50 protein-coding genes and 1 pseudogene (1 of these 51 only partly in view) are annotated in these 55,764 nt (G+C 73.3%); 32 read left to right on the top strand and 19 right to left on the bottom strand.

Translation table 11 applies throughout. The annotated features are described in order from the left end of the window. The 5 genes from ACZ7G1_RS25310 to ACZ7G1_RS25290 form a co-directional block, all read left to right on the top strand. A protein-coding gene (locus ACZ7G1_RS25310) for a class I tRNA ligase family protein (RefSeq protein ID WP_470876027.1) crosses the window boundary here: on the top strand, positions 1–1,103 show its 3' portion. 499 nt of this gene lie to the left of the window's left edge; the window shows 1,103 of its 1,602 coding nt (coding positions 500–1,602); its start codon lies beyond the left edge, outside the window; the stop codon is at positions 1,101–1,103. After that, the gene (locus tag ACZ7G1_RS25305; protein WP_470876025.1) at positions 1,096–3,333 is read left to right on the top strand and encodes an FAD-dependent oxidoreductase; all 2,238 of its coding nucleotides are present in this window, start codon (positions 1,096–1,098) and stop codon (positions 3,331–3,333) included. The genes ACZ7G1_RS25310 and ACZ7G1_RS25305 overlap by 8 nt, the downstream gene beginning before the upstream one ends. A 65-nt stretch (positions 3,334–3,398) precedes the next feature. Next, on the top strand, positions 3,399–4,649 hold the full coding sequence (locus ACZ7G1_RS25300; protein ID WP_470876023.1) for an APC family permease: 1,251 nt from the start codon (positions 3,399–3,401) through the stop codon (positions 4,647–4,649). Between the two features lie 41 nt (positions 4,650–4,690). Further along, positions 4,691–6,058 carry a lysine N(6)-hydroxylase/L-ornithine N(5)-oxygenase family protein gene (locus ACZ7G1_RS25295; RefSeq protein WP_470876021.1) on the top strand — a complete coding sequence of 456 codons (1,368 nt, stop codon included), beginning with the start codon at positions 4,691–4,693 and terminating at the stop codon, positions 6,056–6,058. Between the two features lie 47 nt (positions 6,059–6,105). Beyond that, complete coding sequence (locus ACZ7G1_RS25290; protein WP_470876019.1) at positions 6,106–6,798, top strand: pyridoxamine 5'-phosphate oxidase family protein; 693 nt, start codon at positions 6,106–6,108, stop codon at positions 6,796–6,798. Positions 6,799–6,819: 21 nt separating this feature from the next. Here ACZ7G1_RS25290 and ACZ7G1_RS25285 read toward each other — a convergent pair whose 3' ends face one another. Together ACZ7G1_RS25285 and ACZ7G1_RS25280 are read right to left on the bottom strand one after the other, a co-directional pair. Continuing rightward, a complete protein-coding gene (locus tag ACZ7G1_RS25285; RefSeq protein WP_470876017.1) occupies positions 6,820–7,782 on the bottom strand; it encodes a sigma factor-like helix-turn-helix DNA-binding protein in 963 nt (320 codons plus the stop codon). A gap of 137 nt (positions 7,783–7,919) precedes the next feature. Further along, positions 7,920–8,303: a DUF6479 family protein gene (locus ACZ7G1_RS25280; RefSeq protein WP_470876015.1), complete on the bottom strand. Its 384-nt coding sequence runs from the start codon at positions 8,301–8,303 to the stop codon at positions 7,920–7,922. A 163-nt stretch (positions 8,304–8,466) separates the two neighbouring features. Here ACZ7G1_RS25280 and ACZ7G1_RS25275 point away from each other — a divergent pair, with 163 nt between their 5' ends. Then, a complete protein-coding gene (locus ACZ7G1_RS25275) occupies positions 8,467–8,976 on the top strand; it encodes a SigE family RNA polymerase sigma factor (RefSeq protein ID WP_470876013.1) in 510 nt (169 codons plus the stop codon). Positions 8,977–9,058: 82 nt separating this feature from the next. Beyond that, entirely contained in the window at positions 9,059–10,348 is a 1,290-nt protein-coding gene (locus tag ACZ7G1_RS25270; RefSeq protein WP_470876011.1) for a hypothetical protein, read from the top strand. Between the two features lie 3 nt (positions 10,349–10,351). On the opposite strand, the gene ACZ7G1_RS25265 is transcribed toward ACZ7G1_RS25270, so the two are convergent. Both ACZ7G1_RS25265 and ACZ7G1_RS25260 read right to left on the bottom strand, forming a co-directional pair. Next, the gene (locus ACZ7G1_RS25265; protein WP_470876009.1) at positions 10,352–12,043 is read right to left on the bottom strand and encodes a bifunctional 3'-5' exonuclease/DNA polymerase; all 1,692 of its coding nucleotides are present in this window, start codon (positions 12,041–12,043) and stop codon (positions 10,352–10,354) included. A 67-nt stretch (positions 12,044–12,110) separates the two neighbouring features. Continuing rightward, on the bottom strand, positions 12,111–13,355 hold the full coding sequence (locus ACZ7G1_RS25260; RefSeq protein ID WP_470876007.1) for a LuxR C-terminal-related transcriptional regulator: 1,245 nt from the start codon (positions 13,353–13,355) through the stop codon (positions 12,111–12,113). A gap of 150 nt (positions 13,356–13,505) precedes the next feature. Here ACZ7G1_RS25260 and ACZ7G1_RS25255 point away from each other — a divergent pair, with 150 nt between their 5' ends. Then, on the top strand, positions 13,506–14,435 hold the full coding sequence (locus tag ACZ7G1_RS25255; RefSeq protein ID WP_470876005.1) for an NADP-dependent oxidoreductase: 930 nt from the start codon (positions 13,506–13,508) through the stop codon (positions 14,433–14,435). Positions 14,436–14,546: 111 nt separating this feature from the next. Then, positions 14,547–15,104, top strand: a complete 558-nt coding sequence (locus ACZ7G1_RS25250) for a GNAT family N-acetyltransferase (RefSeq protein WP_470876003.1) — start codon at positions 14,547–14,549, stop codon at positions 15,102–15,104. Between the two features lie 67 nt (positions 15,105–15,171). Here ACZ7G1_RS25250 and ACZ7G1_RS25245 read toward each other — a convergent pair whose 3' ends face one another. Together ACZ7G1_RS25245 and ACZ7G1_RS25240 are read right to left on the bottom strand one after the other, a co-directional pair. Next, a complete protein-coding gene (locus ACZ7G1_RS25245) occupies positions 15,172–17,355 on the bottom strand; it encodes an ABC transporter permease (RefSeq protein WP_470876001.1) in 2,184 nt (727 codons plus the stop codon). Next, complete coding sequence (locus tag ACZ7G1_RS25240) at positions 17,349–18,110, bottom strand: ABC transporter ATP-binding protein (RefSeq protein WP_470875999.1); 762 nt, start codon at positions 18,108–18,110, stop codon at positions 17,349–17,351. Before ACZ7G1_RS25240 ends, ACZ7G1_RS25245 begins: the two co-directional genes overlap by 7 nt. A gap of 154 nt (positions 18,111–18,264) precedes the next feature. Between ACZ7G1_RS25240 and ACZ7G1_RS25235 the strand changes: the two genes are divergently transcribed. From ACZ7G1_RS25235 to ACZ7G1_RS25225, 3 genes are all read left to right on the top strand, one after another. Continuing rightward, positions 18,265–19,389, top strand: coding sequence for a DUF2786 domain-containing protein (locus ACZ7G1_RS25235; RefSeq protein ID WP_470875997.1), 1,125 nt, complete (start codon positions 18,265–18,267; stop codon positions 19,387–19,389). A gap of 58 nt (positions 19,390–19,447) precedes the next feature. Next, the gene (locus ACZ7G1_RS25230; protein ID WP_470875995.1) at positions 19,448–21,607 is read left to right on the top strand and encodes an FUSC family protein; all 2,160 of its coding nucleotides are present in this window, start codon (positions 19,448–19,450) and stop codon (positions 21,605–21,607) included. A gap of 242 nt (positions 21,608–21,849) precedes the next feature. Further along, positions 21,850–22,062, top strand: a complete 213-nt coding sequence (locus tag ACZ7G1_RS25225; RefSeq protein ID WP_470876313.1) for a DUF397 domain-containing protein — start codon at positions 21,850–21,852, stop codon at positions 22,060–22,062. 107 nt (positions 22,063–22,169) lie between these two features. On the opposite strand, the gene ACZ7G1_RS25220 is transcribed toward ACZ7G1_RS25225, so the two are convergent. Beyond that, on the bottom strand, positions 22,170–22,667 hold the full coding sequence (locus tag ACZ7G1_RS25220) for an ATP-binding protein (RefSeq protein ID WP_470875993.1): 498 nt from the start codon (positions 22,665–22,667) through the stop codon (positions 22,170–22,172). Positions 22,668–22,988: 321 nt separating this feature from the next. Here ACZ7G1_RS25220 and ACZ7G1_RS25215 point away from each other — a divergent pair, with 321 nt between their 5' ends. The 7 genes from ACZ7G1_RS25215 to ACZ7G1_RS25185 all read left to right on the top strand — a co-directional run bounded on the left by ACZ7G1_RS25215 (position 22,989) and on the right by ACZ7G1_RS25185 (position 30,054). Further along, positions 22,989–23,861: a helix-turn-helix domain-containing protein gene (locus ACZ7G1_RS25215; protein ID WP_470875991.1), complete on the top strand. Its 873-nt coding sequence runs from the start codon at positions 22,989–22,991 to the stop codon at positions 23,859–23,861. A gap of 62 nt (positions 23,862–23,923) precedes the next feature. Beyond that, positions 23,924–25,381, top strand: a complete 1,458-nt coding sequence (locus tag ACZ7G1_RS25210) for an aldehyde dehydrogenase family protein (protein WP_470875989.1) — start codon at positions 23,924–23,926, stop codon at positions 25,379–25,381. Between the two features lie 156 nt (positions 25,382–25,537). Beyond that, positions 25,538–26,080, top strand: a complete 543-nt coding sequence (locus ACZ7G1_RS25205; protein WP_470875987.1) for a DinB family protein — start codon at positions 25,538–25,540, stop codon at positions 26,078–26,080. A 57-nt stretch (positions 26,081–26,137) separates the two neighbouring features. Next, complete coding sequence (locus tag ACZ7G1_RS25200) at positions 26,138–26,752, top strand: PadR family transcriptional regulator (RefSeq protein ID WP_470875985.1); 615 nt, start codon at positions 26,138–26,140, stop codon at positions 26,750–26,752. A gap of 157 nt (positions 26,753–26,909) precedes the next feature. Beyond that, complete coding sequence (locus ACZ7G1_RS25195; protein ID WP_470875983.1) at positions 26,910–27,881, top strand: ATP-binding cassette domain-containing protein; 972 nt, start codon at positions 26,910–26,912, stop codon at positions 27,879–27,881. Then, positions 27,878–28,642 (top strand): ABC transporter permease, encoded by a 765-nt coding sequence (locus ACZ7G1_RS25190; protein ID WP_470875981.1) that lies wholly within the window; start codon positions 27,878–27,880, stop codon positions 28,640–28,642. The genes ACZ7G1_RS25195 and ACZ7G1_RS25190 overlap by 4 nt, the downstream gene beginning before the upstream one ends. A gap of 440 nt (positions 28,643–29,082) precedes the next feature. Further along, on the top strand, positions 29,083–30,054 hold the full coding sequence (locus tag ACZ7G1_RS25185) for a WD40/YVTN/BNR-like repeat-containing protein (RefSeq protein WP_470875979.1): 972 nt from the start codon (positions 29,083–29,085) through the stop codon (positions 30,052–30,054). A 14-nt stretch (positions 30,055–30,068) separates the two neighbouring features. Here the strand turns inward: ACZ7G1_RS25185 and ACZ7G1_RS25180 are convergent, their stop codons facing one another. Both ACZ7G1_RS25180 and ACZ7G1_RS25175 read right to left on the bottom strand, forming a co-directional pair. Then, positions 30,069–31,487, bottom strand: a complete 1,419-nt coding sequence (locus tag ACZ7G1_RS25180; protein WP_470875977.1) for a glutamate decarboxylase — start codon at positions 31,485–31,487, stop codon at positions 30,069–30,071. A 129-nt stretch (positions 31,488–31,616) separates the two neighbouring features. After that, the gene (locus tag ACZ7G1_RS25175; RefSeq protein WP_470875975.1) at positions 31,617–32,906 is read right to left on the bottom strand and encodes an ion channel protein; all 1,290 of its coding nucleotides are present in this window, start codon (positions 32,904–32,906) and stop codon (positions 31,617–31,619) included. 135 nt (positions 32,907–33,041) lie between these two features. Here ACZ7G1_RS25175 and ACZ7G1_RS25170 point away from each other — a divergent pair. Beyond that, a pseudogene (locus ACZ7G1_RS25170) lies at positions 33,042–33,834 on the top strand (MerR family transcriptional regulator). Positions 33,835–33,868: 34 nt separating this feature from the next. Here ACZ7G1_RS25170 and ACZ7G1_RS25165 read toward each other — a convergent pair. Beyond that, positions 33,869–34,237: a YbjQ family protein gene (locus tag ACZ7G1_RS25165; RefSeq protein ID WP_470876311.1), complete on the bottom strand. Its 369-nt coding sequence runs from the start codon at positions 34,235–34,237 to the stop codon at positions 33,869–33,871. A gap of 151 nt (positions 34,238–34,388) precedes the next feature. Between ACZ7G1_RS25165 and ACZ7G1_RS25160 the strand changes: the two genes are divergently transcribed. After that, complete coding sequence (locus tag ACZ7G1_RS25160; protein ID WP_470875973.1) at positions 34,389–35,090, top strand: DedA family protein; 702 nt, start codon at positions 34,389–34,391, stop codon at positions 35,088–35,090. Between the two features lie 7 nt (positions 35,091–35,097). Here ACZ7G1_RS25160 and ACZ7G1_RS25155 read toward each other — a convergent pair whose 3' ends face one another. After that, positions 35,098–36,756 carry a threonine/serine exporter family protein gene (locus tag ACZ7G1_RS25155; RefSeq protein ID WP_470875971.1) on the bottom strand — a complete coding sequence of 553 codons (1,659 nt, stop codon included), beginning with the start codon at positions 36,754–36,756 and terminating at the stop codon, positions 35,098–35,100. Between the two features lie 117 nt (positions 36,757–36,873). Continuing rightward, positions 36,874–37,365 (bottom strand): inorganic diphosphatase, encoded by a 492-nt coding sequence (locus tag ACZ7G1_RS25150; protein ID WP_470875969.1) that lies wholly within the window; start codon positions 37,363–37,365, stop codon positions 36,874–36,876. Positions 37,366–37,468: 103 nt separating this feature from the next. On the opposite strand from ACZ7G1_RS25150, the gene dacB reads away from it, so the two are divergent. From dacB to folE, 6 genes are all read left to right on the top strand, one after another. Next, positions 37,469–38,875 (top strand): D-alanyl-D-alanine carboxypeptidase/D-alanyl-D-alanine endopeptidase, encoded by a 1,407-nt coding sequence (gene dacB / locus ACZ7G1_RS25145; protein WP_470875967.1) that lies wholly within the window; start codon positions 37,469–37,471, stop codon positions 38,873–38,875. A 59-nt stretch (positions 38,876–38,934) separates the two neighbouring features. Beyond that, positions 38,935–40,074: a zinc-dependent metalloprotease gene (locus ACZ7G1_RS25140; RefSeq protein WP_470875965.1), complete on the top strand. Its 1,140-nt coding sequence runs from the start codon at positions 38,935–38,937 to the stop codon at positions 40,072–40,074. 207 nt (positions 40,075–40,281) lie between these two features. Beyond that, the gene (gene tilS / locus ACZ7G1_RS25135) at positions 40,282–41,301 is read left to right on the top strand and encodes a tRNA lysidine(34) synthetase TilS (protein ID WP_470875963.1); all 1,020 of its coding nucleotides are present in this window, start codon (positions 40,282–40,284) and stop codon (positions 41,299–41,301) included. 41 nt (positions 41,302–41,342) lie between these two features. Next, the gene (gene hpt / locus ACZ7G1_RS25130) at positions 41,343–41,882 is read left to right on the top strand and encodes a hypoxanthine phosphoribosyltransferase (protein WP_030219931.1); all 540 of its coding nucleotides are present in this window, start codon (positions 41,343–41,345) and stop codon (positions 41,880–41,882) included. Between the two features lie 183 nt (positions 41,883–42,065). Then, positions 42,066–44,084, top strand: coding sequence for an ATP-dependent zinc metalloprotease FtsH (gene ftsH / locus ACZ7G1_RS25125; RefSeq protein WP_470875961.1), 2,019 nt, complete (start codon positions 42,066–42,068; stop codon positions 44,082–44,084). Positions 44,085–44,181: 97 nt separating this feature from the next. Then, positions 44,182–44,787: a GTP cyclohydrolase I FolE gene (gene folE / locus ACZ7G1_RS25120; RefSeq protein WP_470875959.1), complete on the top strand. Its 606-nt coding sequence runs from the start codon at positions 44,182–44,184 to the stop codon at positions 44,785–44,787. Positions 44,788–44,809: 22 nt separating this feature from the next. Here folE and ACZ7G1_RS25115 read toward each other — a convergent pair whose 3' ends face one another. From ACZ7G1_RS25115 to ACZ7G1_RS25090, 6 genes are all read right to left on the bottom strand, one after another. Then, the gene (locus ACZ7G1_RS25115) at positions 44,810–45,298 is read right to left on the bottom strand and encodes a DUF3180 domain-containing protein (RefSeq protein ID WP_470875957.1); all 489 of its coding nucleotides are present in this window, start codon (positions 45,296–45,298) and stop codon (positions 44,810–44,812) included. A gap of 49 nt (positions 45,299–45,347) precedes the next feature. Next, a complete protein-coding gene (gene folK, locus ACZ7G1_RS25110; RefSeq protein ID WP_470875955.1) occupies positions 45,348–45,947 on the bottom strand; it encodes a 2-amino-4-hydroxy-6-hydroxymethyldihydropteridine diphosphokinase in 600 nt (199 codons plus the stop codon). Further along, positions 45,944–46,303 (bottom strand): dihydroneopterin aldolase, encoded by a 360-nt coding sequence (gene folB / locus ACZ7G1_RS25105; RefSeq protein WP_017240053.1) that lies wholly within the window; start codon positions 46,301–46,303, stop codon positions 45,944–45,946. Before folB ends, folK begins: the two co-directional genes overlap by 4 nt. Before the next feature lie 121 nt (positions 46,304–46,424). Next, positions 46,425–46,844, bottom strand: coding sequence for a nuclear transport factor 2 family protein (locus ACZ7G1_RS25100; protein WP_470876308.1), 420 nt, complete (start codon positions 46,842–46,844; stop codon positions 46,425–46,427). A gap of 56 nt (positions 46,845–46,900) precedes the next feature. Further along, positions 46,901–47,761 (bottom strand): dihydropteroate synthase, encoded by an 861-nt coding sequence (gene folP / locus ACZ7G1_RS25095; RefSeq protein ID WP_470875952.1) that lies wholly within the window; start codon positions 47,759–47,761, stop codon positions 46,901–46,903. Positions 47,762–47,833: 72 nt separating this feature from the next. Continuing rightward, a complete protein-coding gene (locus tag ACZ7G1_RS25090; RefSeq protein WP_470875950.1) occupies positions 47,834–49,648 on the bottom strand; it encodes a phosphatidylglycerol lysyltransferase domain-containing protein in 1,815 nt (604 codons plus the stop codon). A gap of 200 nt (positions 49,649–49,848) precedes the next feature. Here ACZ7G1_RS25090 and ACZ7G1_RS25085 point away from each other — a divergent pair, with 200 nt between their 5' ends. Further along, a complete protein-coding gene (locus ACZ7G1_RS25085; RefSeq protein WP_470875948.1) occupies positions 49,849–50,961 on the top strand; it encodes an alpha/beta hydrolase in 1,113 nt (370 codons plus the stop codon). A 14-nt stretch (positions 50,962–50,975) separates the two neighbouring features. Here ACZ7G1_RS25085 and ACZ7G1_RS25080 read toward each other — a convergent pair whose 3' ends face one another. Continuing rightward, a complete protein-coding gene (locus tag ACZ7G1_RS25080) occupies positions 50,976–51,935 on the bottom strand; it encodes an ABC transporter ATP-binding protein (RefSeq protein WP_470875946.1) in 960 nt (319 codons plus the stop codon). A 139-nt stretch (positions 51,936–52,074) separates the two neighbouring features. Here ACZ7G1_RS25080 and ACZ7G1_RS25075 point away from each other — a divergent pair, with 139 nt between their 5' ends. The 4 genes from ACZ7G1_RS25075 (at position 52,075) to ACZ7G1_RS25060 (ending at position 55,654) form a co-directional block, all read left to right on the top strand. Then, positions 52,075–52,761 carry an ABC transporter permease gene (locus tag ACZ7G1_RS25075; protein ID WP_470875944.1) on the top strand — a complete coding sequence of 229 codons (687 nt, stop codon included), beginning with the start codon at positions 52,075–52,077 and terminating at the stop codon, positions 52,759–52,761. A 1-nt stretch (position 52,762) separates the two neighbouring features. Continuing rightward, positions 52,763–53,443 carry an ABC transporter permease gene (locus ACZ7G1_RS25070; protein ID WP_470875942.1) on the top strand — a complete coding sequence of 227 codons (681 nt, stop codon included), beginning with the start codon at positions 52,763–52,765 and terminating at the stop codon, positions 53,441–53,443. Positions 53,444–53,457: 14 nt separating this feature from the next. Further along, entirely contained in the window at positions 53,458–54,465 is a 1,008-nt protein-coding gene (locus ACZ7G1_RS25065; RefSeq protein ID WP_470875940.1) for an ABC transporter substrate-binding protein, read from the top strand. A 130-nt stretch (positions 54,466–54,595) separates the two neighbouring features. After that, positions 54,596–55,654 carry a hypothetical protein gene (locus tag ACZ7G1_RS25060; protein ID WP_470875938.1) on the top strand — a complete coding sequence of 353 codons (1,059 nt, stop codon included), beginning with the start codon at positions 54,596–54,598 and terminating at the stop codon, positions 55,652–55,654. The last annotated feature ends 110 nt before the right edge of the window (positions 55,655–55,764 follow it).

The raw sequence follows: 55,764 nt of genomic DNA, 5'->3' as shown, positions 1-55,764 counted from the left end.
ACGACTGCGCCGACCTGGCGAACCCCGTGTGCACCGGCTGCGGCGAGACCCCCGAACTCCGCGACTGCGAGCGGCTCTACTTCCCCCTCGCGCCGTGGGAGCGGCAGCTCGCCGACTTCTGGGAGCGGGTCGACATGCCGCCGCACCTGCGGTCGCTGTGCGAGCGGATGCGGGCCGAGGGGCTGCCCGAGATCGCCGTCAGCCACCCGTCCGAGTGGGGTGTGCCGGTGCCGGTGGCGGGCTTCACCGAGCAGCGGATCTACGTCTGGTTCGAGATGGCGCCCGGCTACCTCGCGGAGTGGACCGGCGCCGGGGGCACCGGGCCGGCGCCCGCGCCCGTGCAGTTCTTCGGCTTCGACAACGGGTACTTCCACGCCCTGCTCTTCCCGGCCGCGTTCCAGGCGTACGACCCGGAGATCGCGCTGCCGAGGGCCTTCGTGGTCAACGAGTTCTACCGGCTCGAAGGGCTGAAGTTCTCCACCAGCCGGCGCCACGCCATCTGGGCGCACGAGGAGCTCGCCCGCACCAGCGCCGACGTGCTCCGCTACCACGTGCTCGCCGACCGGCCCAACGGACGCCAGACCAGCTTCAGTTCGGCCGCGCTCGAAGTCAGCCGCGCCCGCCTCGCCGACCGCTGGGACGGCTGGCTCGGCCGCCTGCTCGCCGCCGTCGCCGAGGACACGGCCGGCCTCGCGCCCGCCGAGGCGCCGCAGGGCCCGGAGTGGGAGCGGCTCCGCGAGCGGCTCGCCGGGACCGTCGCCCAGCTGAGGGAGGCGTACGGCGTCGAGGGCTACGACGCCCGGCGCGCCATCGCGCTGCTCGACGAGATCGTCTCCCTCGCCGAGGACTTCGGGTACGTGACGGGTTTCGAGCGTGAGCGCCCCGCCGCCGGCCCGTCCTACCGCGCCTCCCTCGCCGCCCAACTCGCCGTCGCCGCCGCTCTCTCGGCCTGGGCCGGGCCGGCGCTCCCGTTCGGCTCCGCCCGACTCGCGGGGCTGCTCGGCCTGGCGCCGGAGCCGCGCCGGGTGGACGTGGACGCCCTGGCCCCCCTCGCCCCGGGGACGCCGGTGGCGGCCTGGCCCGGGGCGGTCTTCAGTGCCTGACGTCCGATGGGACGCCGAGGCCGGGATCGGGCCGGAGGACGGGCGTCCGGGTCCGATCGAGACCGAGGCGGGAATCGGGTCCGGGGGCACGCTCCCGGGTCCGATCGAGACCGAGGGGGTGTCCGGGGACGCGTCCGCGGTGGTCACCCCGGGCGGTGTCGTCTCGGCGCTCGGCACCTGGGCCGGAGCGGTGACGGGCCTGCGGTCCGCCGAGGCCGAGGCCGCGGCGGACGCGTTGCCGCGCGGGGCGGTCGTGGGGCCGTTCTCGGGCGAACGGGCGCCCTGGGGAGAGCACCTGGAAAGGGCGGCCGCCCACTACGGGTCGGCCGTCACCTGGGAGCTGTACGACGACCGGGGCGAGACGGAGACCGCCCGGCAGATCGCGGAGGCCGTCGTCGCCGAGGGCCGGCACACGCTGGTCATCGGCCACTTCAACAGCGCGGGCGCGCGGGTGGCGCTGCCGGTCTACCGGGCCGCCGGGCTTCCCGTCCTGCTGCCGCTCGCCACGACGCCCGACCTGCTCGAGGGGAGCTCCGGCACCATCCTGCGCTGGTGCCCGGACGACCGGACGCAGGCCGTCGACGTCCTGGCGGCCGTGCGGGCCGCCGGGCACACCCGGATCGCCGTCGCCCACGACGGCACCGTGTACGGGGAGCGGCTCGCCGGGCTCGTCGTCGCCGACGCCCGCGATGTCCTCGACGCCGGTGGCGGGCCCGATGCCGGGGTCGCGGCGCGGATCACCGCGCTCGTCGTGTGCGGGACGCATGTCGGGGCGGCGCGGGTCGGGCGGGAGTGGCGGGCCGCGGGGTTCGGCGGGGCGTTCTACTTCACGGACGACTGCGGGGTGGAGGAGTTCGCCGCGCTGCTCGGTGAGCCCGCCGGGCGCGGGGCCGCCCAGGTGGCCCGGATGCGCGGGGGGCCGGAGACCCATGTGGACGCCGCGTTCGCCGCCGCGACCGCCGCGCTCACCGAGGACCCGGGGCGGACCGGGCGCACGCTGCTCGCCGCCGTGCGGGCCCATGCCGACCGGGGGTTCACCGCGCTCGGGGAGCCGGAGCCGGGCAGTGTCGGCTGGGACCTGGTGCCCGTGCCGGAGGCGCCGCGCGCCGTCGCTCCCGGGCACGGGCGCGGCCGGGCGTACGACGTGATCATCGTGGGCGCCGGAGTGGTCGGCGCCGCCACCGCGTCCGTGCTGGCCCGGCACGGCGCCCGGGTCGCGCTCGTCGCGCCGATGGACGGCGGCCGGGAGCACGCCACGGCGATGTCCGGCGGGCTCGTGCGGTCCTATGAGCCCGATCCGTATCTGCGGGGGCTCGCGCTGCGCAGCCACCAGCTGGCCTGGGGGCCGGCCGCGCTCGCGCCCGGTCCGTACGGCTTCCTGACCACCGGGTCGCTCGTCCTGTGCGGCGATCCCGACCTGGAGCAGGCCCGGAAGGGCGTCGCGGAGCTCAACGGCGCGGGTGTGCCGGCCGAGCTCCTGGCGCCGGGGGAGATCCGGGCGCGCTTCCCGGGGCTCTCCGTCGACGGTGTCAGCGCGGCCGTCTGGGAGCCCGAGGCCGGGTACGCCGACCCGCCCCGCACCGCCCGCGCCTACCGCGACCGGGCCCTCGCGCACGGGGCCAGGCTGCTGCCGGCGCTCGTCCGCGAGTTCGTCGCGCCGCCGGGGGCCGACCGGGTGCGGGTCCTCCTGGAACCGGGCGGGCCCGTCGAGGCGCGCGCGATCGTCCTGGCCGCGGGCGGTGGGACCGGGGACATCGCCGGGCACCGGCTCAGTGGCGCGGACGCGGGGCGCACCAAGACCATTCGCTACGGCTTCTTCCACCATCCGGCGACGGCCGGGCTGCCGACCGTGGTCGACCTGGTGACCGGGGTGTGGGGCAGGCCCCAGTTGAGCGGGGAGGCGGCCGGCGGGTACATGGCGGGGAGACCCGTCGACGAATGGGACGTACCCCTCGGGGGCGACGACACGCTCACCGACGAGCACGTGGCGTACATACGCCAGGGGGCCGCCGTGCGCTGGCCCTGGCTCGCCGATCCCGCGACCCGCTTCCTCGCGGGCCGTCAGGGCGTCGACCTGTACACCCCGCACTCCCGCCCCCATCTCGGCCGCTCGCACGCGGGGAGCCGCATCGTCCTCGCCACGGGCTGGTCGGGTGCCGGTTTCAAGACCGCTCCGGCGGCGGCGGAGCTGGCGGCGGCGGAGGCACTGGAGGTCCTCACGGGCGCGTGAGCCCGAGGGCCCCACGAGGAGGGCGAGGCGTTGAGTCGATCGGTGGCGTTACGGGAGGTGTCGGGATGACGGACGTGGTGGATCGGCCCGTGGTGGCCGAGGGGAGCGGGGCGGGGCTCGGGGTGCGGGCCCTGGTGGTGTTCTACGTCAGCAGTCTGGTGGGGACCGGGATCCTGCTGGTGCCGGGGCTGACGGAGCGGCAGGCGGGTCCGGCGGCGCTGTTGGCGTGGCTGGCGCTCGCGGTGAGCTCGTATCCGTTCGCGCGGTTCTTCGCGGAGATGTCGGCCTGGCGGCCGGACGCCTCGGGGCTCGCCGCGATGGTGGAGGCCGGGTTCGGCCGGCGGCCGGGGCGGGCGGCGGGGCTGCTGCTCGTGACGACGTACGTCATCGGGAACCCGGTGATGGGCATCGTCTCGGCCAGGTGCCTGCTCGGGCTGCTCGGCGAACCGGACGGCCCGGTGTACCCGATCGCGATCGGCTTCATGGCGGTGTCGGCCGCGTTCACCCTGCTCGGCCTGGCGGCCGGCGCCCGGGTGCAGGCGGCGGCGCTCGTGGTGCTGCTCATCGGGCTCGGCGGGGCCGTGCTGCTCGCGGCGCCGCGGTTCGACCCGGGGGAGTACACCCCGTTCGTCACGCACGGCTGGGGCGGTGTCGGCATCGCCGTCGTCACGGCCTTCTTCTCCTTCCTGGGCTGGGAGAACGTGTCGACGCTCGCCGAGCAGGTCGACGACCCGGCCCGCAGCTACCGCCGGGCCATCCGCTGGGCGGTCCCGATCGTGGGCCTGCTGTACGTGGCGGTGTCGGCCGCGTACCTCGCGGTCCCCGGCAACGAACCGGTCGTCATCACCGCCCTGCTGGGCGCCTCGCTCGGCGAGGGCGGGGCGATCGCGGGCGATCTGCTGGCCCTCGGGCTCGCGGTCGTCGCCACGAACGCCTGGGTCCTGGGCGCCACGAGGGTCGTACGGGCCGCCGCCCGCGAGCGGATCCTGCCCGGGCGCCTGGCGGAGCGCCCGGTGTGGGCCACGGTGGCGCTGGCCCTCGCCTACGCGGCCGTGCTGGGCGCGCTGACCGTAGCCGGGACCGGCGAGGAGCCGGTGCTCGTCGTCACCAGCAGCGGCTTCCTGCTCCTGTACGTGGCGGCCGCCGCCGCCGCCCTGCGGGCCCGCGGCACCGGGCGCGCCCTGCGCGCGACGGCCGCCGTGACCCTGCTGATCGCGGCCGTGTTCCTGTCCTTCGCCGGTACGGGGCTGTTGCTCGCCCTGGCGCTCGCCGCCGTCTGCTTCGCGCTGACGGGCACCCGCGCGCGTACCTCCTGAATTCGTCCGACCGGTCACTTCGACTTGAAAGGTTTTCCCTGATGAACGCCCCGCATGACGTGAACGCGAACGAGACCACGCCCGTCTACGACGTCGTCGGTGTCGGCTTCGGGCCCGCCAACCTCGCCCTCGCGATCGCCATCGAGGAGCACAACGAGCGGGCCGCGCCCGGCGAGGAACTCACGGCGGTCTTCCTGGAGAAGCAGCCGAACTTCGGCTGGCACCGGGGGATGCTCATCCCGGACGCCACCATGCAGGTCTCCTTCCTCAAGGACCTCGCCACGATGCGGAACCCGGTGAGCCGCTTCGGCTTCGTGCCGTATCTGCACGACCGGGGCAGGCTGGTGGACTTCATCAACCACAAGGCGCTGTTCCCGACCCGGGAGGAGTTCCACGACTATCTCCAGTGGGCGGCCAACGGCGTGGACCACATGGTCCGTTACGGCCTTGAGGTGACCGCGATCCGTCCGGCGGACCGGCCGGGCGCGGACGGGCACGTCGTGGAGGTCGACGTCGCGGCGCTCGGCGGCGCCGGCAGCGGGGCCGAGGCGGAGGCCGTCACGTACCGGGCGCGGAACCTGGTCATCGGCACCGGCCTCGTGCCGCGCCTGCCCGAGGGCATCGAGTCCTCCGAACGCCTCTGGCACAGCAGCGAGTTCCTGCACCGGCTCGCGGCCCTGCCGAGCGAGAACCCGCGCCGGTTCGTGGTGGCCGGGGCCGGGCAGAGCGCCGCCGAGATCGCCGACCACCTGCACCGCACGTACGAGGGCGCCGAGGTCGTCGCCGTGCACACGCGGTACGGGTACAGCCCGGCCGACGACAGCCCGTACGCGAACCGGATCTTCGACCCGGAGGCGGTCGACCTCTACCACGGCGCCGATCCGTCCGTCCGCCGCACGCTCATGGACTACCACCGCAACACCAACTACGGCGTGGTCGACATGGACCTCATCGAGGAGCTGTACCGCCGCTCGTACCAGGAGAAGGTGCGCGGCGAGGAGCGGCTGCGGATCCTCGGCGTCACCCGGATCACCGGGGTCGAGGAGGGCCCCGACGGCGTCCGCGTCCAGGTGCTCAACCTCGCGACCGGTGAGACGGAGACGATGACGGCCGACGCCGTCGTGTACGCCACGGGATACGGCGAGCCCGACCCGACGCGGCTGCTCGGCGAGCTGGACTCCGCCTGCCTGCGCGACGAGGACGGCCGGCTGCGGGTGCGCCGCGACTACCGGGTGGAGACCACGCCGGACGTGGAGGCCGGGATCTTCCTGATGGGCGGCACCGAGCACTCGCACGGCATCACGGCGAACCTGCTGTCGATGGCCGCGGTCCGGGCCGGCGAGATCTGCGACTCCCTTGCGGAGCACCGCCGTTCCGACAGGCGGTCGCCGGTGGCGGTGACGGGCTGAGACCCCGTACAACACCAGCAGACCGGTATGCGGAGCGAGAGGCAACCATGAGCACCACCACCGCCACCCCCGACGACGCGTTGGTCGTCACCGAGCGGACCCGGCTGCGCCGGATGCGGGAGAAGGGCAGCCACAGCCGGGCCGACCTGGACGCCGTGCTGGCCGCGGGTTTCCTCTGCCACCTCGGTGTCACCGTCGACGGGACGACGATGGTGGTGCCCACCGCGTACGGCGTCGACGGCGACCGGCTCTACCTGCACGGATCGGTCGCGAGCCGCAGCCTCGTGCAGGCCCCGGACGCCACCGTCTGCGTCACCGTCACCCATGTCGACGGGCTGGTCCTGGCCCGTTCGGTCTTCGAGCACGGCGTCAACTACCGCTGCGCGATGGTCTACGGCGTACCCGAGCTCGTTACCGATCCCGAGGAGAAGCTGCGCGGCCTGCGGGCGCTCACCGAGCAGAGCTCACCCGGGCAGTGGGAGTACGTGCGCCAGCCGAGCCGCAAGGAGCTGGCGGCGACCTCCGTCCTCGCGCTCGACCTCACCGAGGCCTCGGTGAAGACCCGCAGCGGCCCGCCGGACGACGGCGACTCCGAGGACGCGGCGCTCGGCCTGTGGGCGGGTGTCCTGCCGGTGGTGACCACCTTCGGCGACCCGGTCACCGACCCCGCCCTCCCCGCCGACTTCGCCCCGCCGGCCCACATCGCCTCCCGCGCGGGCCGTCCGGCGGACGCCGTCTAGCGGACGTCGTCCGGCGCCCGCTCAGGCGGCGGCGCGTTCGTCGAGCGGCTGGAGGTCGAGGCGGCTGAGGTGCTCCTCGTCGGCCAGCAGGTCGACGGAGGTGATCAGGCCGTGGAGGACGGTGAAGCCGAGGACGGCGACGGCGGGGCCGCCGGTGCTGCCGGTGCCGGGCGTGTCCGGGGCGCCGATCACCAGGCCCGCCGCCCCGTCGATCAGGGCGGGGCGGGCCGTACGGGCCTGGCGGGCGACGGCCCGGGCGACGGCCGGGGCACCGTGGGCGGGAGCCGCTCCGGTGCGGGCCGCGCCGGGGTCGGTGCGCAGCACGACGTCGGGGTCGAGGAGGGCGAGGAGCGCGTCGAGGTCGTGGGCGCGGGCGGCGGCGAGCAGGGCGGCGACGACCTCGCGGCCGCGCCCGGGATCGGGCCGTGGCATCTCCTCCGCGCCGTGCACGCGGTGCCGGGCGCGGCCGGCCAGCTGGCGTGCGGCGGCCGGTGCGCGGTCGAGGATCCCGGCGATCTCCTCGTACGGCACGGTGAAGAGGTCGTGCAGGACGTACGCGAGCCGCTCGGAGGGCGTGAGCCCGTCCAGGACCAGCGGGAGGTCGGGGCCGGGGTCGCCGGTGTCGGCGGCGAGCAGGGCCCGCCGGCCGGGGTCGGTGACCTGCTCGGGCCGGTGGGGCCGGTTCGGTTCGCCGACGGCCCAGGGGTCCCACGGGTCCCAGGGCTTCCCGTGGTGCGTCTCGTGGTGTGCCTCGCGGGCGCGGAGCCGCTCCAGACAGACGCGGGCGACGGTCGTGGTCGGCAGTTCGGCGCGCAGCACCGGGCCCCGTACCGCCTCGCGCGCGGCGCGCAGCACGGCCTCCCGCACGGCCTCGTCGGCCTCGTCGAACGAGCCGAGCAGGCGGTACGCGACGGCCCGCAGCCGCGGCCGCTCGTCCTCGAAGCGGTCGGTGACCGCGCGGTCGTCACGGTCTGTCGCCGTCACGTCGTCTTCATGCACGGGGTGTGACCTCCGTGACGCGGGGTGCGGCCGCCGCCGGAGTGTCCTCGGGCCCGTCCTGCGGATCGGGGTCGGACGGGCCCTGGGCAGCGTCCCGACGGCGGCCGGGGGATCGCCCGGCGTCAGTCGCCGTGGCCGGTGCCTCCGCTGCCGAAGCCTCCGCTGGAGATCCCGCCCCACTTGCGCTTCTCCTCGCTGGGCGGGTCGGGGGAGGTCTCCGTGCCGGATTCCTTGAGCTGGTAGGGCATGAGCCGGTGTTCGCCGTCCGTCTGCGGCATCTCCGCCGGCCTGCGGTATTCGGACATCTCGCCGGGCAGCGCGCCGGTGTCGGGCCGGTGTGGCTGCTCGTCCGGCTTGGGCGGCTGGGATTCGCGGTCGCGGACTCGCATGCCGAGCCAGAACGCGCCGATGAGTACGGCGACGATGACCAGTCCGCCGAGAACCTGTGCAAGCCCTGACTGCCAAACCCCAGCGGCCAGGATCTCTGCTGCGCTGAGAGTGTTCATACCTTCAGGATTACCCGATTCCGCTTCTTCGGATACGTCGAGCGGACATCCGATGGGATCGCCCCCGGGAATTCCCCGGATCACCTGAAACATTTCCGCACGCCCACCGCGTCGATGAGGTGTACGGCGACCACACCACGTGACCGTGAGGGAAGGGAGGGGCATGAGAAAGTCCCGCGCGGACGAGTTCCTGGAGTTCGCCGCCGCACGCACGGGGCAGCTGTTCCGGTCCGCATGCCTGCTGACCAGCGGCGACACCCACCTTGCCGAGGATCTCACCCAGGAGACCCTCGGCCGGATGTACGCCAAGTGGGGCCGCATGGCCCGCGTCGGCAACCCGGCCGCATACGCCCAGACCGTGCTGGTGCGCACGTTCCTCAGCCACCAGCGCCGCCGCTCCGCCACCGAGCGCCCGCTCGGCGAGCTGCCGGACCGCGCCCCCGACGGAGGCGAGGACCCCGCACTCCGGATCGCGCTGCTCGACGCGCTGGCCGGACTCGCACCCAAGGACCGGGCGGTCGTGGTCCTCCGCTACTGGGAGGACCGCAGCATCGAGGAGACCGCCGACGCCCTGCACGTCAGCTCCGCGGCGGTACGCACCCGCTCGGTACGGGCGCTGGCCAAGCTGCGGGCCCGACTCGGCGGCAGCCTCACCGAGTTCGCCGCCCGCTGACCCCCGACTGACCCACGACTGACCACCGCACTTCTTCACCCACGGACTTCTTCACCCACGAACCGGAGACGGTGATTTCGGCATGCCTCTGAACGACGATCCCCAGCACGAAGGCTTCGAGGAGGAGCTCGGCGCGGTCCTCCGCCGCGCCGGCGACGGATTCTCCGTCGACGACCGGCGCGAGCTGGTCGCGGGCGGCCTCAAGCGCGGCCGGCGCCGCCTGGTGCGCCGCCGCCTCGCGGTGACCGGCGGCGCCCTCGCGCTCGCCGCCGTCGGCATCGGCGGCGTCTACGGCGGGTCCCTGGTCGGCCCCGGCGTCGGCAAGACGACCACCTCCGTGGCCGCCGCGCCCACGCCGGGCAACGCCACCGGCACGGCGTCCGCCGCCGACCCGAAGAAGACGCCCGACGCGCAGATCCCGCTGAAGGACATCGCCGCCGTCCTCAAGGCCAACACCCCGGCCGGCCAGTGGACCTTCGACGGCCTCGACGGCGTGGGCCACGCGGTCGCCGGCGTCTACGACGACGGCAACGGCAAGGCGGCCGTCAGCATCGGCCTCTACCGGGCAGGCCGCACCCCCGAATCCGGCGTGGGCCAGGTCACCTGCCCCGACAAGGCCCTCGTCGCCTACGACCGCTGCGCCGACGGACGGACGGCGAACGGCGACCGGTTCATGGGCATCGAGGGGTACGAGTACTCCGACAAGCGCGGCGGGCTCAAGAGCTGGCGGGCGGTCCTGCTCACCAAGGACGGCTTCCTGATCGACGCGAGCGAGTCCAACGCCCCCGCCGAGAAGGGCGAAGCGGTCAGCCGCGAGAACCCGCCCTTCGGCCTCACCCAGCTGAAGGAACTCGTCACCGCCGACGCCTGGGCGCCGCTCACCGCCCAGCTGCCCAAGCTCCCCAAGCCCGGCAAGGGCGAGGCCAAGCCGCCCGCCGTGCCGAGCGCGGCGGCCGTCCAGGCCACCCTGCGCTCCCTGCTGCCCCAGGGCGTCACCGTGACGTCCGACGGCGGCGGCGACGGCCACGGCTATGTCGTCGTGGACGACGGCAAGGGCGCGAGCCTCGTCGGGGTCGACGTCCAGCCCAAGGCCGGTAAGGCCGTCGCCGAGCTGTTCACCGGCGCCGGCGTCGTCACGCTGCCCGACGGCACCAAGGTCAAGGCCACCCAGCAGCCCGGCGAGAAGGGCGGCGCCGGCGTCGTCTGGTGGAGCGTCGACACGCTGAGCGCCCAGGGCTTCCGGGTCGTCGTCTCCGCCTTCAACTCGGGCTCCCAGCACGAGGCCGCCACGCGCGCCGAGCCCGCGCTCACGATGGCGCAGCTGAAGGCCCTGGCGCTGAGCCCCAAGTGGCAGAAGCTGCCGCTGAAGTAGCGGCTACTTCGCGTCCGCGTACCGCTCGACCGTCGCCGTCGTGAACGGGAAGCGGACCGGCGTGTCACCGAAGGCGATCCGGCCGGCCTCGTCACCGGCCGCCCGGATCGCCGCCGTGACCGCCTCGGCCTCCTCGGCGGGGCAGTGCACGATCACCTCGTCGTGCTGGAAGAACACCAGCTCGGCGCGCATCCCGGAGAGGGAGCGCCGGAGCGCGGCCAGCATCAGCAGGGCCCAGTCGGCGGCGCTGCCCTGGACGACGAAGTTGCGGGTGAACCGGCCGCGGGCGCGGGCGTTCCCTGAGGCGTAGCCGGGGACGAACTCGCCGCTCTCCGCCTCGGGTTCGCCGGGCTCCTGCGGGATGCCCGCCTCGTCGTCCTCGCCGGAGCCGACCGCGCGCGGGCTCGTGCGGCCCAGCCAGGTGCGGACGAGCCGGCCCTCCTCGCCGGCCTTGGCCGCGTCGTCGACGTAGGCGACCGCGCGGGGGAAGCGGCGGCGGAGGGCCGCGAGGTTCTTGAGGCCGTCGCCGCTGGTCTGCCCGTAGATCGCGCCGAGCAGGGCGATCTTGGCGTGGTCGCGGTCGCCGGAGAAGGCCCGGTCGGAGAGCCGGGTGTACAGGTCGTCGGGGTGCCCCGCGACCTCCATGAGGCCCGGGTCCCGGGAGATCGCGGCGAGCACCCGCGGCTCCATCTGGTCGGCGTCGGCGACGACGAGCCGCCAGCCCTCGTCGGCGACGACCGCCCGGCGGATCACCTTCGGGATCTGGAGGGCCCCGCCGCCGTTGGTCGTCCAGCGGCCGCTGACCGTGCCGCCCGGCAGGTACTCCGGGCGGAAACGGCCGTCCCGCACCCAGTCCGCCAGCCACGACCAGCCGTGCGCCGTCCAGATCCGGTACAGCTTCTTGTACGCGATCAGCGGCTCCACGGCCGGATGGTCGACCTCCGCCAGCTCCCAGCGGCGCGTCGACTTCAGCCGCACCCCGGCCTGCGCGAAGGCCTTCACCACGTCGGCCGGAAGATCGGGCCGCACCCGGCGGCCGAACGCCGCCGACACCTCGTCCGCCAGCTCGGCGAGCCGGCGCGGCTCGCCGCCGCCCGCGTACCGCTCGCCCAGCAGCTCGTTCAGCAGCTCCCGGTGCACGTCCGCCCGCCACGGCAGCCCCGCCCGGTGCATCTCGGCCGCCACCAGCATCCCCGCCGACTCGGCCGCCGTGAGCAGCCGCATCCGGCCGGGGTGTTCCGTCCGGTCGTGCCGGCGCAGCTGTTCCGCGTACACCGCGAGGAGCCCCTCGAACGGCACCGAGACCGTGGGGCGCGGCTCGAACAGCGAGTCCTGCGAGCCGGGCTCGGCGCTCCGCTGCGGCGGGTCGGGCGGCACCGGCGCGTTCCGCAGGCGGGCCCAGGCCGCGGCCGCCGAGCGGGGCTCCCCGAGCCGTCCCTCGTGGCCGAGCAGCAGCTGCTCGGCGTCCTCCACGTCGTAACAGCGCTCGACCCGCACGCCCGCGGCCAGCAGCCTCGGATACACCTCCGCGGTCGACCGCCACACCCACCGGGTCACGTCCGGCCGTCGCCGTACCGCCTCCACCAGGTCCGGTTCGCGCAGCGGCTCCCCTGTCGGCTGCCCGTCGGCGCCGAGCGGCGCGAGGACGGCCCCGTCCCCCTCCTCCTCGGCCGCCACCACCCACCGCTCGCTCATGCGTCCGAGTCTGGCACCCGGCACTGACAGCGCCGGGCAGGCGGAGCGGCGGGTCCGTGATCAGGCGCTACGCGGCCGCGTGGAAGAGGGCGGCGGCCTCGCCGCGGGAGCCGACGCCCAGCTTGTCGAGGATCTTGGCGACGTGGAACTTCACCGTCGACTCGCTGATGTGGAGCTCCTCGGCGATGCGCCGGTTGCGGTGGCCGAGCGCGAGGTGACGGAGGACCTCGACCTCGCGCTCGCCGAGGCCGGCCAGCGGGTGGGCCGCCTCGACGGGCGCCTCGGGGGTGGCGAGGGGGAGGACGGCGGTCAGGGTGGTGCCCCAGCCGGGGACGGCGTCCATGTCGAGGTGGCCGCCGAGGACGTCGAGCCGGTCGCGGATGCTGCCGGCGCCCAGGTCGCAGGCGGCGAGCGCGCCGGCGCCGTCGTCGCGGACCGAGGCGCGGAGTTCGTGCTCGGTGAGCTGCCAGCCGACGTGGACGCGCCGGACCGAGTCCTGTTCGAGGACGACGAGGAGGAGCGCGCGGACGATGGCCCGCGCGGTGTGGGCGACGTCGGCGGCCAGGGAGCGGGCGGAGTCGGGGGCGCCGAGGTCGAGGCGGACGGGGCTGTGCCGCAGCATGGGCCGCAGTTCGCCGGCGAGCCGCTCGAAGGCCTCCGCCGCGGGCTCCTCGGCGATCGCGCGGTCCTGCCGCTGGGCCGCCCGCATGTCGATGAGCGTCGAGGCGGCGAGGTCGGTCGCGGTGGCCCGGGCGGTCGTGTCGTCGAGCGCGCGGCTGCGCAGTACGGCGAGCACGCCGGACAGCGCGGCCGTGTGCGCGGCCGTCAGCTCGGCGATGACCCGGGCCCGGGTGTCGGCGGCGGCGCGCGAACGGGCCAGGGCGCCCGGCACGGCCTCCGTGGCGAACCGGTCGAAGTGGCTGGTCACCAGGTCCCACAGGGCCTGGGCGACGTCGAGTCCGGCCGCGTCGGCGGGCGCGGCGCCGTCCTCCCGTACGAGCACGAGCACCGAGCCGCGTCGCGTCGCGTGACTGGTGACGGCGACGACCTCGCGCTCCCGGCCGCCGACCTTCGCCACGCCCTGCCAGGGGCTCCCGGGCACGCCCGCCGCGAGCAGCGGTGCCAGTTCGGCGGCGGTCAGTCCCTCCGTACCGCCGATCGCCTTGAAGGGGGAGTGGGCGCAGTGGGTGGAGAGTTCCGCCGCGTCGACGTGCGGGACGACGGGCGCGAGGGCCGCCGAGACCTTGGGGAGGATCGCCCCGAGCGGCTGCCGGAGGATCTCGTACGCGGTGGTCAGCGTGAGCGCGTCCATGCCGTTCAGCCTAGTCCGGCGGTCTGCGGCCGGGCCGGTCTTTCGGACAGGTGGGACTGGCCGTTGGGAGGGCGGGGCGGGGAGGGGCGGGCACGCAGGATGGAGGAGTCCGGGAGCGGACGGTGACAACGGACGGCAGTGGAGGCCGAGATGGAAGCGATCGTGTACGAGGAGTTCGGCGGCCCCGAGGTGCTGCGCCACGCGACCGGTGTGGCGGTGCCCGAGCCGGGACCCGGCGAGGTCCGGGTGAAGGTGGCGGCGGCCGGGGTCAACCCGGTGGACTGGAAGCGGCGTTACGGCTGGGTCGAGGCGTTCTACCCGACGACGTTCCCCGCCGTCCCCGGCCTGGAGTTCGCCGGCACCGTCGACGCGCTCGGCGAGGGCGTCACCGACGTGGCCGTCGGCGACGAGGTCCTCGGCTGGACGAGCACCGGCGCCTACGCCGAATACGCCATCGCCGGCACCATCGCCCCCAAGCCCGCCGGGCTCTCCTGGGAGACCGCCGCGAGCCTCCCGGTGGCCGGCGAGACCGCGCAGCGGGTCCTCGACCTGATCGGGGTGCGGGAGGGCGAGACGCTGTTCCTGCACGGCGCGGCGGGCGTCGTCGGCTCGGTGGCCGTCCAGCTCGCCGTCGCGGCCGGCATCACGGTCGTCGGCAGCGCCTCCGAGTCCAACCACGCCTACCTGCGCGAACTCGGCGCGATCCCGGTGGCGTACGGCGACGGCCTGGCCGACCGGGTCAGGGCGGCCGCCCCGGACGGCGTCCACGCGGTCTTCGACGCGGCGGGCCACGGCGTGCTCCCGGTCGCCATCGAGCTCCTCGGCGGCGAGGGCAGGGCGGACAAGGCGCGGATCGCCACCATCGCGGCGATCGACGCCGACGAGTACGGGATCACCTTCTCCGGCGTCTCGGGCGACCCGGAGGACGTGCGGCGCGGACTCGCCGCCCAGGCCCGCCTGGCCGCGGAGGGCGCCCTCGCGATCCGGCTCGCCGACATCCTCCCCCTCAAGGAGGCGGCCCGCGCGCAGGAGTTGAGCGAGTCGGGCCACGTGCGCGGCAAGCTGGTCCTGATCCCGTAGAACTCCCGTGCGGCAGCGCGCGCCGTCCCCGTAGGGTCTCCTCTCGGCGGAGGGTCAAGGCGATCCCTCCCTCCGCTCCGAGAGCTGGAACGACCGTGGAAGGCGACGACGATGTACGCGATATCCCTGGGAGACGACGGCGCGGAGCTGCGCCCGCTCGAACCGTGGCAGGCCGACGAGTTCCTCGCGCACATGGACCGCGGCCGCGAGTTCATCGGCGCCCGCAACGGCCTCCCCGACGTCGTGACCGACCTGGAGTCGAGCCGCGCCTTCCTCCGCCTCTACGCGGAGAAGGTCGCCTCCGACACCGGCCGCATCCACGGCATCTGGTCCGACGGCACCCTCGTCGGTGCCGTCATCCTCCGCAGGCTCGACATCCCCGCCGGTTACGCGGAGGCCGGCTGCTGGCTGGAACCCGCCGCCGTCGGCAAGGGCCTCGTGACCAGGGCCGCCCACACCCTCATCGACTGGGCCATCACCGTGCGCGGTGTCCACCGCGTCGAGTGGGTCGTCTCCGCCGACAACGCCCCCAGCATCGCCGTCGCCCGCCGTCTCGGCATGAGCCGCGACGCGGTCCTCCGCGAGAGCTACCCCTACCGCGGCACCCGTCACGACGAGGAGATCTGGTCGATCCTCGCCCCCGACTGGTCGAGCTCGCTCAAGGCCTGACCACGCCGGACGGGGCGGTGACCCGGCTCCGACCCTTGTCACCGCCCCGTTGTCCCACCATGACCGCTCAGCGGGTCAGGCGCCACGCGGGGAGGACCGAAGCGGCGACGGCGACCGCCGCGCAGACCGCCGCCGAGCCGCCGGCGGCGGACCAGGGCAGCGCGAGGGCCACGGGCGCCGAGAGGGCCGCGAGGGCGGCGCCGAGCGCCGCGAGCACGGCCGCGGCGGCGAGGAGCCCGAGGAGGGTGCCGAGGGCGACGGCGAGCACCGATTCGCCGGCCACGACCCGGAGGACCTGGGCACGGGTGGCCCCGGCGAGGCGCAGTGAGGCCAGCTCGGGGCCGCGCACCGAGGTCGCCATGAGGAGGGTGTTGGCGAGCCCGATCACCGTGTAGACGAGGGCGATGCCGAGGACGAGGACCATGCCGAGCCGGCTTTGCGGGTTGCCCGCGGGGTGGGTGGCCTCGGCCCAGGCGTCGGCCGTGCGGACGGTGCCGCCGGTGGCCTCCAGGGCCCTCGCCAGGCTCGCGGGACTGCCGCCCGCCCCCGCGTCGACGCGGTCGACGACGGCGCCCGGGGCGTTCGCGGGGGTGACGTAGGGGCCGTTGTCGCCGGTGCCGAGGGCGAGGACGGCGGCGATGCGGAGGGGGAAGGGGCCGGTGCCGTCGGCGCGCCAGACGTCGATCGTGTCGCCGACGCGACCGGGCCGGAACTCCTCGTTGACGACGATCGAGCGGTCGTCCAGGTCGCGCAGGTCTCCGGCGACCACGGGGAGCCGGGCGAGGGACGCGAAGGCGGCGGGGTCGGAGACCGCGCGCGCCCCGTACTTCACGACGGCCTCGTCGCCGTCGCGCACGAAGACGGACGTGGTCGCGGTGGGGGAGACGAGGGCCCCCGCGGGCGCGGCGACCGGCTTCAACGCCTGGCCCGTCACGACGTACTGAGCGGCCGTCTGCTCGCGCGCCTCGGCCCCACGCGTGCGCGTGACGGTGGTCGCCGAGCCGAAGAGGGTGCCCGCGAGCGCGACGGTGACGAGGACGGGCCCGGCGATGGCGGCGGTGCGGCGGACGGAGGCCGCGCTGTTCTCCCGTACGAGGAGGGCGACGGCGCCGCCGGCTCCGGGCCGGGCTCCCGCTCCGGCTCCCGCTCCGGCTCCCGGGAGGCGGAGCAGCCTGGCGGCGGGCCTGACCAGGAGGGGCGAGAGGAGGGCGAGCCCGCCGATCAGGAGCATCGGGAGGGTCGTGTACGTCTTGCGCTTGAGCAGCTCGGAAGGCTCGGTGGCGTACGTCCAGACGAGCAGCCCGGCGCCGGTGAGGAGCAGGAGGGTGCCGAGCACGGCCCGGCCCAGGGGTAGGGCGTCGGTGTCGACGTCCGCGTCGCGGAGGGCCGCCGTCGGGTCCACCTTGCCGGCCCGCCGTGAGGCGGCGAGGGCGCCGGTGACGGCGACGGTCACGCCCGTCCAGAAGGCCGTGTGGAAGGGCCAGCCGGGTCCGCCGGGTCCGCCGATCGTGAACCACGCGGGCGCGAGGCCGCCGTCGACGAGGGTACGGGCGAGCAGGGGCGCTCCCAGGGAGCCGAGCGCGCAGCCGGTGGCAGAGGCGAGCACGCCGAGCACCGCCGCCTCGGCGAGGAGGAGTCGCCGGACCTGCCCGGGGGTGGCCCCGGCGGTCCGCAGCAGCCCGAACTCGCGGCGGCGCAGGGCGACGGCGAAGGCGAAGGTGGAGGCGACGACGAACACGGACACGAAGGCGGTCACCCCGCCGGAGGTGCCGAGCAGCGCGTTGAGCGCGGTGAGCGCGCGCTCGTCCCGTTCGGGGTCCGGGTCGGCGCGGACCCGGTCGGCGCCGGTGAGGACCTGGGCGCGGTCGCCGACGAGGGCCCTGACCTGGTCGGCGGGGGCGTCCACGCCCACGGCGTCCGGTGCCGTGTCCGTGTCCGTGTCCGTGCGGAGGGCCCAGCGCGCCCTCAGGTCCTGCAGCACTTCTTTGTCCACAGGCTGTGGACGGTCGAGCGGGAGTGCGACATGCGCGGTCCCGGGCCCCCGTACGACGTCGAGGACCAGCCGGTCCCGGCCCTGCACCACGACCGGTGACGAGGCGAACCGCTCGGGAGAACGCTCGGGCGCGTGAAAAGTCGCGGAGAGCCCGAGCCCCATGGTCGTGAGCAGACCGACCCCGAGCGCCAGGGCGACGAAACCGCCCACGAAGGAGGCCCAGCGGGCGCGGAGCCCGGAGAGGACGACGGTCAGCACGCGGGGCTCCCCACGAGGCCGTCCGCCGCGAGACCGCCCGCCTCAAGACCGGCCATCCGGGCCGCGACCGCCTCCACGGTGGGGGCGTGGAGTTCGCCGGCCACGCGCCCGTCGACGAGGAAGACGACACGGTCGGCGCGGGCGGCGGCGACGGGGTCGTGGGTGACCATGACGAGGGTCTGGCCCTCGCGGTCGACGAGGTCGCGGAGCATGGCGAGGACCTCGCGGCTGGTGGTGGAGTCGAGCGCGCCGGTCGGCTCGTCGCCGAAGAGGACGGCGGGGCGGGTGATCAGGGCGCGGGCGATGGCGACCCGCTGCTGCTGGCCGCCGGAGAGCTCACCGGGGCGGTGGCGTTCGCGGCCGGCGAGACCCACGCGCGCGAGTGCCTCCCGGATCTCGGCGCGGGACGGGCGGCGCCCGGCGAGGCGGAGCGGCAGGGCGACGTTCTGCGCGGCGGTCAGGGAGGGCAGCAGGTTGAAGGCCTGGAAGACGAAGCCGATGCGGTCGCGGCGGAGGAGCGTGAGGCGGCGCTCGCTCAGCCCGTGCAGGGCGGTGCCGCCGAGCTCCACGCTTCCGGCGGTGGGCCGGTCGAGCCCGGCGGCGCACCGGAGGAGCGTGGACTTGCCGGAGCCCGAGGGGCCCATGACGGCGGTGAAGGTTCCGGCGGCGAGATCGAGGTCGACGCCGTCGAGGGCCCGGACGTCCCGGTGGTGCCGGGTGAGCCCGCGGAGCCGTACGGCGGGGGTGTTGGTCATGGCTCAAGCGAACCGTTTCGGCCCGCCCGGATCACGACCACTGAGGGGCGTCCCGGGGGTATGCCTGGCCCTACCTCCGCCCGGTCCGGCGGCCTCTCCGCGGGGGCTGAGACCATCGGGGGAGGACGAAGGGGACGCGAGGACCGAGGGCGGTATGAGCACCACGATCGACAGGGCATTCGAGGCGCTGTACGCGAGCGACGACGGGTCGCTCGACACGGCGGCGTCGCTGCTCGCCGCCGACCGGGGCGCGGACGGGGAACTGGCCCGGCGGGGCGAGGAGTTCGTCCGCACCCTGTGGGGGAGGGGCTGGCAGCCCGCCGACCTCGCCCGGATTGCCCGCCGCGAGCTCGCGGACGAGCACGTCCGGCTGCTCGCCGCGCTGATCAGGACGGAGACGGCCGGGTACGGGCGGCTGCCGCACCGCTGGCAGGCGCAGCTCGACGACCTCGACGCCGCCGCCGTACGGCCGACGGACCGGTTCTCGTACGCGACGACGGTCCTGGAGCTGTACCGGCTCCTTGTCCGGCTGCCGCGGCTCGACGCCGTCGGCCCGGTGCCGGGCGAGGCGCTGCCGCCCGCGACCGCCGGGGAGCCCCGCATGCTCACCCGGATCAGGGCGCTCCTGGCCAAGGCGGAGGCGACCGGCTACCCAGAGGAGGCGGAGGCGCTGACGGCCAAGGCCCAGGAGCTGATGGCCCGGCACAGCCTGGACGAGGCGACGCTGGCGGCGGGCGCGCCGTCCCCGGAGACGCCCGGCGCGATCCGTATCGGCGTGGAGCCGCCGTACGAGCAGGCGAAGGCGATCCTGCTCGACGCGGTGGCCACGGCGAACCACTGCCGGGCCGTGTGGAACGAGACGTACGCCTTCTCGACGGTGGTCGGTTTCGAGGCGGACCTCGATCCGGTCGAGCTGCTGTACACGTCGCTGCTGGTCCAGGGGACGGCGGCGATGACGCGGGCGGAGGCGGAGCAGCGGGCCGGCGGCCGCAAGCGCACCAAGTCCTTCCGGCAGTCCTTCCTGCTCGCGTACGCGAACCGGCTCGGCGCCCGGCTCGCCTCGACGTCCCGCCGGGTCGCCGCCGAGGCGCCCTCGCTGCTGCCCGCCCTCGCCTCCCGCGACCTCGCGGTCACCAGCCGTACCGACGAACTCTTCCCCGAGACCCGCACCACGCGCGTGCGTGCCGCCTGGGACGAGGCGGGCTGGAACCACGGCGCCTCCGCCGCGGACCAGGCCGGCCTGCACCCCGGCCGCCCCCGCATCGGAGACGCCTCCTGACGCACGCCCTCTGGGGGGAAATGTCGGGTTCGGGGTGGATCGCGGATACGCTCGGCGCATGAGCTGGCTTCGGGCGTTGAAGGCGACCTCCCGCTCGGGGCTCACCGTGGAGCGGCGGCGGCTCGAACCCGCCATCGCTGCCAGGGGCGCGCTCGGGCTGGCGCTGGTCGTCGGGTTCTCGCTCGCGCTGTTCGGGCCGGCCGTGGCGGCGTCGTCGGCGTTCGGCGCGTTCCAGGCGGCGATCGCCACCTTCCAGCGCTCGTGGCGCCCCCGCCCCACGCTGGCCCTGGCGTCCGGGGCGAGCCTCGCCGTGTCGACGTTCCTCGGCTATCTCACGGGCGCGCACGAGGCGCTGTTCCTCGCGCTGCTGCTCTGCTGGACGTTCCTCGCGGGCCTCGCCTGGGCCGCGGGCCCGACCGCCGGGATCATCGCCTCGTCCAACGTGGCGATCATGCTGGTCACGGTCACCCTGCCCACCTCCGTCGCCGCGGCCGCCGGCCACGCCGCCGTGATCTTCGCGGGCGGTGTCGTGCAGGCCGCGCTCGTCGTCCTCCTGCCGGTACGCCGCTGGGGCGCCCAGCGCGACGCCCTCGCGGACGCGCTGGCCGCCGAGGCCGACTACGCGCGCCGCCTCCGCCACGACCCGGTCGCCCCCTTCGATCCCGTACCGCTCATGACGGCCCGCAGCGCCGCCGCCGTGACGCCCCGCCAGGCCCGCCGCCGCCCGGCCGAACTGCACGGCGCCCGGGGCCTCGCCGAACGGATCCGCCCGGTCCTCGCGTCCCTGGCCGACCCGGCCGTCGGAGTGCCCGAGGAGGGCCCGGAACGGGACCGCGTGCGCGAGCTGCTCGCCGCCGCGGCCGCCCTCCTCGACGCCGCCGCCCACGCGATCCGGCACGGCGAACCGGTCGCCCTGCCCCCGCCCGCCGTCGCCGCCCTCCGCACCCCCGACACCGGCGCGATCCTCTCCGGCCCCTCCCGCCGCGCCGCCCTCCGCCTCGCGGCACTCCTCGGCGACGTCGTGGAGACGGCCGACCCCCGCACGGAGACCTCGCCCGGAGAGCCGCCGGCACCGCGCGCGAAGACCCCGGCGGCCCGGGAGGCGGCCGCGTCCCCCGGCGGGGAGCCCACGGCCCCCGCGGCCCCCCGCACCCGGCCGACCCTCGTCCGGCTCGTGCCCGTCGTCGTCGCGAAGATGCGGGCCGAGCTGCGCCCCGATTCGCCGATCCTGCGGCACGCGGTCCGGGTCTCGGCGGTCACGGCCGCCGGGTATCTGCTCGGCGCGGTGCTGCCGTTCGGGCACGGCTACTGGGCGCCGATGGCCTCGGTGATGGTGATGCGGCCGGACTTCTCGCAGACGTACGCGCGCTCGGTGGCCCGGTTCGGGGGGACGCTCGTCGGAGTGGCGCTGGCGACCGCGGTGGTGCAGTGGGCGGACCCGGGCACGTACCTGTCCGCCGCGCTCGCGGTGCTGAGCGCCTTCGGGATGTACCTGCTGATGCGGACGGGGTACGCCGCCGGCCAGGTCTGCGTCGCCGCCTACGTCGTGTTCCTGCTCGGCATGGACGGCGCCGGACTGACGCAGACCGTGCGGGACCGGGTGCTGCTCACCCTCATCGGCGGGCTCCTCGCGATGCTGGGGTACGCCGTCTACCCGGCCTGGGAGACGCCCCGGCTGCGCGGCCGGCTCGCGGACTGGGTGGCGGCGGTGGGCCGGTACGCGGCCGTCGTCACCGCGCGGTACGCCGACCCCGCCGGACCCGCCTGCCCCGACGTACGGGAGGCCCTGCTCGCCACCCGCGCGGCCCGGGTCGCCTGGCAGGAGGCCCTGGCCCGGGCGACGCACGAGCCGGTGCGCCACCGGGGCCTGTCGCACGCGGCGGCGGAACAGGCGGAGGAGGCGCTCGCCGAGTTCGGCCGGGTGGCCATGCTCCTGGAGGCCCATCTGCCGGAGCGCGGGGCGCCGCCCGTGCCCGCCGCCGCGACCCTGGCGGAGTCCCTGCACCGGGCGACGGAGCGGGGAGCGAAGGAGGTGCGGGAGCGCCGGGAGCCGCGCTGGGACGACCTGCGGGAGACGGTCGACGCCTGGTCCGCCGACCCTCCGGACCACTTCCTCCTGCACAAGGGCGCCGTCCTGCTCCTGGAGGCGCTCGACGAGGTGTCGGTGGCCCTGACGGGCTCCACGCGTGCGCGTGAGGACGGCCGTCGGGTGGCGTGAAGATCGTCGGCCGTAGGATCGCGAAGGGAACCGTACGGGCCGTCAGGAACGTCTGATCAGCGGAACTTGGCTCGTAAGCGGTGTGGGAACGCTGTGTGGCGTAGCCACTACGCCACCCCTCGTGCACGTGCATCTGCTCATGCATCGGCATGTGAACACAGCTATGATCCGAGGAAGTTGACACCTGCACCAATTGACTCGGGGAGCTACCAGTGCACCATGCGCATCACGCGTACAACGGCATGGCGGCCAAGGAGCTGACCGGTGTCGTCTGGCAGAAGAGCAGGCACAGCAACTCCCAGGGCTCCTGCGTGGAGTTCGCCAAACTCCCCGGGGGAGACGTCGCCGTGCGCAACTCGCGCCACCCCGACGGCCCCGCGCTCGTCTACACGCCCGCGGAGATAGAGGCGCTCCTGCTGGGCGTCAAGGACGGGGAATTCGACCACCTGGTGTGAACCCGGCCACGAGGCATACGAGGCATACGAGGCCTACGAGGCGTACGGCATGCGGAAGGGCCCCGGGGCGGGTGTGCCCCGGGGCCCTTCATGCGTATCGCTCGGTGCTACTCCGGACCGATCCGGAACAGCGCCCACACCACCTTGCCGTGCAGGGTGCCGGCGAGCGGGTGCCAGCCCCAGCTGTCGCTGAACGAATCCACCAGGAACAGCCCGCGCCCCGACTCGGCGGCGAAGTCCTCCTCGCCTCGGCGCGCCTCCGGGCTCTCCCCGCTGGGGTCGCGCACGGCGCACACGAGGCGCGAGGCCCAGCGCATGAGGTGCAGCCGGACCGGCGGGTTCTGGCCTTCTTCCTGGGGCGCGTCGGTGGGTACGGCGTGCCGCAGCGCGTTGGTGACGAGCTCGGAGACGACCAGTGCCACGTCGTCGAAGCGTTCGGTCAGCTCCCAGCGGTCGAGCGTCGCGCTGGTGAACTTCCGTGCCCCGCGCACGGCTTCGTACCGGGCGGGCAGGGCGCAGGAGGCGGAGGTGGAGACGGCGCCGGGATCGATCGGCGGTAGGCCCTGCCGTAACGGCTCGAGCACGGTCGATCCATTCGTCCCCATGCGAGGCACTCCCGGGAATCGCGACTGTGGTGCGACAACACGAACGAGTACGCGGCTGCGCGGGGTCCATGGTTCCGAATGCGACCACTGGATGCAAGGGCAGATGCACGTGCACGCGCCGGACCTGTCCGTCCCCGTGCGGAATCTGTGCATAAGTCGTCCACCCGGTGAGGGGAACTTTCCGCGATGTGCGTGCCGTGTGCGCGTGAGTGCCCGGATCCCGCCGTCTTTCCGTAATCGAATGTGTACGCGCTGAAGCGTTTGGTGGCAGAATCCGGGGCTCGACGGGGGCTCGACACCGTAAAGGGGAGGCTGGGAGCCGTGACCGCAGGCGAATCGAGCGGAGCGAGCGGGAGCGTGGTGCGGCGCATCCTGCTGGGCTCCCAGCTGAGGCGGTTGCGCGAGTCGCGCGGGATCACCCGCGAGGCGGCCGGCTATTCCATCCGGGCGTCCGAATCCAAGATCAGCCGTATGGAGTTGGGGCGGGTGAGCTTCAAGGCCAGGGACGTCGAGGATCTGCTCACGCTGTACGGGGTCGGGGACGAGGCCGAGCGCGGCTCGCTCCTCGGGCTCGCCCGCGAGGCCAACGTCGCGGGCTGGTGGCACAGCTTCGGCGACGTGCTGCCCGGCTGGTTCCAGACGTACATCGGCCTGGAAGGCGCCGCCTCCCTCATCCGTGTCTACGAAGTCCAGTTCGTGCACGGCCTGTTGCAGACCGAGGCGTACGCGCAGGCCGTCGTCACCCGGGGCATGCCCGACGCCTCGCGCGCCGAGATCGACCGCCGGGTCGCCCTGCGCCTGGAGCGCCAGAAGGTCCTCGTCTCCGAGCGCGCCCCGCAGTTCCACGCCGTACTCGACGAGGCCGCCCTGCGCCGCCCGTACGGCGACCGGTCCGTCATGCGGGGTCAGTTGAGGCATCTCATCGAGATCTCCGAGCACCCCGGCGTCACGCTCCAGATCATGCCCTTCAGCTTCGGCGGCCACGCCGGCGAGAGCGGCGCCTTCACGATGCTGAGCTTCCCCGAGTCCGACCTCTCCGACATCGTCTACCTGGAGCAGCTCACCAGCGCCCTCTACCTCGACAAGCGCGAGGAGGTGGCCCAGTACCAGCGCGTGATGGAGAAGCTCCAGAAGGACGGTCCGGATCCGGCCGAAAGCCGTGACCTTCTCCGGGGTCTCCTCCAACTCTCCTGATACATCAGTACGATGACGCCACATCAGTCGCACTGCAGGTAGCGGGTAGAGGGGTCTCCACCATGTCGCACTTCACCGACCTGGCCCACCAGTACATAGACGGCGAGTGGAAGCCGGGCAGCGGCTCGTGGGACATCATCGACTTCAACCCGTACACCGGGGAGAAGCTCGCCTCCATCACGGTCGCCACCGCCGGTGAGGTCGACCGCGCCTACCGGGCCGCCGAGCGCGCCCAGGCCGAGTGGGCCGAGACCAACCCGTACACCCGCCGGCTCGTCTTCGAGCGCGCGCTGCGGATCGTCGAGGACCGCGAGGAGGAGATCGCCGAGACGATCGTCGCCGAGCTCGGCGGCACCCGCCTCAAGGCGGCCTTCGAGCTGCACCTCGCCAAGGAGTTCCTGCGCGAGGCGATCCAGCTGGCGCTGCGCCCCGAGGGCCGCATCCTGCCCTCGCCGGTCGACGGCAAGGAGAACCGCGTCTACCGCGTCCCGGTCGGCGTCGTCGGCGTCATCTCGCCCTTCAACTTCCCCTTCCTCCTCTCGATCAAGTCGGTCGCGCCCGCGCTCGCCCTCGGCAACGCGGTCGTCCTCAAGCCGCACCAGAACACCCCGATCTGCGGCGGCACGCTGGTCGCGAAGGTCCTGGAGGAGGCCGGCCTGCCCGCCGGCCTGCTGAACGTCGTGGTCACCGACATCGCCGAGATCGGCGACGCCCTCCTCACCCACCCGGTCCCGAAGGTCATCTCCTTCACCGGCTCCGACAAGGTCGGCCGCCACGTCGCCACGGTCTGCGCGCAGAACTTCAAGCACGCCGTCCTCGAACTCGGCGGCAACAGCGCCCTGATCGTCCTCGAAGACGCCGACGTCGACTACGCGGTGGACGCGGCCGTCTTCAGCCGCTTCGTGCACCAGGGCCAGGTCTGCATGGCCGCCAACCGCATCCTGGTGGACCGCACCCTCGAAGCGGAGTTCACCGAGAAGTTCGTGGCGAAGGTGAAGACCCTGCGCGTCGGCGACCCCGCCGACCCCGCCACCCACATCGGCCCGCTCATCAACTCCCAGCAGGCGGAGTCCGTCTCCTCGCTCGTCGACCAGACGGTCGCGGCCGGCGCGACGGCCCTGCTGCACGGCACGGTCGACGGCAACCTCGTCTCCCCGTCCGTCCTCACCGGCCTCGCCGCCGACTCCCCGGTCCTCGCCCAGGAGATCTTCGGCCCGGTCGCCCTCATCGTCCCCTTCGACGGCGAGGAGGAGGCCGTCCGGATCGCCAACGACACCCCGTACGGGCTCAGCGGCGCCGTCCACACCGCAGACGTCGAGCGCGGTGTACGGGTCGCCAAGCGCATCCACACCGGCATGATCCACATCAACGACGGCACCGTGCACGACGAGCCGATCGTCCCCTTCGGCGGCGAGAAGCACTCGGGCATCGGGCGGCTCAACGGCGACGCGATGGTGGACGCCTTCACCACCCAGAAGTGGATCTCGATCCAGCACGGGCGCAGCCGCTTCCCGTTCTGATTCCCCGACTCGCAGTCCCCCGACTCGCCGTTTCCCGACTCGCCGTTTCCCGACTCGCCGTTTCCCGACTCGTCGGCCTTGCGGACAGAAGGTGTCCGCAAGGGTCCGTAGCGTGGTCTGTGTCGAAGAAAGTCACGACCACGTAAGGCGGACACCATGGTTGCCCTCGTTCCCATCGAAGCCCCCGGCGACGAGCGCGGCGCGTTCCTCAACTTCATCCAGGAACAGCGCGCCGCGCTCCGCCGCTCGGTCCACGGGCTCACCGAGGAGCAGGCGGCGAGCCGCCCCAGCGCCAGCGAGCTCACCCTCTCCGGCCTGCTCAAGCACGTCGCCGAGGTCGAACTGGGCTGGCTCCGGCTGGCGCAGGAGCGGCCGAACGAACGGCAGCGCACCGAGGACACCTGGGGCGAGGGCTTCCGGCTCGTCGAGGACGAGACGATCCCCGAGGTCATCGCGTTCTGGGACGGCGTCGCGAAGGAGACCGAGGACTTCGTCCGCTCCGTGCCGAGCCTCGACGAGACCTTCCCGCTGCCTCCGGCGCCCTGGTTCCCCAAGGACGGACGCGTCTCGATCCGCTGGATGCTGCTCCACCTCGTCCAGGAGATGGGCCGGCACGCCGGACACGCGGACATCATCCGCGAGTCCCTCGACGGCAAGGGTTCCTTCGACCTGATCGCCGCCGAGAACGGCGCCTCCTGAGGCCCGCCCGCCGGCGCCGCTTGGTGGCTCCTAGTCAAGGTTGACTAACATCGAGGCATGTCAGCGATCCGGCTCCTCGTCCTGGGTGCGGTCAAGCAGCACGGCCGCGCCCACGGCTACCAAGTGCGCAACGACCTCGAGTACTGGGGCGCGCACGAGTGGTCCCACGCCAAGCCGGGCTCGATCTACCACGCGCTGAAGCAGATGGCGAAGCAAGGACTGCTGCACGCGTACGAGGTGGCGCCCAGCGCCGTCGGCGGGCCGCCGCGCGTCGAGTACGAGCTGACCGAGCGGGGCACCGAGGAGTACTTCGCGCTGCTGCGCGAGGCGCTGACCACGTACGACCAGAAGATGGACGTCCTGTCGGCGGGCATCGGCTTCATCGTCGACCTCCCCCGCGAGGAGGCGGCGCGGCTGCTGCGGAAGCGCGTCGAGGCGCTCGACGAGTGGCGCGGCGCGGTCACCGAGTACTACACGCCCGAGGGCGGCCCCGGTCAGCTCGGGCACATCGGCGAGATCATGCACCTCTGGGTCCACTCGGCGGACGCCGGCAAGGAGTGGACCCTCGGTCTGATCGAACGGATCGAGGCCGGGGCGTATGTGTTCGCCGGCGAGGGGGACCCCTTCGTGGGCGTGCTCGCCGAGGGCGAGGAGAACCCCTTCGCGACCTGAGCGTCGGAAGAATCGGGCTAATCAAGTTTGACTAGCTCTCTTCGAGGGCATACCTTGCTCCGTCGGCGGCAACTGATCAAATTTGACTACTCGATTTTCGGCTACTCGATTTTCGGCTACTTGGTTTTCGGCTACTTGGTTTTCGGGAGGAATCGACATGACGGCGGACGCGATCCTCATGGAGGGCGCGCGCAAGCGGTACGGCGACAAGGACGCCCTGGCCGGACTCGACCTGACCGTGCGGCGCGGCACCGTCCACGGCCTGCTGGGGCCCAACGGCGCGGGCAAGACGACGACGGTACGGATCCTGGCCACCCTCCTGCGGCACGACGAGGGCCTGGTGCGGGTGGCGGGACACGACGTACGGACCGGGGCCCGGGAGGTGCGGCGGCGGATCGGCCTGCTCGGGCAGCACGCGGCCCTGGACGAGGAGCTGGGCGGCCGGCAGAACCTGGAGATGTTCGGCCGGCTCCACCACCTCGGAGCCCGGCGCGCCGGGGCGCGGGCCGACGAGCTCCTGGAGCGCTTCGGCCTCGGCGACACCGGGCGCAAGCCCGTCAAGCAGTACAGCGGCGGCATGCGGCGGCGGCTCGACCTGGCCGCCTCGCTCATCACCGAGCCCGAGGTGCTGTTCCTCGACGAGCCGACGACCGGGCTCGACCCCCGCGGCCGCGGCGAGGTCTGGGAGTCGGTCCGCTCCCTCGTCGGCGGCGGCACCACGGTCCTGCTGACCACGCAGTACCTCGAGGAGGCCGACCGGCTCGCCGACCGCATCTCGGTCGTGGACCACGGGCGCGTGGTGGCCGACGGCACCGCCGACGAGCTCAAGGCCCGGGTCGGCGTGGACCGGATCGACGTGGTCGTACGGGACCGGGCACGGCTCGAAGAGGCGGCGGGGCTGCTCCCCGCGGCGCGCGACGAGGTGGGCGTGGACCTGGACCGGCGGCGGCTCAGCGCGCCGGTGAAGGACCGGATGGCCTCGCTCGCCGAGACCGTGCGGGCACTCGGCGAGGCCGGGATCGAGGCGGAGGACATCGCCCTGCGGCGGCCGACGCTGGACGAGGTCTTCCTGCGGCTGACAGAGGCAGCGGAACCGGGCCCGGCCCGGCGGACGGAGGTGACGGCATGAGTGCCGCGTACGTGGTGGGCGACTGCTGGACGATGACCCGCCGGGAGCTGGCGCACTGGGCCCGGCAGCCGGTCCAGGTCCTCGTCGGTCTCGTCTTCCCGGTGATGATGCTGCTGATGTTCGGTTACCTCGTCGGCGGCGGACGGGGCGTGGACGGCGACTACGTCGACTTCCTGGTGCCCGGGATGCTCACCCTGACCATGGTGTTCGGCCTCGAAGGCACCATGACGGCGGTGACCCAGGACCTGAACAAGGGCGTGATCGACCGCTTCCGGTCGATGCCGATGGCCGACGGCGCGGTCCTCGTGGGCCGGGCCGCCGCCGACATGCTCCAGTCGACGGTCGGGCTGCTCGTGATGGTCGGCGTCGGATACGCGATCGGCTGGCGGGCGAACGGGAGCCTCGCGAGCACCCTGGGGGCTCTGGGGCTGCTGCTCCTGCTGCGGTTCGCGATGCTCTGGATCGGCATCTTCCTCGCCCTGGTCGCCGGCCGGGCCGAACTCGTGCAGGCGGTGCAGATCCTGGTCTGGCCGCTCGGCTTCCTCTCCAACGCCTTCGCCTCGCCGGACTCCATGCCGGGCTGGCTCGGCACCTTCGTCGAGTGGAACCCGATGTCCGCGACGGCGACCGCGACCCGTGAACTCTTCGCCAACCCGGGCGGCGAGCCGGGCCACCTCACGGCCGCGATCCTCTGGCCGCTCGTGCTCCTCGCCGTCTTCTTCCCGCTGGCGGTACGGAAGTTCGGGCGGCTCGGAAAGTAGCGGCGCGGAAGTGGGAACCCCGGGGCGGCGAGCGGTGTATTGAAAGCAGCGGCTCACCGCGGGCCGCCCGAGGCAGGACAGGGGGACGTGCGATGCGCAGGCCTGCGGGAGTGGCCGGCGCCGTCGTGGCGCTGGTGTTGGCGGTGCTGAGCGGGTGTACGGGGCCGGGTGAAGGGTCCAAGTCGAGTGCGGGGGGCGGTAGTTCGGGTCCTTCGGCCTCGGCGGGGAGTCCGGGGGCTTCGGGGCCCGCGCCTTCAGGTGCTTCGGGGTCTTCGGGGTCTTCAGCGGGGCCCGGGGCTTCGGGGTCGCCGGGGTCTCCGGGTTCTTCAGGGGTGTTCGGGGCGCCGCCCCGGATACCGTCCGCGCCGGGACTGCCCGGGTGGGCGCACAGTCTGGGATTCGCGCGGGACGGCAGCGGGTTCGCGCTGATCGTCGGATGTGTGAGCTCCGAGGCGGCGCCGGGGAGCGGCTTCTGCCGGCAGCAGGTGGCCGTGCGGGAGGCGGGGGCGACGGAATGGGTCGTGCGGCGCTCTCCGCTGCCGGAGATCCCGGTGACGGAGGGCGTCTCGGCGGACCTGCTGGCCCTCGGGCCCGGCCGGGCGCTCATCGACGACGGCGGCGGCGACCGGGCGCGGAACTGGTTCACCCGGGACGGGGGCCGGAGCTGGCAGGCCGTGGACCGGCGGACGGCCGGCGAGGTCGCGGAGATACCGGACGGCGCGGTGCTCACCACCGAGTGCGCCGCGCCCGTCGGGGCGCTGTCCGACGAGTGCGCACGGGAGCGGATCGTCGTGGTGTCGCCCCAGGACGGGCGGCGCAGGGTGCTGGCCAAGGCGCCGCTGGTCGGGGCGCACCCGCAGCCGGCGGGGCAGCCGGAGCCCGACGGCTCCTGGTGGGTCTCGGGGGTGGACCCGCTGACCGGGCGGGTGGCGGTGGCCTTCTCCCGGGACGCGGGCCGGCACTGGACGGTGAGACCGCTGCCGAGCCCGACGGACCGGCCGGGGTGGCGGGTCGAGGTCGCGGTCGGACCGGACGCGGTGTACGCGGCGGAGATGGGGGACCTGACGGGCGGCGAGCCCGTGAAGAACCCGATGAGGGCGCTGCACCGTTCGCTCGACGGCGGCCGGACCTGGCAGCGGATGCGGACCACCGGGCCGACCGGGGAGCCGCGCACGCTGATGGGGCTGCCGGTGCCGGGGCCGGGCGGCCGGGTGGAGATCGGCGGGGAGCTGTCCGGGTACCGGAGCGTGGACGGCGGCCGCACGTTCACCCGGCTCGGCGACGGCTCCCACTACACCCGCCGCACCCCGCTGGGCCTGCTGCGTTCGGGGGCGTCCTGCGAGTACGCGATGTCCGCGGACGGGGTGCGGTGGGCGGAGTTCCGGCTCGGCTGCGTGGACGAGCTGCCCTGAGGCCGGCTCGCGGTTCAGTGGTGGAAGGAGGTGGCCGCGGCCTTGTCGTGGGTGAACGGGTGGGGCTGACGCCGGAGTTCGGGCAGGAGTCGATGCAGGTCCTCGATGAGCAGCCCGGCCAGGTCGGCGGAGAAGCCGTTGCGGCAGACCACGCGCAGGACGGAGAGGTCCTCGCGGTTGGCCGGGAAGGTGTAGGCGGGGACGAGCCAGCCTCGTTCGCGCAGCCGCCGTGAGACGTCGAAGACGTCGAAGGAGGTGACGTCGGAGGCGGTGGTGAAGGCGAAGACGGGCAGCTGGCCGCCGCGGGTGAGGAGGCGGAAGTCGCCCATGGCCTCGATGCGTTCGGCGAGGCCGCGGGCGACGTCGCGGGCGGTCTGCTGCACCGCCCGGTAGCCCTCCCGGCCCAGCCTCAGGAAGGTGTAGTACTGCGCGACGACCTGGGCGCCGGGGCGGGAGAAGTTGAGGGCGAAGGTGGGCATGTCGCCGCCCAGGTAGTTGACGCGGAAGACGAGTTCCTCGGGGAGTTCGGCGGGTGTGCGCCACAGGGCCCAGCCGACGCCCGGATAGACCAGGCCGTACTTGTGACCGGAGGTGTTGATCGAGGAGACGCGGGGGAGCCGGAAGTCCCACACCAGGTCCTCGTCGAGGAAGGGGGCGATCATCGCGCCGGACGCGCCGTCGACGTGGACGGGGATGTCGAGGCCGGTGCGTTCCTGGAGGGCGTCGAGGGCGGCGCAGATGTCGGCGACCGGCTCGTAGGAACCGTCGAAGGTGGAGCCGAGGACGGCGACGACGCCGATGGTGTTCTCGTCGCAGAGCGCGGCGGCGGACTCGGCGTCGAGGTGGAAGCGGTCGCCTTCCATCGGGACGAGCCGGGGCTCGACCTCCCAGAACTCGCAGAACTTCTCCCAGCAGACCTGGACGTTGACGCCCATGACCAGGTTGGGGCGGGCGTGGGCCGGGTAGCGGTCGGCGTTGCGTTTGGCCCAGCGGCGCTTGAGGGCGAGGCCGGCGAGCATGCAGGCCTCGCTGGAGCCGGTGGTGGAGCAGCCGACGGCCGTGTCCGGCTCCGGGGCGTTCCACAGGTGGGCGAGCATGGCGACGCAGCGGCGCTCCAGTTCGGCGGTGCGCGGGTACTCGTCCTTGTCGATCATGTTCTTGTCGCGGCACTCGGACATGAGGACGCCGGCCTGGGGTTCCATCCAGGTGGTGACGAAGGTGGCGAGGTTGAGCCGGGAGTTGCCGTCGAGCATCAGCTCGTCGTGGACGAGCTGGTAGGCGCTCATCGGCGGCAGGGGGCCGTCGGGGAGCCGGTGGCGGGGTGGTGCCTCGGTCATGCCGCCGACCGGGTTGGCCTCCCCGAAGAAGGGGTTGAGCGCGAGCCGGCGTTCGTGCTCGGGCGGGGAGGCCTGGGGGCCCTGGTGCAGCGGCATGGGGGACTCCTTCTGTCCGGGACGGCCGGGGTGGCCGGGGTGGCCGGGTGGCCGGGGGCGTCCGCCGGGGCGTCCGCCGGGGGGTCCGCAGGGGCGGGGCCGCCGGGGCGGGCCGTCGGTGGGGCGGGGTCAGCGCAGGGCGTTGCCTTGGTGGTCGAGTTCGAGCTGGGGGCGGCCGGTGACGATGAGCCAGGCCGGGAGGGAGGCGAGGCAGAGCAGGGCGAGCATCGCGGGGGAGGCGGCGAGGACGGCGCCGGTGAAGAGGCTGATCCAGCCCTGCCGGGTGGTGGCGAGGAGGACGCCGAGGACGGCGGAGGAGACGGCGACCGCCGGGTGGACCTCGGGGACGAGGGCCTGGGCGAGCAGCCCGAAGGCGGCTCCGACGAAGACGGCGGGGAAGATCCGGCCGCCCCGGAAGCCGCAGGAGGCGGCGACGAGGAGGGCGAGGAGTTTGACGACGGCGAACTTGGCGAGTTCGGCGGAGGACCAGCCGCCGATCGAGGAGGTGAGCTCCTTGACCTCTTCGAGGCCCTTGAAGAGGGTCAGGTGCCCGCCGAGCGCGCCGAGCAGGCCGAGGACGAGGCCGCCGAGCGGAAGCATCAGCATCGGGTGGCGCAGGCGCCGGAAGGCGGCGTGGACGTGGGGGAAGAGGTAGCAGGAGGCGAGGCCGAAGACGGCGGCGGCGGAGGCGATGATCAGGGCGGCGAGGAGGTCGCCGAAGCCGGGGTCGGTCAGCGGCGGGAGGCCCATGTCGAAGCTGGGCTCGGCGAGGAGCTGGGTGGTCATCGAGCCGGCGCCGGCGGCGAGGAGCGGGGCGAACAGCCGGTCCCACAGCGAGCCGCGGCCCGGCTGCGCCGACAGGGCCTCGGAGAGGACGAGAGCGGCGGCCACCGGCGTACCGAAGAGGGCTCCGATGGTGCCGGCGGAGGCCAGTGCGACCCAGGCCGCGCCGGGCAGCGAGGACTTGGCCTTGCTGCCGAGCCAGTAGGCGAGGGCGATGTTCGCCGCGATGATCGGGTTCTCGGGGCCCAGGCTGACGCCGCCGGCCAGTCCGAGCGCGCTCGCGACCAGCAGCCCCGGCACCACTCCGGGGGCGAGCGGCGCCCCGCCGAGCCCCTCGGACGCCGGGTCGGGTCCGGCGTGCCCGGGGAACTTCCAGACGACGAGCCCCACGGCGATGCCGGTCGCCGTGAGGATCGTGATCATCCAGAGGGAGGAGTAGCCGCCGATGCCGAGGGCGTCCGGCAGGTCGTCCCACAGGACGTGCTGGAACTCCTCGGAGAGGGCGCTGATCCCCAGGAACAGCAGGCTCGCCCCCACGCCGACCACGAGGGCGGGCAGGATCTGCGGCAGCAGGACCCGCAGTGGGGCCTCGGGTGCGGAGGGCGACGGCGCGGGCGGAGCATGATCGGTGGCCACCGCCCCACCATAAGTGAGCAAAAGCCGCATAACATCCCGAGATTCGATGCTGACGGGTCATGAGCGGGCTTGCACCTCACGTCACGTCAGGCCCGAGGCTGAACGCGTACCGACAGAGAAGGGGGCGGAACGCCGATGGACCACTCCGTGGGACGGGTCGCCGGACTCGCCGGGATCACGGTGCGCACCCTGCACCACTACGACGCGATCGGGCTGCTCTCGCCGAGCGCCCGCAGCGCGGCGGGCCACCGCCGCTACGACGACGACGATCTCGACCGGCTCCAGCGGATCCTGTTCTACCGGGAGCTCGGCTTCCCCCTCGAAGAGGTCGCCGTCCTCCTCGACGACCCGCACGCCGACCCGCGGGAGCACCTGCGGCGCCAGCACACCCTGCTGACCGAGCGGATCGGCGAGCTCCAGAGGATGGCGGCGGCCGTCGAGCACGCCATGGAGGCGAAGAAGATGGGCATCAACCTCACCCCCGAGGAGAAGTTCGAGGTGTTCGGGGACAAGAACCCCGAGCGCTACGCCGACGAGACCGCCCGCCGCTACGGCGGCACCCTCCCCCTACGCCCCGGGGCGTGGGGGGACCCCCACCCACGACCTGGCCCAGGCCCGCGCCGCAGGCTACGGCAAGGAGGAGCGGCAGCGGATGAAGGACGAGGTCGACGCCTGGGGCGCGGCCTACGCGGCCCTCATGGACGAGGGCCGGGACCCCGCGTCCGAGGAGGCCATGGACCTCGCCGAGGCCCACCGCCGCCACATCACCACCTGGTTCTTCGACTGCCACCCGAAGACCCACGAGGGTCTCGCCGAGATGTACGTCACCGACGAGAACTTCCACGCCTTCTACGAGTCCCTCCACCCGGGCCTCCCCGAGCACCTCCTCGCCGCCGTCCGGGCCAACGCGGCCCGCCACACGCCCTGACCGCGTGCCGTGCCGGGCCGCGCGCCCGGCCGGCTCAGGCGCGCTCCACGATCACCACCGCGGTGCCGTACGCACAGACCTCGGTACCGACATCGGCCGCCTCGGTGACGTCGAAGCGGAACATCAGCACGGCGTTGGCGCCGCGTGCCCTGGCCTGCTCCACCAGGCGTTCCATGGCCTGGTTGCGGGTCTGCACGAGGGTCTTGGTGAGGCCCTTGAGCTCGCCGCCGATCATCGACTTCAGGCCCGCGCCGATCTGGCTGCCCAGATGGCGGGAGCGCACGGTGAGCCCGAAGACCTCACCGATCACCTGCCGGACCTCGTAGCCCGGCACGTCGTTCGTGGTCACGACCAGCACGTCGGGGTGCGGCCCCTGGCCGCCTCCGTACTCCTCGATGCCCATCGGCATACACCTCCTGACCCCCCACCCTCAGGGCCGGGGGCCCGGTCCGCATCCCGTGGGAGCCGGGTGGAACCGGGGGCGTCCGGTCCGCGTTGATAGCTTGGGACCAGCCGTCCCCCACGCCCCCACCGACCGCAGGAGCCCGGAACCCGTGAACACGCTTGCCCTCGGACCGAGCTGGCTGGACCCGGACTATCTGATCCAGACCTTTGGTCTGATCGGTGTCCTGGTGATCGTCTTCGCCGAGTCCGGACTCCTCATCGGGTTCTTCCTGCCCGGCGACTCGCTGCTCTTCACCACCGGCCTCCTCGTGACCACCGGGAAGCTGGACACCCCGCTGTGGATGGTGTGCACCCTCGTGGTGGCCGCCGCGATCATCGGTGACCAGGTCGGTTACCTCTTCGGCCGCAAGGTCGGCCCGGCGCTCTTCAAGCGCCCCGACTCCAAGCTCTTCAAGCAGGAGAACGTCGAGAAGGCGCACGAGTTCTTCGAGAAGCACGGCCCGAAGTCGCTGATCCTGGCCCGCTTCGTCCCGATCGTCCGGACGTTCACGCCGATCATCGCCGGCGTCAGCAAGATGAACTACCGCTCGTTCATCATCTTCAACGTCATCGGCGGCGTGCTGTGGGGCGCGGGCGTGACCCTGCTCGGCGCCTCGCTCGGCAAGGTCGAGTTCGTCCACCAGCACATCGAGATGATCCTCGTCGGGATCGTCCTGATCTCCGTGATCCCGGTCGTGATCGAGCTCCTCCGCGCCCGCTCCCAGTCCAAGAAGGCCCAGGAGCACGGCGACCACGACGCCCCCGGCACCCCGAACCCGCAGTCCCCCCGCGGCCGCCACGCCAAGCGCTGACCGCGACCTAGAACCCCCGGGTCCGCTTCGCCGCCCGGCGCGCCGATGCCGCGCCGGGCGCCTGCATGAAGAGCCGGGCGAGCTCGCTTCCCAGGTTCACCCCGATCGCGATGGCGAGGGCCAGGGCCGCCGCCTTCGCCAGCGAGGCGAAGCCCTGGTCCAGGTTGTTCTGGGCGATGGCGAGCACCCCGAAGTACGTCGCCGAACCCGGCAGCAGCGGGCCGATCGCCGCCGTCACGTACGGCAGTGACGAGGTGTGCCGGTAGCGGGCGAACAGCTGCCCGAAGAGCCCCACCAGGCCCGCCGCCACCGCCGTCGCCATCACCGTCGAGCCCTGCGCGGTGACCGCGATCGACGCGTAGATCACCCACGCCACCCCGCCGTTCAGGGTCGCGAACAGCACCGTCGCCCGCGACTGCTGGAGCAGGATCGCGAAGGTCGCGCACAGCACCATCGACGCCAGGATCTGCGTCACCGGCCGTTCCACCGGTTTCAGCGCCCCCTCGGGGTTCAGCTGCGCGTCGAACTGCACCGCGATGTACAGCACCGAGAGCACGCCCACCACGATCGCGACGAAGAAGTACGCGACCTCCAGGAGCCGGGCCGAGGCCGTGATGTAGAAACCGGTCAGACCGTCCTGCACGGCCGCGACGAGCGCCCGCCCCGGGATCAGCGCGAACAGGCCACCGGTGATCACCGCCGAGGGCCGCAGGTCCGAGTGGAACAGCGTCAGGAGCACACCCATCGCCGCCGGCGGCATCGCCGCCACCAGGAACTGGTAGAACTCCGGCAGCCCGCGCCCCGCGCACAGCCACGCCAGCCGGTCGCCGAGCACCGCGCCGAGCGCCGCCACCAGGAACACCGTCGGGCCACCGCCGAGCAGCACCGAGGCCGCGCCGGCGAGGACGCCCGCCGCCGCCGTCAGCACCCACCCGGGGTACGGATGCCGGTTCCGCCGTATCTCGGCGAGCCTCCGGTACGCCTCCTCGGGCGACACCTCGTGCGTCTGCTCGCTGATGTCCGCGATCAGCTGGTACACCGCGACCAGCCGCGTGTAGTCCGTGCCCCGGCGCCGTACCGTCCGGTTCGCCGTGATCGGGTCGTCCACGAGGGACGGCTGGTACGTGACGGACAGCAGGGTGAACGTGACGGTCGGCTCCACCCGGTCGAGACCGTACGAACGGCAGATCGCGAACATCGCCGCCTCGACGTCCTCCGCGCCCTCCCCACCCGCCAGCAGCAGCTCGCCGATACGCAGGGCCAGGTCGAGCACACGGGGCACCGAGGGCCCCGACTCGTCCTCCTTGCGCGAGGACTCCGGCACCGGCCGCTCGTGCACCGGAAGCCGCAGCATCGTCCGCATCCGGTCCTGCCACGGCGCGTCCCGCGAGAGCCGCACCAGGGGGACCCCGTACGCCGGGGTGAACACCGGCGGGGAGTTCTTCGCCGAGTACGTGGCCGGGGTCGCGAACGCCGACCCCTCCTGCTCGGCCGGCGGCTCCGCCGTCAGACCGGGCGGCAGCGCGAACTCGGAGGTCGGATGCTCCTCCTCGGGCGGCGCGGGCGGCTCCACCCCCGCGGGCGGCACGAACGCGCTCCGCGCCTCGTCCGACTGGGGCTTCCGGTCCTCCGGAGCCTCCCCGGCGCCCTCCGCCTCCGCCACCACTCTCTCCGCCTCATCCCCAGGGAATCGTGGATTCCAGTATGAAGGTGCGACGGACGTGCGAAAGGCGGTACACCCCAGAGAGGTGCACCGCCTTCACACGATCACGCGAGCGGGGGCTCAGTGGCCGCCCTGCTCCTTCAGCCGAGCGAAGGAACGCTCGATCTCGGCCTCGGCCTCGGCGCGGCCGACCCAGTCGGCGCCCTCGACGGACTTGCCGGGCTCCAGGTCCTTGTAGACCTCGAAGAAGTGCTGGATCTCCAGGCGGTCGAACTCGGCCACGTGGTGGATGTCGCGCAGGTGCTCCATGCGCGGGTCCGTCGCCGGGACGCACAGCAGCTTGTCGTCGCCGCCGGCCTCGTCCGTCATGCGGAACATGCCGATGGCGCGGCACTTGATCAGGCAGCCCGGGAAGGTCGGCTCGTCGAGGATCACGAGCGCGTCCAGCGGGTCGCCGTCCTCACCCAGGGTGTTCTCGACGTAGCCGTAGTCGGTCGGGTAGGCCGTCGACGTGAAGAGACGACGGTCAAGACGGATGCGACCGGTCTCGTGGTCGACCTCGTACTTGTTCCGCGATCCCTTGGGGATCTCGATGAGAACGTCGAACTCCACGGGTGGCTCCTCCTGAATCAACACAAGTGAATGCTCGCGACGACGCGCGGTGATTAAGTGTCCCTCACGCACGTGTGTGATCGCGAAAGGGGCTGGTCAGCAGATGCCGGAGCCGAGAACGTGGCAGCTCACGGCGGGCTCCGCCGCCCTCGGACTCGCCCTGGCGGCCGTGGCGGTGACCGCGGCCGGACCATGGGACGGGGGTCAGCGTACGGCCGAGCGGGCCCGCGCCGCCGCCCCCACGGCGGGTGTCACACGTCACGCCCCCGCCCCGGCCCCCGCCGCACCCCGCCGCCCCGCCCCCGCCCCCAGCGCCCCCGGCGTCCTCGCCGCGCTGCACGCCCCCGCACCCGCCGGCCGCCCCGCCGACCTCGCCGCCATCCTCGGCCCGCTCCTCGCCGACCCCGGCCTCGGCCCGCTCCGCACCGCCTCCGTCGTCGACGCCACCACCGGCGCGCGGCTGTACGGAGCGGGTGCCGGCACCCCGATGACCCCCGCCTCCACGGTCAAGATCGCCACGGTCGCCGCCGCGCTCTCCGCCCTCGGCCCCGAGCACCGCATCGCGACCACCGTCACCGCCGCCCCCGACGGCCGCACCGTCACCCTCACCGGCGGCGGCGACCCCACCCTCACCCCGGCCCGCCTCAAGGCCCTGGCCGCCGACACGGCCGCCGCCCTGAGGAAGCGGGGCCACACCTCCGTACGGCTCGCCTACGACACGCACCTCTACCAGGGCCCCGAACTCCACCCCATCGGCCCCAACGAGAACATCGCCCCCGTCGTCGCCCTCATGACCGACGAAGGCCGCCTCGACGACAGCCACAGCGGCCCCGCACCCCGCACCGGCGACCCCGCGGGCGCCACCGCGAGGACCTTCGCCGGGCTCCTCGGCCAGGCGGGCGTCGAGGTCACCGGCGACCCCGCACCCGGCCGCGCACCGAAGGCCGCCCCCCTCGCCCGTACGTACTCCGCCCCGCTCGCCGACCTCGCCGAGCGGACCCTCACCCACAGCGACAACGACCTCGCCGAGGCCCTCGCCCGGCAGACCGCGCTCGCCCACAAGCGCCCCGCGAGCTTCCAGGGCGCCGAGCGGGCCGTCCGCGACGAGCTCGCCGAGCTCGGCCTCCCCGTCACCGGCGCCCGCTTCGCCGACGGCAGCGGACTCGACCGCGCCGACCGCGTCTCCGCCGCCCTCCTCACCGGCCTGCTCACCCGCGCGGCCGACCCCGCCCGCCCCGCCCTGCGCCCGCTCCTCACCGGCCTCCCCGTCGGCGGCTTCACCGGCACCCTCGCCGACCGCTACGACGCCTCCGCCGCGGCCGGACTCGTCCGCGCCAAGACCGGCACGCTCACCGGCGTCAACACGCTCGCCGGCACCGTCGTCACCCCCGACGGCCGCCTCCTCGCCTTCGCGTTCCTCGCCGGCCGCACCACCTCCCCGTACGAGGCCAAGACCGCCCTCGACCGGCTCGCCGCGGCCCTCGCGGGAAACACCCGCGACCCGGCCTGACCGCGACGGACCCGTACCGAACCCACCCCGATCGGGCGCCGAGACCGTACGGTTGACGCATGACGAGCATCGGTGGCGCAGGCACATCCGGGATGGTCGACTGGAACCTCGCGGTCGCGACCGCGACCCGCCTCGTGCGGCCCGGACCCGAAGTCAGTCGCGACGAGGCCCGCGAGGTCGTCGCCGAACTCCGCAGGCACGCCAAGGCGTCCGAAGAACACGTCCGCGCCTACACCCGGATGATCCCCGAGGGCGCCGAGCCCCACGACACGCCCGTCCTCGTCGTCGACCGCGCCGGCTGGATCAAGGCCAACGTCGCGGGCTTCCGCGAACTCCTCACCCCGCTCCTCGACAAGATGCAGGACCGCCGCGCCGGCAACCCGGGCAGCGCCGTCCTCGGCGCCGTCGGCGGCAAGGTCACCGGCGTCGAGCTCGGGATGCTGCTGTCGTTCCTCGCCTCCCGCATCCTCGGCCAGTACGAGACCTTCGCCCCCGCCACCCGCGACCTCCCGGCCGGCTCCCAGGGCGGCGGACGCCTCCTCCTCGTCGCCCCCAACATCGTCCACGTCGAACGCGAACTCGAGGTCTCCCCGCACGACTTCCGGCTCTGGGTCTGCCTCCACGAGGAGACCCACCGCACCCAGTTCACCGCCGTCCCCTGGCTCCGCGACCACCTCCAGGGCGAAATCCAGTCGTTCCTCACCGCCACCGACGTCGACCCCGGAACCGTCGTCGAACGACTCCGCGAAGCCGCCCAGACCCTCGCCGGCGGCCGCCCCGAAGGCGAGGAGGGCGAGCCCTCCCCCTCCCTCGTGGAGCTCGTCCAGACCCCCGAGCAGCGCGAGATCCTCGGCCGCCTCACCGCCGTCATGTCGCTGCTCGAAGGCCACGCCGACTACGTCATGGACGGGGTGGGACCGCAGGTCGTGCCCTCCGTCGCCGAGATCCGCGAGAAGTTCAAGGAGCGGCGCGCCCGCGGCGCCTCCCGGCTCGACCTCGCCCTGCGCAAGCTGCTCGGCCTCGACGCCAAGCTCCGCCAGTACCGCGACGGCGAGCGCTTCGTCCGCGCCGTCGTCGACCAGGTCGGCATGGACGGCTTCAACCGGGTCTGGACCTCCCCCAACACGCTCCCGACCAAGACCGAGATCGCCGCCCCCGCCGACTGGATCGCGAGGGTGCACCGTAAGGCAGACTCGTGAGACAGGTGCGGCAGACGGCATAGGAACACGTGAGAACACCCCACCAATCACCCATCCGAGGGACCCTGGGCATGGGGTGAGGCGTGCAATGCTCGGGTAACGGCCGGGTTTCTGTCACCATCGACGCACTCTGAGTGACCGAAACCCCCTTTCCGACCGTTAAGACTCCGACCGAGGCACCCCACCCCATCACGAAGGGCACCGGACATGGGTCCCCATCCTGCGGTCGCGGCGATACGCCTGGCGGTCCGCCGCGTACTCCACGACGTTCTCACCGAGCACCAGACCGACCCCACCACCGCACCCGACGCGCCGCGCCCCCTGGTGCTCGTCGCGTGCTCCGGAGGCGCCGACTCCATGGCGCTCGCCTCCGCCCTCGCCTTCGAGGCCCGCAAGCTTCCCGTACGGGCCGGCGGCATCACCGTCGACCACGGCCTCCAGGACGGCTCCGACAGCCGCGCCGCCGAGGTCGCCGACCGCATGACCGCCCTCGGCCTCACCCCCGTCGAGGCCGTCGCCGTCACCGTCGGCCGCGAGGGAGGCCCCGAGGCCGCCGCCCGCGACGCGCGCTACGCCGCGCTCGACGCCGCCGCCGCGCGCCACGGAGCCGCCGCGATCCTCCTCGGCCACACCCGGGACGACCAGGCGGAGACCGTCCTGCTCGGCCTCGCCCGCGGCTCCGGCATCCGCTCCCTCTCCGGCATGGCCGCGGTCTCCGGCAGCTCCCGCCGCTACCGGCGCCCCTTCCTCCAGCTCGACCGCCAGACCGTCCGCAAGGCCTGCATCGCCCAGGAGCTCGCCGTGTGGGACGACCCCCACAACAGCGACCCGGCGTACACCCGCTCGCGGCTCCGCCACGAGGGCCTCCCCGCCCTCGAAAAGGCGCTCGGCAAGGGCGTCGTCGAAGCCCTCGCCCGAACGGCCCAGCTCTCCCGCGACGACGCCGACGCCCTCGACACCTGGGCCGCCGACGCCGAGACCGCCGTACGCGACGAGGCGGGCGCCCTGGAATGCGCCAAGCTCTTCGGGCTGCCCCCCGCCGTACGCCGCCGCGTCCTGCGCCGCGCCGTCATCGCCGAGGGCGCCCCGGCCGGCTCCCTCTTCGCCCGCCACATCGAGGAAGTCGACCGGCTCATCACCGGCTGGCGCGGCCAGGGGGCCATCAACCTGCCCGGTCGCGTCGAAGCCCGCCGCCAGGGTGGCAGACTGGTCATCCGGCAAGGCTGACGAACGCTGCAACGAAAGTGACCCGGGTGAACGAGAAGGACATGGGCACCGACCTCCAGTCGGTGCTCATCACCAAGGAAGAGATCGACGCCAAGCTGGCAGAGCTGGCCGCGAAGATCGACGCGGAATACGCGGGCAAGGACCTGCTCATCGTCGGTGTCCTCAAGGGCGCCGTGATGGTGATGGCGGATCTGGCTCGCGCCCTTTCCACCCCCGTCACCATGGACTGGATGGCCGTCTCCTCCTACGGCGCCGGCACCCAGTCCTCGGGCGTCGTCCGCATCCTCAAGGACCTCGACACCGACATCAAGGGCAAGCACGTCCTGATCGTCGAGGACATCATCGACTCCGGCCTGACCCTGTCCTGGCTGCTGTCGAACCTCGGCTCGCGCGAGCCCGCCTCCCTCGAGGTGTGCACGCTGCTGCGCAAGCCCGAGGCCGCCAAGGTCGCGATCGACGTCAAGTGGATCGGTTTCGACATTCCCAACGAGTTCGTCGTCGGCTACGGCCTCGACTACGCCGAGAAGTACCGGAACCTTCCGTTCGTCGGCACGCTCGCCCCGCACGTCTACGGCGGCTGACGGCCCCGCCGGCAGTCCCGCGGTACGGGGAACCCGCACCGCCTTCCCCCCGTTGAACCACGGGAAGGCGGTCGCGGGCGACGATGCTGAGGTACCGTCCGAAGAACAGCTTTTTCATACAGCAGCTCTCACAGCAGCATTTTCCTACGGGCAGGAGGGACGGGGCGTTCTCGCTCCGTATGGATGGACGTGAAGCGATACTTCCGTGGGCCGGTCATGTGGATCGTGCTGGCCGTCCTCGCCGTGGTCGTGCTGATGCAGGTCGTCGGCTCGTCCGAGGGCTACAAGACGGTGGACACCGGCAAGGTCGTCCAGGCGATCGACAAGAACCAGGTCAAGCAGGCAAAGATCACCACCGGCGACGACGCGATCATCAAGATCGAGCTCGTCGACGGCCAGAAGATCGACAAGAGCAGCAAGGTCCAGGCCAGCTACATCGGCAGCCAGGGCGTGGACATCGCCGACAAGCTTCAGGAGAAGTTCGAGGCCGGGCAGATCGAGAAGGGCTACACCGTCTCCCCGACGAAGCAGTCGCCCTTCGTCTCGATCCTGCTCTCGCTCCTCCCCTTCGTCCTGATCGTCGTCGTCTTCCTCTTCCTGATGAACCAGATGCAGGGCGGCGGCTCCCGCGTCATGCAGTTCGGCAAGTCCAAGGCGAAGCTCATCACCAAGGACACCCCGAAGACGACCTTCGCCGACGTCGCCGGCTCCGACGAGGCCGTCGAGGAACTCCACGAGATCAAGGAGTTCCTCCAGGAGCCCGCGAAGTTCCAGGCCGTCGGTGCCAAGATCCCCAAGGGCGTCCTGCTCTACGGCCCGCCCGGAACCGGCAAGACGCTCCTCGCGCGCGCCGTCGCCGGTGAGGCCGGCGTGCCGTTCTACTCGATCTCCGGCTCCGACTTCGTCGAGATGTTCGTCGGTGTCGGCGCCTCCCGCGTCCGCGACCTCTTCGAGCAGGCCAAGGCGAACGCGCCCGCCATCGTCTTCGTCGACGAGATCGACGCCGTCGGACGCCACCGCGGCGCCGGCCTCGGCGGCGGTCACGACGAGCGCGAGCAGACCCTCAACCAGCTGCTCGTCGAGATGGACGGCTTCGACGTCAAGGGCGGCGTCATCCTGATCGCGGCGACCAACCGCCCCGACATCCTGGACCCGGCCCTCCTGCGCCCCGGCCGCTTCGACCGGCAGATCGCCGTCGACCGCCCGGACATGCAGGGCCGTCTGGAGATCCTCAAGGTCCACCAGAAGGGCAAGCCGGTCGCCCCGGACGTCGACCTCGGCGCCGTCGCCCGTCGCACCCCCGGCTTCACCGGTGCCGACCTGTCCAACGTCCTCAACGAGGCGGCGCTCCTCACCGCCCGCAGCGACCAGAAGCTGATCGACAACAAGGCTCTGGACGAGGCGATCGACCGTGTGGTCGCGGGCCCGCAGAAGCGGACCCGGATCATGTCGGACAAGGAGAAGAAGATCACCGCGTACCACGAGGGCGGCCACGCCCTCGTCGCGGCGGCCTCGCCGAACGCTGACCCCGTCCACAAGATCACCATCCTGTCCCGCGGCCGCGCCCTGGGCTACACGATGGTGCTCCCGGAAGAGGACAAGTACTCGACCACGCGCAACGAGATGCTCGACCAGCTGGCGTACATGCTGGGCGGGCGCGCGGCCGAGGAGCTCGTCTTCCACGACCCGACCACGGGCGCGGCGAACGACATCGAGAAGGCCACCGGCACGGCCCGCGCGATGGTCACCCAGTACGGCATGACCGAGCGGCTCGGCGCCATCAAGTTCGGCGGCGACAACACGGAGCCGTTCCTCGGCCGCGAGATGGCGCACCAGCGCGACTACTCGGAAGAGGTCGCGGCGCTGGTCGACGAAGAGGTCAAGAAGCTCATCGAGACCGCGCACAACGAGGCCTGGGAGATCCTCGTCGAGAACCGTGACGTCCTCGACAACCTGGTCCTCGCCCTCCTGGAGAAGGAGACGCTGGGCAAGGAGGAGATCGCCGAGATCTTCGCCCCCATCGTCAAGCGTCCGGCCCGCCCGGCGTGGACCGGCTCCTCCCGCCGTACGCCCTCGACGCGTCCGCCGGTGCTCTCCCCCAAGGAGCTCGCCCTGACGAACAGCGCCAACGGCACGGCGACCCCGGCGGTCGACACCACCAAGGGCATCGACATCGCCCCGGTGGACACCCCCGAGGACTGACCGCCCCACCCCGGAATGGCTGCCGCGCCCCCACAGGTTTTAGCCTGTGGGGGCGCGGCTTTTCGCGCACATCAGTCAGACGGAACGAGGCACAGAGATGACCGACCCGGTGACCCTGGACGGCGAGGGCACGATCGGCGAGTTCGACGAGAAGCGCGCCGAGGCCGCCGTCCGCGAACTGCTCATCGCCGTCGGCGAGGACCCGGACCGCGAGGGCCTGCGTGAGACGCCGGGGCGCGTGGCCCGGGCGTACAAGGAGATATTCGCGGGTCTGTGGCAGCAGCCCGAGGACGTCCTGACGACCACGTTCGACCTCGGCCACGACGAGATGGTGCTGGTCAAGGACATCGAGGTGTACTCGACCTGCGAGCACCACCTCGTGCCGTTCCGCGGGGTCGCCCACGTCGGGTACATCCCGTCCACCACGGGCAAGATCACCGGTCTGTCGAAGCTGGCCCGGCTCGTGGACGTCTACGCCCGCCGTCCCCAGGTGCAGGAGCGGCTGACCACTCAGGTGGCGGACTCGCTGATGGAGATCCTGGAGCCGCGCGGTGTGATCGTGGTCTTCGAGTGCGAGCACATGTGCATGTCGATGCGCGGCATCCGGAAGCCGGGCGCCAAGACCATCACGTCGGCCGTCCGCGGCCAGCTGCGGGACCCGGCGACCCGCGCCGAGGCGATGAGCCTCATCATGGCGCGCTGACGCGCCACGGCGGCGGAGTGGATCAGGCCCGGGCCTTGCCCGGGCCTTCGCCGTTCTCGGGGTCTTCGGGGAGCTTGCAGACCCGTTCGAGGAAGAGGGCGGCGGCGATGACGGCGATGCCGGTGGCGACGGCCAGGCCGGCGTAGAGGGCCTGGTCGCGGCGGGCGGGGAGGTCGAGGGAGCCGAGGAGGAAGACGCCGGTGCCGCCGTACATGCCGGCGACGAGGGCGGCGACGAGGGCGCTGGCCTGGCCGAAGACGACGGCGCGGGCCGCCATGAGGGGTTCGACGCCCTTGGCGCCGGGGCGGCGCTCGCGCTGGGCCTTGAGGCGGGCGCGGAGGGAGAGGGCCGTCGCGGTGAGGATGACGGCGATCACGGCGAGGACGATGGGTGCGGCGATCGGCACGCTGGGGAGGGTGCCGACCGAGTCCCAGAGCCGGGCGGCGCCCCAGGAGAGGATGCCGGCCACGAGGAACAGTCCGGTGAGCACTTTCAGCCGCAGTTGTTTCACCGGATGTCCTTCGTGTCGTCGCTGGGGCGGTCTGGCACGAGCGTAACGACTACTCCGGGAGACGGAGTTCCAGGTCGGCACGGGGAGTGACGCCTTCGCGGCCGAGGGCGGCGAGGAGCGCGGCGACCGTGCCGCGGCCGGGGAGCTGGGCCTCGGGGTCGACGTCGTGCCAGGGGGCGAGGACGAAGGCGCGCTCGTGGGCGCGGGGGTGCGGGAGGGTGAGGACGGGGTCCTCGGAGACGACGTCGGCGTACGTGATGATGTCGACGTCCAGGGTGCGGGCGCCCCAGCGCTCCTCGCGGACGCGGTGGAAGGCCTCCTCGACGGCCTGCGCGCGCTCCAGGAGGGAGCTGGGCGGCAGGGTGGTGCGGACGACCGCCACGGCGTTGAGGTACGAGGGCTGGCTGCCGGGCTCGACGCCCCAGGGCTCCGTCTCGTAGACCGGGGAGACCGCCTTGACCCGGAGGCCGGGGGTGTCCGCGAGGGCGTCGACGGCCCCCTGGAGGGTCTCCAGGCGGTTGCCGAGGTTGGCGCCGAGGGCGAGGACGGCCCAGCGCGGGTTGGAGAGGGTCGAGTCGGCGGCGTCGACGGTCGCGACGACGGAGGCCGGCACGGGCTGGACGGTGGGGTCGCTCTGCGTCGGCTTCATCGTCGGCTCCGGGTGATCGTGATGGTGACGTCGTCGAAGGGCACGGTGATGGGTGCGTCCGGCTTGTGGACGACGACTTCCACCTCCTGGACCCCGGCGTGGCTGAGGCACTGCTGGGCGATGCGCTCGGCGAGGGTTTCGATGAGGTCGACGGGTTCGCCCTGGACGACGTCGACGACTTCCTCGGCGACGATGCCGTAGTGCACGGTCTTCGCCAGGTCGTCGTCGGCCGCCGCGGGGCGGGTGTCCAGGCCGAGGACCAGGTCCACGATGAAGGTCTGGCCCTCCTCGCGCTCCTTGGGGAAGACGCCGTGGTGGCCTCGGGCCTTGAGGCCGCGCAGCGCGACACGATCCACGCGAATCACTCCTGCTGTCGTAGTTCGGGTGGCCACGCAGCCGGGTGCGGACGGCCGGGTGTCCACTCTCGAATCTACCTGCGGGGACCGACAGCGCTTGCCCTCGGGGGCCGTGGGCGGGTCAGGAAGGGGGTTCGGTGTCGTCCGGGGAGGGCCGTTCGGGGGCGTCGACGGCGTCGTCGGTGAGGACGGGGGAGGCGTGGTGGGACCAGATCCGCCAGCCCTCGGGGGTGCGCCGGAAGGCGTTGGTGGCGACGACCAGCTGGCCGACGAGGGGGCCGAGCTCGGCGCCGTCCTCGGCGGGGCCGCCGCTGAGGATGTTCTCGGTGCAGGTGACCAGGGCGGTGTCGCCGGCGAGGGAGATCTCCAGGTCGGTGAGGAAGAACTGGATGTACTCGGTGTTCGCCATGATCAGGGCGTACGAGCGGAGCACCTCGCCGCGGCCGGTGAGGACGGGCCAGCCGGGGTGGACGCAGCTGATGGGGGTGGCGCCGTCGTCGAGCCAGAGGCCGGAGACGGTCTCGAAGTCGCCGGACTCCATGGCCTCGTAGAAGGCGGTGTTGACGGCCTCGACGGCGGCTTCGTCCGCGCCGCGGGTCACGCGGCTCCCTCGACGGCCCGGGCGACCCGTACGGCGTCGGCGGTGGCGCGGACCTCGTGGACGCGGACGGCCCACGCGCCCGCGTGGGCGGCGAGGGCGGAGACGGCGGCGGTGGCGGCGTCCCGTTCGCGGGCCGGGGGCGGGGCGGCGCCCTCGCGGGTGAGGACATGGCCGAGGAAGCGCTTGCGGGAGGCGGCGACGAGGAGGGGCCGGCCGAGGGCGCGCAGCTCGGGGAGGTGGGCGACCAGGGCGAGGTCGTGGGCGGCGAGCTTGGCGAAGCCGAGGCCCGGGTCGACGACGACCCGTTCGGGGTCGATGCCGCCGTCGACGACGGCCTCCAGGCGGGTGCGGAGTTCCGAGACGACTTCGCCGACGACGTCCTCGTACACGGCGAGGCTGTTCATGTCCTTGCTGAAGCCGCGCCAGTGCATGACGACGAAGGGGACTTCGGCGGCGGCGACGGCGGGGATCATGGCGGGGTCGGCGAGGCCGCCGCTGACGTCGTTGACGAGGACGGCGCCGGCTTCGACGGCGCGGGCGGCGACGCGGGCGCGCATGGTGTCGACGGAGACGGTGACGCCTTCGGCGGCGAGGCCGCGGACGACGGGGACGACGCGGCGGAGCTCTTCCTCCTCGTCGACGCGGGTGGCGCCGGGGCGGGTGGACTCGCCGCCGACGTCGACGAGGTCGGCGCCCTGGGCGACGAGGTCGAGGCCGTGTTTGACGGCGGCCGTGGTGTCGAACCAGCGGCCGCCGTCGGAGAAGGAGTCGGGGGTCACGTTGACCACGCCCATGACCGCGCAGCGGTCCCACTCCGGCAGGCCCCGGGCGGTACCCCGGTCGATCGTCGTACTCATGTGTCCAGCGTAGGGCCCAGGGGTGAGTTCAGGCCGCGCGGAGTCCGGGGGCGGCCGGGGCGGTGGCTCCGGTCAGGCCACCTGGACCTCGCGTTCGGCCGTCTGGGCGGGGACGATGTGGGCGCAGGGCCGGGGGGCGGGTGCGGGGCGCCGGCGGGCGAAGGGCCGGGGCAGGGAGAGGCTGACGAAGCCTTCGGCCTGCATGGCGGCGAAGCCGATGCGGGGCAGGTCGCGGCTGGTGCGGTAGACGACGAAGCGGGGTTCCCAGCGTGGCCGGAACTTGGCGTTGAACTTGTAGAGCGACTCGATCTGGAACCAGCGGGAGAGGAAGACGAGGAGCCCGCGCCAGACGCGCAGGACGGGTCCCGCGCCGATCTTCTCGCCGCGGGCGAGGGCGGAGCGGAACATCGCGAAGTTGAGGGAGACGCGGTGGATGCCGAGGGCGGGGGAGGCCTGGAGGGCGGCGACGATGAGGAGTTCGTTCATGCCGGGGTCGGCGGAGCGGTCGCGGCGCATGAGTTCGAGCGACATGCCGTCGGGGCCCCAGGGGACGAAGTGGATGATCGCCTTGAGGTCGCCGTAGGGGGAGTCGGCGTCGGTGTCCTCGTCGGTCTTGTGGGCGGTCGCTATCACCGCGTCACCGTCGCCGGGGGCGCCGATGCGGCCGAGGGCCATGGAGAAGCCGCGTTCGGTGTCGGTGCCGCGCCAGTCGGCGGCGGCGTTGCGGACGCGGGCGAGTTCGGCGTCGTCGAGGTCGCGGACGCGGCGGACCTGGGTGGTGTAGCCGTTGCGCTCGATGCGCTTGACCATCTGGCGGACGTTGCGCATGGCGCGGCCGGAGAGGGAGAAGTCGGCGACGTCGACGACCGCCTCGTCGCCGAGTTCGAGGGCGTCGAGGCCGGTCTCGCGGGTCCAGACCTGGCCGCCGGTCTCGGAGCAGCCCATGACGGCGGGGGTCCAGGAATGGGCCTTGGCCTCGTCCATGAAGCGTTCGATGGCGCCGGGCCAGGCTTCGACGTCGCCGATGGGGTCGCCGCTGGCGAGCATGACGCCGGAGACGACGCGGTAGCAGACGGCGGCCTTGCCGCTGGGGGAGAAGACGACGCCCTTGTCGCGGCGGAGCGCGAAGTGGCCGAGGGAGTCGCGGCCGCCGTGCTGGTCGAGGAGGGCGCGCAGCCGGGTCTCGTCGTCGTCGGTGAGGCGGGCGGCCGGGTGCTCGGGCCGGAAGGCCAGGTAGATGGTGGTGAGGGCGGTGAGCATGCCGAGGGCGCCGAGGGAGTAGCCGACGGTCCAGTCGACGCCCTTGGTGTAGCCGACGGGGCCCTCGACGCCGAAGAGTCCGTACAGGACGTGTTCGAGGCGGTCGGCGAGGCTGGGGTCGCCGATGACGCGGCGCGGGTGGGCGCTGACGATGACGAGGCCGAGGGCGATGGAGCCGGCGCCCATGACGACGAAGTTGGCGAGGGCCCGCCAGCGGCTGCGGGGGTCGGGGAGGGCGGAGAACTGGTCGCGGTGCCGGATCAGGAGCGCGAGGAGCGCGAGGGAGAGGACGGCGCCGCAGATCGAGTGGCGCCAGACGAACTGCGCCAGGCCGCCGAGCGGCAGTAGGACGACGGCGGCGCGCCAGGCGCGGCGCTTGTGCCGCTTGAGGCCGTGGGCGAGGAGCAGCAGGAGGACGCCGGCGCTGAGGGAGAGCGCGGCGGAGAGGGGGCCGAGGGTGCCGGGGAGGACCTCGGCGACGGCGTGCATGCGGCTGGCGCGGAAGCGGGGGAAGACCCCGGCCGCGATGTCGATGAGGCCGATGAGGGTGCAGGCCGTGCCGATGAGGCCGGGGACCTTCTCGGGGCGGGGGCCGCGGAGAATCCGGCGTACGCGAGCCGGAACCATTCCGGATTTATCCCCATCTACCGTGACAGACATGGCTTCCCGTGCTTCCCGTGGTTCCGCGAGGGTCTCTGACTCCCGGCCGGGCCTCGCGGCGCGTTCGGCGGGCCCATCCGGCTGGTGCGCCTTCTAGGACGGCGTCGCACGGGGCCGGGTTCATCGGTTCACAGGAAATTCTTCGGGAAAGAAGGCTCGGTCGTCTCATGGGGCTCACCAGTAGCAAGGTCCTCGTGCTGGCCGTGGCGCTGGCCGTGGTGCTGTTCCTCGTCACGGTGCTGTGGTGGCCGCGGCTCGCGCGGCGCGGGTGGCGGTCGGTGGTGGGGCGGGTGGGATTGCTGCTCGCGACGCAGCTGGCGCTGTTCGCGGCGGTGGGGCTCGCGGCGAACCGTTCCTTCCTCTTCTACGGCTCCTGGGCCGACCTCTTCGGGCAGGAGCAGGACATGGGCGTGGTCGTCGACCACTCGCCCGGCTCGAAGGACCTGCGGGTGGTGGGCAAGCAGCGGGTCGACGTGCCGGGCGGCGCCCGTCCCGAGGTCGGCGGGCAGATACAGAAGGTGGTGATCGCGGGCGAGCGGTCCGGGATCACCTCGCCGGCCTATGTCTACCTGCCGCCGGAGTACTTCCAGGAGCGGTACGCGAAGAAGCGTTTCCCCGCCTCGGTGGTGCTCACCGGCTACCCGGGCACGGCGGAGAACCTGATCAAGGGCCTCAAGTACCCCAGGACGGCCTCCCTCCAGGCCAAGGAGGGGAAGATGCAGCCGATGATCCTGGTCATGCTCCGCCCGACGGTGGCGCCGCCGCGGGACACCGAGTGCGTGGACGTCCCCGGCGGTCCGCAGACGGAGACCTTCTTCGCGAAGGACCTGCCGAAGGCGGTCTCGGAGTCGTACCGGGTGGGGACCAAGCCCCGGAACTGGGGCTTCATGGGGAACTCGACGGGGGCGTACTGCGCCCTGAAGATCGCGCTGCACCACCCGGACCGGTTCGCCGCGGGGGCGGGCTTCTCCGCGTACTACCGGGCGGCCGAGGACGTGACCACGGGTGACCTCTTCCACGGCGACGACGCCCTGCGCAAGCGCGCCGACCTGCTGTGGAGCCTGGACCACCTGCCGCAGGGGAAGTCGTCCTTCCTGGTGACGACGTCCAAGCAGGGCGAGGGGAACCGCCGGGACACCCTGGAGTTCGTCAGGAAGGTGAAGAGCCCCGCGCGGGTCTCCTCCATCACGCTGGAGAGCGGCGGCCACAACTTCAGCACCTGGAACCGGGAGATCCCGCCGGGAATGGTCTGGATGAGCGGCAAGCTCACCGGCGCCTGAGCCCCGCGGGGGCCCTACTCGGCCGTCGCCCTGCGCAGGGCGCGGTGGACGCCGGACGGGGTGAGGACGCCGAGGGGCTCGCCGTCGGGGCCGGTGACCGTCAGGCGGCCGGTGTCGTGCTGGAGGAGCACGGAGAGGGCGTCCTTCAGGGAGGTGCCGACCGGTACGCGGGTGCCGTCCTCCTTCGCGGGGCCGGCCACGGGGTCGAGGTCGGCCTCGGTGACGGGGGTGACGGCGAGCCGCTTGAGGCCCCGGTCGCTGCCGACGAAGTCCGCGACGTACGGGGTGGCGGGGGAGCCGAGGACGGTGGCGGGGGCGTCGAACTGCTCGATGCGGCCCTGCCCGTAGACGGCCATGCGGTCGCCCATGCGGACGGCTTCCTCGATGTCGTGGGTGACGAGCAGGACGGTCTTGCGGACCGTGGCCTGGAGGGCGAGGAACTCGTTCTGGAGGCGCTCGCGGACGACCGGGTCGACGGCGCCGAAGGGCTCGTCCATGAGGAGGACGGGCGGGTCGGCGGCGAGCGCGCGGGCGACCCCGACGCGCTGGCGCTGCCCGCCGGAGAGCTGGGCGGGGTAGCGGGAGCCGTACACGGCCGGGTCGAGGCCGACGAGGTCGAGGAGTTCGGCGGCACGCGCGCGTGCGGCGGCCTTCTTCCAGCCGAGGAGGGCGGGGACGGTCGCGGTGTTGTCGAGGACCGTGCGGTGCGGGAAGAGGCCGACCTGCTGGATGACGTAGCCGATCTTGCGGCGCAGGGCGACCGCGTCGACGCCGGAGACGTCCTCGCCGTCGACGAGGACGCGGCCCGAGGTCGGTTCGACGAGCCGGTTCACCATCATCATCGTGGTCGTCTTGCCGCAGCCCGACGGGCCGACCAGGGTGACGAGTTCGCCCTCGGCGACCTCGAAGGAGAGGTCGTCGACGGCGGTGGTGCCGTCGTCGTAGCGCTTGGTCACGTGCTCGAACCGGATCATGGTTCCCCATTCTGGCCCCTGGGTGCCGGGGTTGTGTGAAGGCCGTGTTGCCGCATGGTGGCGGGTTCGGCGGATTGTCGGTGGCGGGGGTTAGGGTCGTCAGACAAGCGTTCGGGAGGACGGCCCGGGGGGAGGGACGATGAGCGCGCCGAACTGTCTGGTCACGAACGACTGGATCTGCGGGGAGTATCTGCGCACGCGCGGCGAGGAGCTGACGGACGCTCTGCTCCAGCACGTGGGCATCACGGTGGCGTCCGTCCTGATCGCCCTGGCGGTCTCGGTGCCCCTCGCGCTGCTCGTGCGGGCCAGGCCCCGGTTCGCCGGCCCGGTCCTCGGCCTGACCACCCTGCTCTACACGGTGCCGTCGCTCGCCATGTTCTCCCTGCTGCTGCCCTTCTTCGGACTCTCCGCCGCGCTCGTGGTCACCGGCCTCGTGCTGTACGCCCTGACGATCCTCGTGCGGAACACGCTGGCGGGACTCGCCGCGGTGCCCGCCGAGACCCGGGAGGCCGCCCGCGGCATGGGGTACGGCTCGTGGCGGCTGCTCTGGCAGGTGGAACTCCCGCTGGCGCTCCCGGTGCTGATGGCCGGCATCCGCATGGCGACGGTCTCCACGATCGCGCTGACCACCGTCGGTTCGGTCGTCGGCCGCGGCGGCCTCGGCAATCTCATCGAGGACGCGCTGCCGACCTTCTTCAAGGCGCAGATGCTCGCCGCCTCCGTGCTGTGCGTCCTGCTCGCCGTCACCGCCGACCTGCTGCTCCTGGGCCTCCAGCGGCTGCTCACGCCGTGGACCCGGATACGGACCGCGCCGGGGGGTGAGTGAGATGGGGGTCGTGACGGATGCCTGGGGCTGGCTCACCACCGGCGCGCACTGGACGGGCGAGGAGGGCATCGGGCAGCGGCTCGCCGAGCACGTGTACGTGAGCGGGGCGGCGCTCCTGATCGCCGCGGCGCTCGCGCTGCCGCTCGGCCTCTGGCTCGGCCACCTCGGCCGGGGCGGGGCGCTCGCGGTGAACGTGTCCAACGTGGGGCGGGCGGTCCCCGTCTTCGCGGTGCTCGCCCTGTTCATGGTCTCGCCCCTGCGGAACGCCGGCTATGTGCCGACCGTCGTGGCCCTGGTGCTCTTCGCGATACCCCCGCTCCTCACCAACGCGTACGTGGGGGTGCGGGAGGTCGACCGGGCCGCCGTGCGGGCCGCGCGCGGCATGGGGATGACCGGCGGCCAGCTCTTCCGCCGGGTCGAACTGCCGCTGGCCAGACCGGTGGTGATGACCGGGGTGCGCTCGGCCGCGGTGCAGGTGGTGGCCACGGCGACGGTGGCGGCGATGGTCGGCCAGGGCGGCCTCGGCCGGATCATCACGGCCGGCTTCGCCACGTACGACACCGCGCGGGTGGTCGCGGGCGCCGTGCTCGTGGCACTGCTCGCCCTCCTGGTGGAGGGGCTCCTGGTGGGCGCGGACCGACTGCTCGCGGGGCCGGCGCGGGCGCGAAGACTCGACGGCTGAACGAACGAACTGAGATGGGTGATTCGGTGAACAGGATCTCGCGTATCGCGGGAGCGGTGCTCGGTACGACGGCGCTGACCGTCGCCCTGGCCGCGTGCGGCGGCGAAAGCCTGGAGGGCAGCAAGAAGGACCCCGGAAGCTCGGGTTCCGGCTCCGGCGGTGGCGACGGCGCGGGCAAGGGCTCGCTGGTGGTCGGCGCGGCGGCGTTCACCGAGGCCAAGGTCCTCGCCGAGCTGTACGCCCAGTCGCTCGAAGCCGCCGGTTACTCGGTGTCCATCACGACGGTGAAGAACCGCGAACTGTACGAGCCCTCCCTGGAGAAGGGGGAGATCGACGTCGTACCGGAATACGCGGCGACGATCGCGGAATTCCTCAACGCGAAGGTGAACGGGCCGAAGGCGCCCGAGGAGAAGCCGGTCGCCTCGGGTGACGCGGCGGCGACGGTGGAGGCGCTGCGGAAGCTCGCGGAACCGCGTGGACTGAAGGTGCTCGCGGTCGGCGAGGCCGTCGATCAGAACGCCTTCGCGGTCACCAAGGAATTCGCTGCGAAGAACAAGCTGACGACCCTTTCCGATCTCGGCCGCTCCAAGCTGAAGGTGAAGATCGCGGCCGGTGACGAATGCGCGGTGCGGCCGTTCTGCGCGCCCGGTCTGAAGAAGACGTACGGGATCGACGTGACCGGGATCGACCCCAAGGGCGTCGGCACCCCGCAGGCCAAGCAGGCGGTCAAGGACGGCGTCGACCAGCTGGTGCTGACCACCACGACGGACGCCACCGTCGACGGCTACGGCCTGGTGTTCCTCACCGACGACAAGCACCTGCAGAACGCGGACAACGTGCTGCCCGTGGTCAACGCGAAGGACGCCGGTTCCCCGGACATCGCCGCCGCGCTCGACCGTCTCACCAAGGTGCTGACCACAGCGGATCTCGCCGAACTCAACCGCAAGGTGGATGCCGAGCGGGCGAAGCCCGAGGACGTCGCCAAGGCCTATCTCGCGGAGAAGGGGCTGGTCGACAAGTAGTCCACGGCTGAGGGGAGTCGGATCGAAACGGAACCGGAACGGTTGATATCCACTTCTCATGGCGAGAAGTGGCCAAGAGATTGCCGGGCCGAGACCCCACATGGCGCCTACGCACGGTAAATTTCAGGCCATGCCACGTGGACGCCACCGCCATTCCCCGCCTCTGCACAAGCTGCTGCCGCCGTCCGCGGTCGCCGGCGCCGCGGTCGTGTGCGCCGCGGCCGCCTGGCTGCCCGGCGACCTGGTGGTCGTCCGGCTGCTCGCCGCCGCGGCGGCGGCCGCGGCCGTCACCGGCGCCGTCCTCATGCGCGGCTGGGACCGGAGCGCCGGACTGCGCGTCGCCGAGCTCGACCGGGCCCGCGCCGCCGACCAGTGGAAGGCCGAGGAGCGGCTCGCCGAGCTGGAGTCCGACCTCGACGAGTCCCGCGCCCTGCGCGCCAAGCTCGACACCAAGCTCCGCGCCAAGCGCGTCGAGCTCGCCGGGCTGCGCGGCGAACACGCCGACCTGCTCCGCCGGTACGCCACCGCGGAGACCGAGCGCGCCAGCGCCCTCGAAGGACAGCGCGTCCTCGCCCGGGAGACCGAGACCAAGGCCCTGCCCGCGGCCGGCGCCACCCCGACCCCCGAGGCCTACCGCCGCGCCGCCCAGGCCCTCCGCGACCTCCCGCGCAACGCCGCCGCCCAGCAGGCCCGCCGCACCACCGAGGCCGCCCGCGCCCGCGACCTCGCCGAGCGCGCCCGCGAGACCGAGGAACCGCAGGGCAAGCACGCGGCCGCCACCGCCGAACACACCCGCGCGACGGCCACCGGCTCCACGCCGGCCCTCGCGCTCCCCGCGGGCGGCGCCGAGGCCGGGACCGAGCCCGCGCCCGCCGCCACGGCGCTCCCCGCCGTGCCCACCGCGAGCGCGATCGTCCCCTACGCGGCCCGCAGGCCCGTCCCGCGCCCCGAAGGCGGCTTCGACTTCTTCGGTACGCAGAAGGCGGCCGCCGCCGCGATCGAGGCCGTCCAGCACGCCGACCTCGCCGACGTCGTGGGCGAGGAGGTCCTCGCCACCGAGACCTCCGCCGCCGCGCTGACCCCGGCCGCCGCGCCCCCGCGCGCCATCGGCCAGGTCATCGACCTCACGGCCCACGACGAGACCGAGCAGCTGGACCTCACCCCGCTCCGCGACGCGGTCAGTTCCTGACCCCCGCGCCACGCCCCCGGGGGGGGGGGGGGGGGGGGGGGGGGGGGGGGGGGGGGGGGGGGGGTGGTGGGGGGGGGGGGGGGGGGAGGGGGGAAAGGGGGGGGGGGGAG

Source organism: Streptomyces sp. NPDC037273 (assembly GCF_055603625.1).
This window is presented reverse-complemented; position numbering and strand designations above follow the sequence as displayed.

Bases quoted from the DNA above. Each gene is read 5' to 3' on its own strand.
- ACZ7G1_RS25300 (WP_470876023.1), top strand. From the start codon at position 3,399: ATGACGGACGTGGTGGATCGGCCCGTGGTGGCCGAGGGGAGCGGGGCG.
- ACZ7G1_RS25295 (WP_470876021.1), top strand. From the start codon at position 4,691: ATGAACGCCCCGCATGACGTGAACGCGAACGAGACCACGCCCGTCTAC.
- ACZ7G1_RS25290 (WP_470876019.1), top strand. From the start codon at position 6,106: ATGAGCACCACCACCGCCACCCCCGACGACGCGTTGGTCGTCACCGAG.
- ACZ7G1_RS25280 (WP_470876015.1), bottom strand. From the start codon at position 8,303: ATGAACACTCTCAGCGCAGCAGAGATCCTGGCCGCTGGGGTTTGGCAG.
- ACZ7G1_RS25275 (WP_470876013.1), top strand. From the start codon at position 8,467: ATGAGAAAGTCCCGCGCGGACGAGTTCCTGGAGTTCGCCGCCGCACGC.
- ACZ7G1_RS25270 (WP_470876011.1), top strand. From the start codon at position 9,059: ATGCCTCTGAACGACGATCCCCAGCACGAAGGCTTCGAGGAGGAGCTC.
- ACZ7G1_RS25265 (WP_470876009.1), bottom strand. From the start codon at position 12,043: ATGAGCGAGCGGTGGGTGGTGGCGGCCGAGGAGGAGGGGGACGGGGCC.
- ACZ7G1_RS25260 (WP_470876007.1), bottom strand. From the start codon at position 13,355: ATGGACGCGCTCACGCTGACCACCGCGTACGAGATCCTCCGGCAGCCG.
- ACZ7G1_RS25255 (WP_470876005.1), top strand. From the start codon at position 13,506: ATGGAAGCGATCGTGTACGAGGAGTTCGGCGGCCCCGAGGTGCTGCGC.
- ACZ7G1_RS25250 (WP_470876003.1), top strand. From the start codon at position 14,547: ATGTACGCGATATCCCTGGGAGACGACGGCGCGGAGCTGCGCCCGCTC.
- ACZ7G1_RS25240 (WP_470875999.1), bottom strand. From the start codon at position 18,110: ATGACCAACACCCCCGCCGTACGGCTCCGCGGGCTCACCCGGCACCAC.
- ACZ7G1_RS25235 (WP_470875997.1), top strand. From the start codon at position 18,265: ATGAGCACCACGATCGACAGGGCATTCGAGGCGCTGTACGCGAGCGAC.
- ACZ7G1_RS25230 (WP_470875995.1), top strand. From the start codon at position 19,448: ATGAGCTGGCTTCGGGCGTTGAAGGCGACCTCCCGCTCGGGGCTCACC.
- ACZ7G1_RS25225 (WP_470876313.1), top strand. From the start codon at position 21,850: ATGGCGGCCAAGGAGCTGACCGGTGTCGTCTGGCAGAAGAGCAGGCAC.
- ACZ7G1_RS25220 (WP_470875993.1), bottom strand. From the start codon at position 22,667: ATGGGGACGAATGGATCGACCGTGCTCGAGCCGTTACGGCAGGGCCTA.
- ACZ7G1_RS25210 (WP_470875989.1), top strand. From the start codon at position 23,924: ATGTCGCACTTCACCGACCTGGCCCACCAGTACATAGACGGCGAGTGG.
- ACZ7G1_RS25205 (WP_470875987.1), top strand. From the start codon at position 25,538: ATGGTTGCCCTCGTTCCCATCGAAGCCCCCGGCGACGAGCGCGGCGCG.
- ACZ7G1_RS25200 (WP_470875985.1), top strand. From the start codon at position 26,138: ATGTCAGCGATCCGGCTCCTCGTCCTGGGTGCGGTCAAGCAGCACGGC.
- ACZ7G1_RS25195 (WP_470875983.1), top strand. From the start codon at position 26,910: ATGACGGCGGACGCGATCCTCATGGAGGGCGCGCGCAAGCGGTACGGC.
- ACZ7G1_RS25190 (WP_470875981.1), top strand. From the start codon at position 27,878: ATGAGTGCCGCGTACGTGGTGGGCGACTGCTGGACGATGACCCGCCGG.
- ACZ7G1_RS25180 (WP_470875977.1), bottom strand. From the start codon at position 31,487: ATGCCGCTGCACCAGGGCCCCCAGGCCTCCCCGCCCGAGCACGAACGC.
- ACZ7G1_RS25165 (WP_470876311.1), bottom strand. From the start codon at position 34,237: ATGGGCATCGAGGAGTACGGAGGCGGCCAGGGGCCGCACCCCGACGTG.
- dacB (WP_470875967.1), top strand. From the start codon at position 37,469: ATGCCGGAGCCGAGAACGTGGCAGCTCACGGCGGGCTCCGCCGCCCTC.
- ACZ7G1_RS25140 (WP_470875965.1), top strand. From the start codon at position 38,935: ATGACGAGCATCGGTGGCGCAGGCACATCCGGGATGGTCGACTGGAAC.
- tilS (WP_470875963.1), top strand. From the start codon at position 40,282: ATGGGTCCCCATCCTGCGGTCGCGGCGATACGCCTGGCGGTCCGCCGC.
- hpt (WP_030219931.1), top strand. From the start codon at position 41,343: ATGGGCACCGACCTCCAGTCGGTGCTCATCACCAAGGAAGAGATCGAC.
- ftsH (WP_470875961.1), top strand. From the start codon at position 42,066: ATGGACGTGAAGCGATACTTCCGTGGGCCGGTCATGTGGATCGTGCTG.
- folE (WP_470875959.1), top strand. From the start codon at position 44,182: ATGACCGACCCGGTGACCCTGGACGGCGAGGGCACGATCGGCGAGTTC.
- folK (WP_470875955.1), bottom strand. From the start codon at position 45,947: ATGAAGCCGACGCAGAGCGACCCCACCGTCCAGCCCGTGCCGGCCTCC.
- ACZ7G1_RS25100 (WP_470876308.1), bottom strand. From the start codon at position 46,844: ATGGAGTCCGGCGACTTCGAGACCGTCTCCGGCCTCTGGCTCGACGAC.
- folP (WP_470875952.1), bottom strand. From the start codon at position 47,761: ATGAGTACGACGATCGACCGGGGTACCGCCCGGGGCCTGCCGGAGTGG.
- ACZ7G1_RS25090 (WP_470875950.1), bottom strand. From the start codon at position 49,648: ATGGTTCCGGCTCGCGTACGCCGGATTCTCCGCGGCCCCCGCCCCGAG.
- ACZ7G1_RS25085 (WP_470875948.1), top strand. From the start codon at position 49,849: ATGGGGCTCACCAGTAGCAAGGTCCTCGTGCTGGCCGTGGCGCTGGCC.
- ACZ7G1_RS25080 (WP_470875946.1), bottom strand. From the start codon at position 51,935: ATGATCCGGTTCGAGCACGTGACCAAGCGCTACGACGACGGCACCACC.
- ACZ7G1_RS25075 (WP_470875944.1), top strand. From the start codon at position 52,075: ATGAGCGCGCCGAACTGTCTGGTCACGAACGACTGGATCTGCGGGGAG.
- ACZ7G1_RS25070 (WP_470875942.1), top strand. From the start codon at position 52,763: ATGGGGGTCGTGACGGATGCCTGGGGCTGGCTCACCACCGGCGCGCAC.
- ACZ7G1_RS25065 (WP_470875940.1), top strand. From the start codon at position 53,458: ATGGGTGATTCGGTGAACAGGATCTCGCGTATCGCGGGAGCGGTGCTC.
- ACZ7G1_RS25060 (WP_470875938.1), top strand. From the start codon at position 54,596: ATGCCACGTGGACGCCACCGCCATTCCCCGCCTCTGCACAAGCTGCTG.